General features: G+C 66.3%; 52 protein-coding genes (2 of these 52 running past the window's edge). 27 read left to right on the forward strand and 25 right to left on the reverse strand.

Annotation, left to right across the window (positions count from 1 at the left end; genetic code table 11):
- Positions 1–206 carry the start of a xanthine dehydrogenase family protein molybdopterin-binding subunit gene (locus CRO50_RS16570; protein ID WP_097147050.1) on the reverse strand. Its footprint begins 2101 nt before the window's first position, so only the first 206 of its 2307 coding nucleotides appear in the window; the start codon lies at positions 204–206; its stop codon lies off the left edge, out of view.
- Positions 207–580: 374 nt separating this feature from the next.
- On the opposite strand from CRO50_RS16570, the gene CRO50_RS16575 reads away from it, so the two are divergent.
- The gene (locus tag CRO50_RS16575; RefSeq protein WP_097147051.1) at positions 581–3706 is read left to right on the forward strand and encodes a valine--tRNA ligase; all 3126 of its coding nucleotides are present in this window, start codon (positions 581–583) and stop codon (positions 3704–3706) included.
- 123 nt (positions 3707–3829) lie between these two features.
- Here the strand turns inward: CRO50_RS16575 and CRO50_RS16580 are convergent, their stop codons facing one another.
- From CRO50_RS16580 to CRO50_RS16590, 3 genes are all read right to left on the reverse strand, one after another.
- Positions 3830–5059 carry a multidrug effflux MFS transporter gene (locus CRO50_RS16580; RefSeq protein WP_097147052.1) on the reverse strand — a complete coding sequence of 410 codons (1230 nt, stop codon included), beginning with the start codon at positions 5057–5059 and terminating at the stop codon, positions 3830–3832.
- Between the two features lie 39 nt (positions 5060–5098).
- Entirely contained in the window at positions 5099–5347 is a 249-nt protein-coding gene (locus tag CRO50_RS16585; RefSeq protein WP_097147053.1) for a DUF2842 domain-containing protein, read from the reverse strand.
- Positions 5348–5591: 244 nt separating this feature from the next.
- Positions 5592–6884, reverse strand: a complete 1293-nt coding sequence (locus tag CRO50_RS16590) for an adenylosuccinate synthase (protein ID WP_097147054.1) — start codon at positions 6882–6884, stop codon at positions 5592–5594.
- 376 nt (positions 6885–7260) lie between these two features.
- On the opposite strand from CRO50_RS16590, the gene CRO50_RS16595 reads away from it, so the two are divergent.
- The 3 genes from CRO50_RS16595 (at position 7261) to CRO50_RS16605 (ending at position 10126) form a co-directional block, all read left to right on the forward strand.
- Positions 7261–7662: a DUF6524 family protein gene (locus tag CRO50_RS16595; RefSeq protein WP_097147055.1), complete on the forward strand. Its 402-nt coding sequence runs from the start codon at positions 7261–7263 to the stop codon at positions 7660–7662.
- A gap of 212 nt (positions 7663–7874) precedes the next feature.
- Positions 7875–8240 (forward strand): preprotein translocase subunit SecG, encoded by a 366-nt coding sequence (gene secG, locus CRO50_RS16600; protein WP_097147056.1) that lies wholly within the window; start codon positions 7875–7877, stop codon positions 8238–8240.
- Between the two features lie 242 nt (positions 8241–8482).
- The gene (locus CRO50_RS16605; protein WP_097147057.1) at positions 8483–10126 is read left to right on the forward strand and encodes a CTP synthase; all 1644 of its coding nucleotides are present in this window, start codon (positions 8483–8485) and stop codon (positions 10124–10126) included.
- A gap of 435 nt (positions 10127–10561) precedes the next feature.
- On the opposite strand, the gene CRO50_RS16610 is transcribed toward CRO50_RS16605, so the two are convergent.
- Together CRO50_RS16610 and CRO50_RS16615 are read right to left on the reverse strand one after the other, a co-directional pair.
- Positions 10562–10933 carry a hypothetical protein gene (locus CRO50_RS16610; RefSeq protein WP_097147058.1) on the reverse strand — a complete coding sequence of 124 codons (372 nt, stop codon included), beginning with the start codon at positions 10931–10933 and terminating at the stop codon, positions 10562–10564.
- 202 nt (positions 10934–11135) lie between these two features.
- Positions 11136–11900 (reverse strand): SDR family oxidoreductase, encoded by a 765-nt coding sequence (locus CRO50_RS16615; RefSeq protein ID WP_097147059.1) that lies wholly within the window; start codon positions 11898–11900, stop codon positions 11136–11138.
- Between the two features lie 144 nt (positions 11901–12044).
- Between CRO50_RS16615 and CRO50_RS16620 the strand changes: the two genes are divergently transcribed.
- On the forward strand, positions 12045–12959 hold the full coding sequence (locus CRO50_RS16620; protein WP_097147060.1) for a LysR family transcriptional regulator: 915 nt from the start codon (positions 12045–12047) through the stop codon (positions 12957–12959).
- A 68-nt stretch (positions 12960–13027) separates the two neighbouring features.
- Here the strand turns inward: CRO50_RS16620 and CRO50_RS16625 are convergent, their stop codons facing one another.
- Positions 13028–14323, reverse strand: coding sequence for an MFS transporter (locus CRO50_RS16625; protein WP_097147061.1), 1296 nt, complete (start codon positions 14321–14323; stop codon positions 13028–13030).
- A 265-nt stretch (positions 14324–14588) separates the two neighbouring features.
- On the opposite strand from CRO50_RS16625, the gene ppk2 reads away from it, so the two are divergent.
- A complete protein-coding gene (ppk2, locus tag CRO50_RS16630) occupies positions 14589–15521 on the forward strand; it encodes a polyphosphate kinase 2 (RefSeq protein WP_097147062.1) in 933 nt (310 codons plus the stop codon).
- 136 nt (positions 15522–15657) lie between these two features.
- Here ppk2 and CRO50_RS16635 read toward each other — a convergent pair whose 3' ends face one another.
- Positions 15658–16092: a hypothetical protein gene (locus tag CRO50_RS16635; RefSeq protein ID WP_097147063.1), complete on the reverse strand. Its 435-nt coding sequence runs from the start codon at positions 16090–16092 to the stop codon at positions 15658–15660.
- Between the two features lie 297 nt (positions 16093–16389).
- Here CRO50_RS16635 and CRO50_RS16640 point away from each other — a divergent pair, with 297 nt between their 5' ends.
- The 10 genes from CRO50_RS16640 (at position 16390) to CRO50_RS16685 (ending at position 26655) form a co-directional block, all read left to right on the forward strand.
- The gene (locus tag CRO50_RS16640) at positions 16390–16890 is read left to right on the forward strand and encodes a tellurite resistance TerB family protein (protein ID WP_097147064.1); all 501 of its coding nucleotides are present in this window, start codon (positions 16390–16392) and stop codon (positions 16888–16890) included.
- A gap of 225 nt (positions 16891–17115) precedes the next feature.
- Positions 17116–17874 (forward strand): phosphate/phosphite/phosphonate ABC transporter substrate-binding protein, encoded by a 759-nt coding sequence (locus CRO50_RS16645; RefSeq protein ID WP_157791700.1) that lies wholly within the window; start codon positions 17116–17118, stop codon positions 17872–17874.
- An 88-nt stretch (positions 17875–17962) separates the two neighbouring features.
- Positions 17963–18754, forward strand: a complete 792-nt coding sequence (locus CRO50_RS16650) for an ABC transporter ATP-binding protein (RefSeq protein WP_097147232.1) — start codon at positions 17963–17965, stop codon at positions 18752–18754.
- A gap of 82 nt (positions 18755–18836) precedes the next feature.
- A complete protein-coding gene (locus CRO50_RS16655; protein ID WP_097147066.1) occupies positions 18837–19556 on the forward strand; it encodes a transporter substrate-binding domain-containing protein in 720 nt (239 codons plus the stop codon).
- Between the two features lie 135 nt (positions 19557–19691).
- Complete coding sequence (locus CRO50_RS16660; protein ID WP_097147067.1) at positions 19692–20579, forward strand: ABC transporter permease; 888 nt, start codon at positions 19692–19694, stop codon at positions 20577–20579.
- A complete protein-coding gene (locus CRO50_RS16665; RefSeq protein ID WP_097147233.1) occupies positions 20579–21418 on the forward strand; it encodes an ABC transporter permease in 840 nt (279 codons plus the stop codon). The genes CRO50_RS16660 and CRO50_RS16665 overlap by 1 nt, the downstream gene beginning before the upstream one ends.
- A gap of 248 nt (positions 21419–21666) precedes the next feature.
- Positions 21667–22983 (forward strand): glutamine synthetase family protein, encoded by a 1317-nt coding sequence (locus tag CRO50_RS16670; RefSeq protein WP_097147068.1) that lies wholly within the window; start codon positions 21667–21669, stop codon positions 22981–22983.
- Between the two features lie 123 nt (positions 22984–23106).
- Positions 23107–23787, forward strand: coding sequence for a type 1 glutamine amidotransferase (locus CRO50_RS16675; protein ID WP_097147069.1), 681 nt, complete (start codon positions 23107–23109; stop codon positions 23785–23787).
- A complete protein-coding gene (locus tag CRO50_RS16680; RefSeq protein WP_097147070.1) occupies positions 23784–25157 on the forward strand; it encodes a glutamine synthetase family protein in 1374 nt (457 codons plus the stop codon). The genes CRO50_RS16675 and CRO50_RS16680 overlap by 4 nt, the downstream gene beginning before the upstream one ends.
- A gap of 280 nt (positions 25158–25437) precedes the next feature.
- A complete protein-coding gene (locus CRO50_RS16685) occupies positions 25438–26655 on the forward strand; it encodes a DegT/DnrJ/EryC1/StrS family aminotransferase (RefSeq protein WP_097147071.1) in 1218 nt (405 codons plus the stop codon).
- A gap of 124 nt (positions 26656–26779) precedes the next feature.
- Here CRO50_RS16685 and CRO50_RS16690 read toward each other — a convergent pair whose 3' ends face one another.
- Together CRO50_RS16690 and truA are read right to left on the reverse strand one after the other, a co-directional pair.
- The gene (locus tag CRO50_RS16690; protein WP_097147072.1) at positions 26780–27736 is read right to left on the reverse strand and encodes an isopenicillin N synthase family dioxygenase; all 957 of its coding nucleotides are present in this window, start codon (positions 27734–27736) and stop codon (positions 26780–26782) included.
- Between the two features lie 194 nt (positions 27737–27930).
- Positions 27931–28698, reverse strand: coding sequence for a tRNA pseudouridine(38-40) synthase TruA (gene truA, locus CRO50_RS16695; RefSeq protein WP_097147073.1), 768 nt, complete (start codon positions 28696–28698; stop codon positions 27931–27933).
- Between the two features lie 171 nt (positions 28699–28869).
- On the opposite strand from truA, the gene CRO50_RS16700 reads away from it, so the two are divergent.
- The 5 genes from CRO50_RS16700 (at position 28870) to CRO50_RS16720 (ending at position 35918) form a co-directional block, all read left to right on the forward strand.
- Entirely contained in the window at positions 28870–30306 is a 1437-nt protein-coding gene (locus CRO50_RS16700; RefSeq protein ID WP_097147074.1) for a YcjX family GTP-binding protein, read from the forward strand.
- On the forward strand, positions 30303–30761 hold the full coding sequence (locus CRO50_RS16705; RefSeq protein ID WP_097147075.1) for a GNAT family N-acetyltransferase: 459 nt from the start codon (positions 30303–30305) through the stop codon (positions 30759–30761). Before CRO50_RS16700 ends, CRO50_RS16705 begins: the two co-directional genes overlap by 4 nt.
- Positions 30758–31792: a YcjF family protein gene (locus tag CRO50_RS16710; protein WP_097147076.1), complete on the forward strand. Its 1035-nt coding sequence runs from the start codon at positions 30758–30760 to the stop codon at positions 31790–31792. Before CRO50_RS16705 ends, CRO50_RS16710 begins: the two co-directional genes overlap by 4 nt.
- A 412-nt stretch (positions 31793–32204) precedes the next feature.
- Positions 32205–35207, forward strand: a complete 3003-nt coding sequence (gene ileS, locus CRO50_RS16715; protein ID WP_097147077.1) for an isoleucine--tRNA ligase — start codon at positions 32205–32207, stop codon at positions 35205–35207.
- Positions 35208–35396: 189 nt separating this feature from the next.
- The gene (locus CRO50_RS16720) at positions 35397–35918 is read left to right on the forward strand and encodes a CHAP domain-containing protein (protein WP_097147078.1); all 522 of its coding nucleotides are present in this window, start codon (positions 35397–35399) and stop codon (positions 35916–35918) included.
- A gap of 8 nt (positions 35919–35926) precedes the next feature.
- On the opposite strand, the gene CRO50_RS16725 is transcribed toward CRO50_RS16720, so the two are convergent.
- On the reverse strand, positions 35927–36367 hold the full coding sequence (locus CRO50_RS16725) for a hypothetical protein (RefSeq protein WP_097147079.1): 441 nt from the start codon (positions 36365–36367) through the stop codon (positions 35927–35929).
- 324 nt (positions 36368–36691) lie between these two features.
- On the opposite strand from CRO50_RS16725, the gene CRO50_RS16730 reads away from it, so the two are divergent.
- The gene (locus CRO50_RS16730) at positions 36692–37147 is read left to right on the forward strand and encodes a methylated-DNA--[protein]-cysteine S-methyltransferase (RefSeq protein WP_097147080.1); all 456 of its coding nucleotides are present in this window, start codon (positions 36692–36694) and stop codon (positions 37145–37147) included.
- A gap of 58 nt (positions 37148–37205) precedes the next feature.
- On the opposite strand, the gene phaZ is transcribed toward CRO50_RS16730, so the two are convergent.
- Positions 37206–38483, reverse strand: a complete 1278-nt coding sequence (gene phaZ / locus CRO50_RS16735; protein ID WP_097147081.1) for a polyhydroxyalkanoate depolymerase — start codon at positions 38481–38483, stop codon at positions 37206–37208.
- Positions 38484–38645: 162 nt separating this feature from the next.
- Here phaZ and CRO50_RS16740 point away from each other — a divergent pair, with 162 nt between their 5' ends.
- Both CRO50_RS16740 and CRO50_RS16745 read left to right on the forward strand, forming a co-directional pair.
- A complete protein-coding gene (locus CRO50_RS16740) occupies positions 38646–40454 on the forward strand; it encodes a PHA/PHB synthase family protein (RefSeq protein WP_097147082.1) in 1809 nt (602 codons plus the stop codon).
- A gap of 182 nt (positions 40455–40636) precedes the next feature.
- Positions 40637–41080 (forward strand): phasin, PhaP, encoded by a 444-nt coding sequence (locus CRO50_RS16745; RefSeq protein ID WP_097147083.1) that lies wholly within the window; start codon positions 40637–40639, stop codon positions 41078–41080.
- 116 nt (positions 41081–41196) lie between these two features.
- On the opposite strand, the gene CRO50_RS16750 is transcribed toward CRO50_RS16745, so the two are convergent.
- A complete protein-coding gene (locus tag CRO50_RS16750; RefSeq protein ID WP_097147084.1) occupies positions 41197–41781 on the reverse strand; it encodes an outer membrane protein in 585 nt (194 codons plus the stop codon).
- A gap of 210 nt (positions 41782–41991) precedes the next feature.
- Here CRO50_RS16750 and phaR point away from each other — a divergent pair, with 210 nt between their 5' ends.
- The gene (gene phaR, locus CRO50_RS16755; RefSeq protein WP_097147085.1) at positions 41992–42552 is read left to right on the forward strand and encodes a polyhydroxyalkanoate synthesis repressor PhaR; all 561 of its coding nucleotides are present in this window, start codon (positions 41992–41994) and stop codon (positions 42550–42552) included.
- Between the two features lie 16 nt (positions 42553–42568).
- The gene (locus CRO50_RS16760) at positions 42569–43558 is read left to right on the forward strand and encodes a LysR family transcriptional regulator (protein ID WP_097147086.1); all 990 of its coding nucleotides are present in this window, start codon (positions 42569–42571) and stop codon (positions 43556–43558) included.
- Here CRO50_RS16760 and CRO50_RS16765 read toward each other — a convergent pair.
- The 4 genes from CRO50_RS16765 to CRO50_RS16780 all read right to left on the reverse strand — a co-directional run bounded on the left by CRO50_RS16765 (position 43516) and on the right by CRO50_RS16780 (position 49114).
- Entirely contained in the window at positions 43516–44505 is a 990-nt protein-coding gene (locus CRO50_RS16765) for an ABC transporter ATP-binding protein (RefSeq protein ID WP_097147087.1), read from the reverse strand. The genes CRO50_RS16760 and CRO50_RS16765 overlap by 43 nt on opposite strands.
- Positions 44502–46385: a dipeptide/oligopeptide/nickel ABC transporter permease/ATP-binding protein gene (locus CRO50_RS16770; protein WP_097147088.1), complete on the reverse strand. Its 1884-nt coding sequence runs from the start codon at positions 46383–46385 to the stop codon at positions 44502–44504. Before CRO50_RS16770 ends, CRO50_RS16765 begins: the two co-directional genes overlap by 4 nt.
- Before the next feature lie 10 nt (positions 46386–46395).
- Positions 46396–47343, reverse strand: coding sequence for an ABC transporter permease (locus CRO50_RS16775; RefSeq protein WP_097147089.1), 948 nt, complete (start codon positions 47341–47343; stop codon positions 46396–46398).
- A 181-nt stretch (positions 47344–47524) separates the two neighbouring features.
- Positions 47525–49114 carry an ABC transporter substrate-binding protein gene (locus CRO50_RS16780; protein WP_097147090.1) on the reverse strand — a complete coding sequence of 530 codons (1590 nt, stop codon included), beginning with the start codon at positions 49112–49114 and terminating at the stop codon, positions 47525–47527.
- A 102-nt stretch (positions 49115–49216) separates the two neighbouring features.
- On the opposite strand from CRO50_RS16780, the gene CRO50_RS16785 reads away from it, so the two are divergent.
- On the forward strand, positions 49217–49936 hold the full coding sequence (locus tag CRO50_RS16785) for a DUF1028 domain-containing protein (protein WP_097147091.1): 720 nt from the start codon (positions 49217–49219) through the stop codon (positions 49934–49936).
- Between the two features lie 255 nt (positions 49937–50191).
- On the opposite strand, the gene CRO50_RS16790 is transcribed toward CRO50_RS16785, so the two are convergent.
- From CRO50_RS16790 to CRO50_RS16825, 8 genes are all read right to left on the reverse strand, one after another.
- Positions 50192–50905, reverse strand: coding sequence for a FadR/GntR family transcriptional regulator (locus CRO50_RS16790; protein WP_097147092.1), 714 nt, complete (start codon positions 50903–50905; stop codon positions 50192–50194).
- Between the two features lie 169 nt (positions 50906–51074).
- The gene (locus CRO50_RS16795; RefSeq protein ID WP_097147093.1) at positions 51075–52067 is read right to left on the reverse strand and encodes an ABC transporter substrate-binding protein; all 993 of its coding nucleotides are present in this window, start codon (positions 52065–52067) and stop codon (positions 51075–51077) included.
- Positions 52068–52109: 42 nt separating this feature from the next.
- Complete coding sequence (locus CRO50_RS16800) at positions 52110–52952, reverse strand: ABC transporter permease (RefSeq protein WP_097147094.1); 843 nt, start codon at positions 52950–52952, stop codon at positions 52110–52112.
- Positions 52953–53049: 97 nt separating this feature from the next.
- On the reverse strand, positions 53050–53967 hold the full coding sequence (locus CRO50_RS16805; RefSeq protein ID WP_097147095.1) for an ABC transporter permease: 918 nt from the start codon (positions 53965–53967) through the stop codon (positions 53050–53052).
- Positions 53964–54389 carry a GNAT family N-acetyltransferase gene (locus CRO50_RS16810; RefSeq protein ID WP_097147096.1) on the reverse strand — a complete coding sequence of 142 codons (426 nt, stop codon included), beginning with the start codon at positions 54387–54389 and terminating at the stop codon, positions 53964–53966. The genes CRO50_RS16805 and CRO50_RS16810 overlap by 4 nt, the downstream gene beginning before the upstream one ends.
- Positions 54382–55164 carry an ABC transporter ATP-binding protein gene (locus CRO50_RS16815; RefSeq protein ID WP_416061083.1) on the reverse strand — a complete coding sequence of 261 codons (783 nt, stop codon included), beginning with the start codon at positions 55162–55164 and terminating at the stop codon, positions 54382–54384. Before CRO50_RS16815 ends, CRO50_RS16810 begins: the two co-directional genes overlap by 8 nt.
- 10 nt (positions 55165–55174) lie before the next feature.
- Positions 55175–56635 carry a dihydropyrimidinase gene (gene hydA, locus CRO50_RS16820; protein ID WP_097147098.1) on the reverse strand — a complete coding sequence of 487 codons (1461 nt, stop codon included), beginning with the start codon at positions 56633–56635 and terminating at the stop codon, positions 55175–55177.
- Positions 56636–56732: 97 nt separating this feature from the next.
- Positions 56733–56784 carry the final stretch of a Zn-dependent hydrolase gene (locus tag CRO50_RS16825; RefSeq protein WP_097147099.1) on the reverse strand. Its footprint extends 1199 nt past the window's final position, so 52 of the gene's 1251 nt are visible here — the last part of the coding sequence; the start codon falls outside the window, past its right edge; its stop codon occupies positions 56733–56735.

The raw sequence follows: 56784 nt of genomic DNA on the forward strand, positions 1-56784 counted from the left end.
CTGGAGATCACCATGTGCACCCCCGGCGCCTCGCGCGCATCGGCCAGGTCGAGCTCGGTGATCACCCCATGGGCGACAGGAGAGCGGAAGACATAGGCAAAGAGCGCATCTTTCGGCGCGACATCATCGACATAGCCGCCCGCGCCGGTGACGAAACGCACATCCTCGACCCGCGTGACCGGCTGGCTTTTACCGAACTTTTCCATGAGCCTGCTCCCCTTCCCGGTTGCTTCGGCCCGAAGGGCCCTCGGTGGCGAGACTATCTTTTCAGACCGTATAGTCCATAGCCACGGAAGGGTTTTTCTGCGTCACGCGAAAGCTGGCCCATGCCGCGCCGCACCGGGGGCCGGCGGGCCTGGCCCGGCATGCCGCGCCCCTCTCTGCCCCGCCCCTCCATCCGGCACCGGAACGGCCCGCCGGGGCCCCTGCCCCCGCGCCAGGGGGTGCCGCGTGCCATGGCAGCGGTGGCCTGCGGGCAGGCAACTGCCCCGTCCGGGGCGGCAGGGCTTCACCTTCACCGCCCCTTGCGCTATCCCCTCGGGCCAGAACAGACGCCCTCAGTCATACGGGATACAGCCAGATGGCCATGGAAAAGACCTTCGACGCCGCAGCCGCGGAACCGCGCATCTCTGCCGCCTGGGAAGAGGCCGGCGCCTTCAAGGCCGGGGCCAATGCCAAGCCCGGCGCAGAGAGCTTCTGCGTGATGATCCCGCCGCCCAACGTGACCGGCGCGCTGCACGTGGGCCATGCCTTCAACAACACCCTGCAGGACATCCTGACCCGCTGGCACCGGATGCGCGGCTTCGACGTGCTCTGGCAGCCCGGCCAGGACCACGCCGGCATCGCCACCCAGCTGCAGGTCGAAAAGATGCTGGCCGCCGAGGGCAACGCTGGCCGCCGCGAGCTGGGCCGCGAGAAATTCCTCGAGAAGGTCTGGGAATGGAAGGGCCAGTATGGCTCGACCATCATCAGCCAGCTGAAGCGCCTGGGCTCGTCCTGCGACTGGTCGCGCAACGCCTTCACCATGGCAGGCGCGCCGGGCGATCCGCGCACCGGCCACGAGAACTCGCCCAATTTCCACGACGCCGTGATCAAGGTCTTCGTGGACATGTACAACAAGGGCCTGATCTATCGCGGCAAGCGACTGGTCAACTGGGACCCGCATTTCGAGACCGCGATCTCTGACCTGGAAGTCGAGAACATCGAGGTCGCGGGCCACATGTGGCACTTCAAGTACAAGCTGGCCGGCGGCGAGACCTATACCTACGTCGAGAAGGACGAGGACGGGAACGTCACCTTCTCGGAAGAGCGCGATTACATCTCCATCGCCACCACCCGCCCCGAAACCATGCTGGGCGACGGCGCCGTGGCCGTGCATCCCGATGACGAGCGCTATGCGCCCATCGTCGGCAAGATGGTGCACCTGCCGCTCTGTGATCGCCTGATCCCGATCGTGACGGATGAATACCCCGATGCCTCCTTCGGCTCGGGCGCGGTGAAGATCACCGGCGCGCATGACTTCAACGACTACATGGTCGCCAAGCGCTGCGGCCTGCCGATGTACCGCCTGATGGACATGGCCGGCAACATGCGCGCCGATGGCAACGCCTACGAGACCTGCGTGGCCCGTGCCCGGCAGATTGCCGAAGGCGCCGAGGCCACCGAGATGGAGATCGACACGCTCAACCTGGTGCCCGAGAAATACCGCGGCATGGACCGCTTCGAGGCGCGCGAGGCCGTTGTGGCCGACATCACCGAGGCCGGCCTGGCCGTGATGACCACCGCGTCGGACCCCCGCCTCGGCGGCAAGCGCCCGGACGGCGAAGAGGGCGAAGAGATCGTGCCGCTGGTCGAGGCCAAGCCGATCATGCAGCCCTTCGGCGACCGCTCGAAGGTGGTGATCGAGCCGATGCTGACCGACCAGTGGTTCGTCGACAGCGCCCAGATCGTGAAGCCCGCGCTGGATGCCGTCCGCGAAGGCCGCACCAAGATCATGCCCGAGAGCGGCGAGAAGACCTATTACCACTGGCTCGAGAACATCGAACCCTGGTGCATCTCGCGCCAGCTCTGGTGGGGCCACCAGATCCCGGTCTGGTACGGCATCGACCTGGGCACGCTGAAATCCGGCGGCGAAGGCGATCTCGACCTGGTCGACATGCTGAAGCTCTTCATCGACGAGCACATGGTCCACATGGGCGATGTCGAGGCCTGCGGTGCCGAGGTGGATGACGTGCTGTCGCGCTTCCAGGACCTGAACGCCGACCTGCCCTCTCCGCTGTCCCACGCCCGCATCGTCGAGGTCGAGGACAAGAAGGCCGCCCAGCATGCGCTGGCCGAAAGCCTGGCCGAATACACCGCCACCCAGGACCCCACCAAGCTGGTCTACCCGATCTGGCGCGATGCGGATGTGCTGGACACCTGGTTCTCGTCCGGCCTCTGGCCGATTGGCACCCTGGGCTGGCCGCAGCAGACGCCCGAGCTGGACAAGTACTTCCCCACCTCCGTGCTGATCACCGGCGAGGACATCCTCTTCTTCTGGGTCGCCCGGATGATGATGATGCAGCTCGCCGTGGTCGAGCAGGAGCCCTTCCATACCGTCTACCTGCACCAGCTCGTCCGCGACGAGAAGGGCAAGAAGATGTCGAAGACCACCGGCAACGTCATCGACCCGCTGGAGATCATCGACGAATACGGTGCCGACGCGCTGCGCATGACCAATGCCTCGATGGCGGCCATCGGCGGCGTGCTGAAGCTCTCGGAAGAGCGCATCAAGGGCTATCGGAACTTCGGCACCAAGCTGTGGAACGCCACCCGCTTTGCCGAGATGAACGGCGTCTTCGCGGCCGGCGCGCCCTCGAAGGAGGTCCCCGTGGCCACCGCGACGGTCAACAAGTGGATCATCGGCGAGACCGCCAAGATCCGCGAAACCGTCGATGCCGCGCTTGATGCCTACCGCTTCAACGAGGCCGCCCTTGGCCTTTACGCCTTCGTCTGGGGCAAGGTCTGCGACTGGTATGTCGAGCTCTCCAAGCCCCTGCTGGCCGAGGACGCGCCCGAGCTGGCCGAGACCCGCGCCACCATGGGCTGGGTCATCGACCAGTGCCTGACCATGCTGCACCCGATCATGCCCTTCATCACCGAAGAGCTCTGGTCGACCACCGCGCAGCGCGACGGGCTGCTGGCGCACAACGACTGGCCCACCTATGGCGCCGAGCTCATCGACCCCGCCGCCGATGCCGAGATGAACTGGGTCATCGCGCTGATCGAGAGCATCCGTTCGGCCCGCGCCCAGATGCATGTGCCCGCAGGCCTCTACGTGCCGCTGGTGGTCACCGGCTTCTCGGACAGCGCCCGCGCCGCATGGGAAAACAACGAGACCCTGATCAAGCGTCTTGCCCGCGTCGGTGATCTTGAGGTGGTCGAGAGCTTCCCCAAGGGCACGATCACCCTTCCGGCAGAGGGCGCGACCTTCGGCCTGCCGCTGGCCGACGTGATCGACGTGGCCGAAGAGAAGGCGCGGCTGGAGAAGTCGCTGCAGAAGCTCGCCAAGGAGATCGGCGGCCTCGCCGGGCGCCTGAAGAACCCCAAGTTCGCCGAAAGCGCCCCCGCCGAAGTGGTGGCCGAGACCCAGGCCAACCTCGACGCCCGCCAAGGCGAAGAGGCCAAGCTCAAGGCGGCGCTGGAGCGGATGAACGAACTGGGCTGATCCCGGACATCAGACAGCAGAAGGGCCCGCTGGCAACAGCGGGCCCTTTCTCTTTCGGGACGCGGCGAAAGCCTGTCTGGCGCCCGGTCCAGCGGTACACCAGTCTGCGGGAACTGACCGCGCTCAGTCGATCTGCGGCGCCTTCGGCACATCGGTGCGGATGATGCCCCGCTCCTGCTCCAGCCGCACCAGCCAGAGCGCCGCCAGCAGACCGATCACCGCCACCGAGAGCATGCCCACCAGGAGCACCTCCATGGCGATCACCGGCAGCAGCACCAGCCCCACGGCGAAGGTGGCCAGGGCCCCGGCGAACTGGATCATCGCCGAGCTCAGCCCCGAGGCGGCCCCCGCCAGATGCGGGCGTACCGCCATCACGCCGCTGGCCGCATTGGGCGCGGTCAGCCCGTTGCCAAGGCCATTGGCGACCATGGAAGCGACCAGCAGCGGTACGCTCAGCAGGCCGATCTCGTAGGCCACAAGCGCCACGACGATCCCGATGGCCGCCGCCAGGCGCCCGATGATCAGCAGGCGCGTCAGCGGCCAGTCGACCCGTTTCGCCACCTGGCCCGAGATATAGCTGCCCAGCATGAAGCCCACGGACATGGTGCCCATGCAGATGCCGAGCTGCCCTGCGGTCATGCCGAAGGCGGTGCTGAGGGCCAGCGGCGCCACCGAAACGAAGACGTGGAACGTGGCGATGGAGAAGCTCCAGCACAGCGCGTAGCCCCAGAAGCGCGGCGAGCGAAAGAGCTCGGGCCAGGCGCGGAACTGGTCCGCAAAGCTGCCGCCTCGGGTCTTGCTGGTCTCGCCCAGGTCGCGCCAGGTCAGGACCAGCACCGCCAGGCCCATCAGGGTGTAGAAGGCGAAGTTGCCGCGCCAGCCCAGCCACTCGTCGATGAAGCCGCCAAGCGCCGGTCCCAGCAGCGGGCCGAGCGCCATGACCATCGAGACGGTGGACATCTTCTGGGCGATCTCGCGCGGCTCGTATTGGTCGCGCAGCACCGCTCGGCTCAGCGCCACGCCGACCGCCGAGGCCGCCTGCAACATGCGGCCGATCCAGAACAGGGTGATATCGCTGGTCAGGGCGCAGATCAGCGAGCCGATGGTGAAGACCGCCATGCCGCCCAGCATCACCGGGCGCCGGCCCACGACATCCGAGATCGGGCCGAAGACCAGCTGCATGATCGCGGTGACCAGCAGGTAGGCGCCGACAACCATGCTCATCTCGGCGTAGTCGACGCCGAATTCCACCGCCATGCCGGGCAGCGAGGGGACGAACATGTTGATGGTCAGGACCGCACTGCCGGTCAGGATGATGAGCGTCGCCAGATGCGGCGGGGTGCGGCTGGACAAGGTGAATTCCTTCAGCGGGATATCGGGTGCGGGCCGTCCCTACGCCTCTTCGCCGGGCTCCGCATCCTCTTTCGGCGCATCGGGGTCGGCCTGGCCGATACCCCGGAAGATCATCTTCAGCGGGAAGGCCCAGAGCACACCGAGACCGATATAGACCAGCAGCTCGACCAGGATCGGCGGGCGGCCGAGCCAGTTCATCACGGTGACACAGGCCACGATGTAAAGCGGCAGGCCAATGACCAGGACCACCAGGGACCAGCGCCTGCGCGCCTTGTAACTAAGTGCCATGATCCACTCCTACTTGCCTCGGGCTCGCCTCGGGGCGGTGGTGGGGGCTCCGCCCCCCGCGCCTGCGGCGCTCCCCCCGCAGTATTTGTGGCCATCGGATGAAGGCAGAAGGCTCTTTCTCCATCCGACGGCTGAAAATACTGCGGGGGAGTCCCGGCTTGCCGGGACGGGGGCAGAGCCCCCTACCTCTTTTCATTGTCGCCATCCGGCGACCGGGGGGAGCAGAGCCCCCTCCCCTGTCAGATCAATCCGCGAAGGGATCGGTGACCAGGATCGTGTCTTCCCGCTCCGGGCTGGTCGAGAGCAGCGCCACCGGGCATTCGATCAGCTCTTCCACGCGACGCACGTACTTGATCGCATTGGCCGGCAGATCGGCCCAGCTGCGGGCGCCTTCGGTGGATTCGCTCCAGCCGGGCATTTCCTCGTAGATGGGCTTGCAGCGCGCCTGGGCCTCGGAGGCGGTCGGCAGGTAGTCGACGCGTGCCCCGTCCAGCTCGTAGCCGACGCAGATCTTCAGGGTCTCGAAACCGTCCAGCACGTCGAGCTTGGTCAGCGCGATGCCGTTCATCCCCGAGGTGGCGCAGGTCTGGCGCAGCAGGGCGGCGTCGAACCAGCCACAGCGGCGCTTGCGGCCGGTGGTGGTGCCGAACTCGTGGCCGCGCTCGCCCAGGCGCTGGCCGTCATCGTCCAGCAGCTCGGTCGGGAAGGGACCTTCGCCGACACGGGTGGTGTAGGCCTTGACGATGCCCAGCACGAAATCCACCGCGCCCGGCCCCATGCCGACGCCCGTGGCCGCCTGGCCCGCGATGACGTTCGAGGAGGTCACGAAGGGATAGGTGCCGAAGTCGATGTCCAGCAGCGCGCCCTGGGCACCCTCGAAGAGGATACGCTTGCCAGCCTTGCGCTTCTCGTTCAGCACCTTCCAGACCGGGGCTGCGAAGGGCAGGATCTCTGCGGCCACCTGCGCCAGCTTCTCGAGCAGCGCGTCGCGGTCGATGGGCTCGATGCCGAGGCCGCTGCGCAGGGCGTTGTGATGCACCAGCGCGCGGTCGACGCGGGCTTCCAGCGTGGCCTGGTCGGCCAGGTCCGCGACGCGGATGGCGCGGCGGCCCACCTTGTCTTCATAGCAGGGGCCGATGCCGCGGCCGGTGGTGCCGATCTTGGCCACGTTGTTGGCCGCCTCGCGGGCGCGGTCCAGCTCTCCGTGGAAGGGCAGGATCAGCGGTGTGTTCTCGGCGATCATCAGGGTCTCGGGGGTGATCTCGACACCCTGGGCGCGGATCGTGGCGATCTCGCTGACCAGGTGCCAGGGATCCAGCACCACGCCATTGCCGATGACCGACAGCTTGCCGCCGCGCACCACACCCGAGGGCAGCGCATGCAGCTTGTAGACCTCGCCGTCGATGACGAGCGTATGGCCGGCGTTATGACCTCCCTGGAAGCGCGCGATCACATCGGCACGCTCCGAGAGCCAGTCCACGATCTTGCCTTTCCCCTCGTCGCCCCACTGGGCGCCGACTACGACGACATTGGCCATGTCCGGTCCTTTCTGACTTGGCAGCGTAACGGGCGCGCGCAAAAGCGCGGGGCCCAAACCCGCGCCGGTATAGCGAAGCGTCTGGCCGGAAGAAACCCGAATCTGCGTCCCCGCCCGACGGCGCGCGCAGCACCGCCGGGGCGCGGCGCCTCCCGGCACTCCCCCGGTTCAGGGGGAATGCGCTGCCTGTCGCCGCGCCCCGGCGAAAGCGGCAGTGCTTGCAGGGCGCGACAAAGGCGGCGAAGCCGGTCGTGGGCGCTGGACAGGGCAGGCCTAAACAGGCACATCTGCGCCACTCATAACGCCGACTTTATAAACCGAACCCGGAACAACCGGGCGGGGACATTTGCCAGAACCATATTCAAGGGGGACATTGATGGGGTTCTTGACGCGCTGGATCGTGGCCTTCTTCCTGATCGCCGCCACCTACAACCCGACGCCTTACAACTACGTCACCTGGGTGATGACCAACTGGCCCGACCTCATGTCGGTGACCGTGCTCTTCGGACTTCTGCTCTTCGTGGGCTACGTGATCTACCTGCGCGCCACGCTGCGCTCGATCGGGGTCTTCGGCATGGGACTGGTGCTGGCCATCGCCGCGGCGATGATCTGGGTGCTCTCGGATCTCGGCCTGCTGGGGCTCGAGAATCGCAATTCGCTGCTCTGGATCGGCATCATCTCCCTGTCGCTGGTGCTGGGCATCGGGCTCAGCTGGTCGCTGATCCGCCGGCGCCTCTCGGGCCAGGTCGATATCGACGACGTGGACGAGAACGACTGACATCCCTGCCAGCCGCTGCCCCGCTGTTGCCGATAGGCCAGCCGCGCCTGTGCAGGCAGGGCGGCAACAGCTGCCTCGGGCCATTCGGGGTTGCGGCGCGAGGCTCGGTGGCTTAGATAGCCGCCGAATGGCGCGATGGCGCCCGAAGACCCCAGACATCCCGGCGCCGACCCCCGGTTGCGCGCGCCCCTCGACCGAAACGAGCTGTGTATATGGAAAACGTCGTCCTGATCGTTCACCTGATCCTCGCGCTGGCGCTGATCGGCGTGGTGCTGCTGCAACGCTCGGAAGGCGGCGGCCTGGGCATGGGCGGCGGCGGCGGGACCCAAGGTCGTGCCGCGGCCACCGCGCTCGGCAAGGTCACCTGGGTGCTGGCGGGTGCCTTCATCGTCACCTCGCTGGCCCTGACCATCGTCGCGGCCGAGAAATCCTCGGGCTCGTCGGTCCTCGACCGTCTGGCCCCCGCCCCCGAAGTGCAGGAGGGTGCCGAGGAGGCGCCCGCCGCAGAAGGTGGCGACCTGCTGCCCCCGCCCTCGGGCGCCTCGGGCACCGACAACCTGACCCCCTCGGCCGACTGACGGATCCGAGGCAGAACCGGAATGACACGTCCGGGCGCCCCCCGCGCCCGGTACGAAAACTTCCCCCCAGAACCCACAACACCTTGATGTAGTGACGTGAAGTCACTCAGCATCTAGCGGCTGGCTGTTGCCAGATCCGAGCGAATCTGCTATCGCTCAAATCCCGTGATGCTGCGGCCTTTTGGCCGTCAGGGTGATCTATTGCGCGTTCGCGCTGAGTAATCCACGGGAGCCCCAGATCCATGGCGAGATATGTTTTCATTACCGGCGGTGTTGTGTCGTCGCTTGGCAAGGGGCTGGCCTCTGCCGCCCTTGGCGCGCTGCTTCAGGCGCGTGGTTTCTCGGTGCGCCTGCGCAAGCTGGACCCCTACCTGAACGTCGATCCGGGCACCATGTCGCCCTTCGAGCACGGCGAGGTCTTCGTGACCGATGACGGCGCCGAGACCGACCTGGACCTTGGCCACTACGAGCGCTTCACCGGCGTTGCCGCGCGCAACACCGACAGCGTTTCCTCGGGCCGGATCTATTCCAACGTGCTCGAGAAGGAGCGCCGCGGCGACTACCTGGGCAAGACCATCCAGGTGGTTCCCCACGTCACCAACGAGATCAAGGATTTCCTTGCCGTCGGTGACGACGAGGTGGACTTCATGCTCTGCGAGATCGGCGGCACCGTCGGCGATATCGAAGGCCTGCCCTTCTTCGAGGCGATCCGCCAGTTCAGCCACGACAAGCCGCGCGGCGAATGCATCTTCATGCACCTGACCCTGCTGCCCTACCTGGCCGCAAGCGGAGAGCTGAAGACCAAGCCGACGCAGCACTCGGTCAAGGAGCTGCAGTCGATCGGCATCGCGCCCGATATACTGGTCTGCCGTTCCGAGCAGCCGATCCCCGAGAAGGAGCGCGAGAAGATCGCCCTCTTCTGCAACGTGCGCAAGGAAGCGGTCGTGGCCGCCTATGACCTGGGCTCGATCTACGAGGCGCCGCTGGCCTACCACCGCGAGGGTCTCGACCAGGCGGTCCTGGATGCCTTCCAGATCTCGCCCGCGCCCAAGCCCGACCTGACCACCTGGCAGGACGTGCAGGACCGCATCCACAAGACCGACGGCGCGGTGAAGATCGCCATCGTCGGCAAGTACGTTCAGCTCGAAGACGCCTACAAGTCGATCAAGGAAGCCCTAGTGCACGGTGGCATGGCCAACCGCATCAAGGTGCAGGTCGAATGGGTCGACGCCGAGGTCTTCGACCACGAGGACGCCGCCCCCCATCTCGAGGGCTTCCATGCCATCCTGGTGCCCGGCGGCTTCGGCGAGCGTGGCACGGAAGGCAAGATCAAGGCCGCCGAATTCGCCCGCACCCGCAAGATCCCCTACCTCGGCATCTGCCTCGGCATGCAGATGGCGGTGATCGAGGCCGCGCGCAACCTCGCCAAGATCGAGGCCGCGGGCTCCGAGGAATTCGACCACGAGGCGGGCCAGAAGCGGTTCGAGCCGGTGGTCTATCACCTCAAGGAATGGGTGAAGGGCAACCACGCCGTGAAGCGCAAGGTCGATGACGACAAGGGCGGCACCATGCGTCTTGGCGCCTATACCGCGCATCTGGCCGAAGGCTCCAAGGTGGCCGAGGTCTATGGCACGACCGAGATCGAGGAACGCCACCGTCACCGCTACGAGGTCGACATCAAGTACCGCGAGAAGCTTGAGGAATGCGGGCTGACCTTCTCGGGCATGTCGCCCGACGGCCGCCTGCCGGAGATCGTCGAGGTCAAGGACCACCCCTGGTTCATCGGCGTGCAGTTCCACCCCGAGCTCAAGTCCAAGCCCTTCGCGCCGCATCCGCTGTTTGCCGATTTCGTGCGCGCCGCAAAGGACGTGTCGCGGCTGGTGTGATCCGGCGACAGCGCCGGCCTGACAGAGGCTCGGCACCAAGATCCGATGGCCGCCACGGGAGAGATCCCTGGCGGCCATTTCTTTGCGCAAAGGACTCGCAGGGCCGGAGGCGACAAGCGGTTTCGGGTCACTGTCGGACGGCACGGCAAAGGCGCTGCCGGCAAGGCTGGCGAAAGGCGGGGGAAGATAGGCGCGACCTGGCTGCTGCAACGGCTGGGACCACCGGCCGCGACCTTGATCCGAGGCCCCTAACTGCGCCTGCCCTTGGGTCAAGTGAACCGGGCCGTCACCCGCGCGCGGGAACCCGTTGGCCCCGGCCGCCGTTATCCTAGCAGAACCCGTGTTCCGCAAAGGAGAAAGAAATGAACGCCATCATCTATCTGGTCGGCCTGATCGTCATCGTCCTGGCCATCGTGCAATTCGTGCTCTGAGCGCCTAGTCGCGTACCATCTGCACGTTGTCGAAGCGGAACATCCCATCGTCATTGCTGCCCCACATCCGGTCGCCTGCCACCTTCAGGTGGAAGCTGTCCGGCCGCCAGTTCCAATTGGTGGTCTCGACCAGCTCACAGGTGAGCCAGAGCTCACCCTCTCCCTCGGTGATGCGGCAGGTTTGCAGGGTTTCGTTGCGCGAGGAGTTGAGCTCCAGCCGGGCACGACAGAGCGGGGGCGCGAAGCTGATGCGGCCCTCGTATTCGCCTCCGAAGTTCATCTGCCAGGTGCCGCCGGTGAAACAGGCAGGCAGCCCGGCCTGGGCTGACAGGGGCAGAACGGCAAACAGCAAGGCGGGAAGAACGAGACGAAACATCCGGGTCCGGTAATCTGAAATGTGAATTAAGTAATGCTTCAAGCCTATGCGGACCGTCCCTCAACGCCAGTGCCAATGTGCATGGCGCCCGCTCCTGACAGGTACGAATGGCAATTCTGCCACTGATGACAGCAATCGGGCCGCCCAGAGGCGGCCCTTTTCAATGTGAGCAAACGGGTTGCGCCCAACCCGCCGGCAGGGCCTAGACCAGCGGCAACCCGACCAACGCCCGCCCCTCGGCGGTCTTCAGCGAGAAGTCGGTGCCCCGGTAACCATCCGCCGCCGGCGTGGTCAGCCACGCGATGGACTGCGCCACCCAGTCGGCGGGGATATGGGCCGACCAGTCCAGCTGGCTGACCGGATTGACCCCCGATGCGCGGATCTGCTCCTGCATCCCCGTGGCCACTGTGCCGGGGCTCAGCCCGAAGACCCGAAGGCCCTGGTCCCGATACTCGTGATCGGCCAGGCGGGTCAGCGAGAGCACCGCGGCCTTCGTGGCGCAATAGTGGCTCCAGCCCTCCAGCGCAGAGGTGGCCGCCCCCGAAGAGATGTTGACGATGGTGCCGCGCCCACGTGCGGCCATGGCCGGGATGGCGTATCGCAGGCCGTGGTAAACCCCCTTGAGGTTCACATCGACCACCCTGCCCCAGGCTTCGGGCGCGCTGTCGCCCAGCCTTGCGATCGGGTCGATGAGGCCCGCGTTGTTGACCAGCAGGTCGATGCCCCCGGTCTCTTCCAGCGCCGCCTCCACCAGGGCCCTGACCTGCGCGGGATCGGCCACATCAGTGGGCCAGACACAGGCGCTGGCGCCTCGGTCCGCGAGATCACCGGCAATCACGCGCAGACGCGCTTCGTCGCGGGCCGCCAACACCACGTGGGCGCCAAGTGCCGCGAAATGCCGGGCGGTTGCCTCTCCGATGCCACGGCTGGCGCCGGTGACGATCACTGTTTTGTCCTTGAAACTCATGCGGGCACCCCCGAACGGGTGTAGCGGGTGATATCGGGCATCTGTGCCTCCTTGCTGACCATTGCCGGTGCGGAAGGGTTTATTGCCGGGACAATCCGCAATAAATTACGTGATGAACCGGATACTCATGCACAGATTGCACGAATGAACCTGAAAGACCTCGCCCTGATCCAGGACATCGCCCGGCTGGGGAGCTTCGCCGCCGTCGCGCGCACGCGCGGGGTCGATCCCTCGTCGGTCGGGCGGCTGGTGGCCGGGATCGAGACCGAGCTGGGACTGCGGCTCTTCTCGCGCACCACCCGCCGGATGGAGCTGACCGAGGCGGGCGCGCTCTACCTGTCACGCATCGCCCCGCTGACGGAAGAGCTGGAGCGCGCCAGGGAAGACGCCAGGGCGATCCAGTCGGAACCGCGCGGCACCCTGCGCCTCTCTGCCTCGGCCAGCTTCGGGCAACAGGTCATCGTCCCGCGCCTGGCGGGGTTCCGGGCGGCCTACCCCGAGGTGGCGATAGAAGGGATCTTCTCGGACGGGCAAAGCGACCTCGTGGCCGACCGGATCGACCTGGCCATCCGCCTCGCCCCGGAGGTCGAGGGCGATTACGTGGTGAGCAAGCTGATGGATACCCGCTACCGGGTCGTGGCCTCGCCAGAGTACCTGGCAAAGGCCCCGCCCCTTGTGCGGCCAGGGGACCTGGCCGATCACCGTGCGATCCTCTTTCCCCTGCGCGACTATCGCTCTCGCTGGCTGTTCCGCGACGAGGCGGGCCGGGTGACAGAGCAGCCGGTCGCCGGAGACATGCTGCTGTCCCCTGCCGGAGCGATCCGCGATGCCGCCGTGGCGGGCCTGGGCCCTGCCCTGCTTCCCGGCTGGCTGATCGCCGGGGACCTGGCGGCGGGGGCCCTCTGCCCCTGCATCGAGGGTTGGCAGGTCACCGCTACGACCTTTGAAACGGCCGCCTGGCTGGTCTACCCCAGCCGCAGCTACGTGCCGGGCAAGGTGAGGGCGATGATCGATTACCTGAAAGAAGAGATGCGGCGCAGCCAGACGACCAGGGGCTGACCCAAGCGTCGCGGCTGTGATGCAAGGGGCCGCTCTCGGGCGGCCCCCTGCCTTGTTCCAGGGTGGTTTCAGACCTTGTCGCGGCCCATGGCCAGCACGCAGAGCAGCGTGATCGCGGCGGCCAGCAGCATGTAATAGCCCACGTATTCCATGCCGTAGCTCGATTGCAGCCAGGTGGCGATATAGGGGGCCAGCGAGGCGCCGACGATACCGGCGAAGTTGAAGGCCAGCGACGAGCCCGTGTAGCGCACCGAGGTCGGGAAAGGCGCGGCCAGCACGGCTCCGATGATGCCGTAGGAGAAGCCCATGAGCGCCATGCCGATGGTCACGAAGCCGTAGACACCCGCCAGCGAACCCGACAGCAACGGCGCCAGCGCAAAGGAGAAGGCCCCGATGGCCACGGTCACCCAGAGCAGCAGCGTGAAGCGGCTGATCCGGTCGGCCAGCTTGCCCGCCACCGGGATGAAGGCCCCGAAGACCACCGCACCCCAGAGCTGCACCCGCAGCGCCTCGGGCAGGGACATTTCCAGCACCTTGACGTTGTAGCTCAGCAGGTAGGCCGAGCCGATGTAGAACAGCACGAAGGTCGAGAGCGCCACGAAGGTACCCAGGAAGAGGCTGCGCTTGTGGTTGCGGAAGATCTCGACGAAGGGCACGGCGACGCGCTCTTCCTTGTCGATGGCCTTCTGGAAGGCAGGCGTTTCCGCCAGCGACAGGCGCACCCAGAGGCCGATGGCAATCAGCAGCATCGAGAACAGGAAGGGGATGCGCCAGCCCCAGGCCAGCAGGTCATCGCGGCTCATGAAGGCCAGCAGGATCGAGAACAGCCCCGACGACAGGAAGAGACCCACCGGCGCGCCGAGCTGCGGGAACATGCCGTACCAGGACTTCTTGCCCTCGGGCGCGTTCTCGGTGGCGATCAGCACCGCGCCGCCCCATTCACCGCCCAGGCCGAAGCCCTGGCCGAAGCGGCAGAGCGCCAGCAGCGCGGGCGCCGCGACGCCGATCTGCGCATAGGTCGGCAGGAGGCCGATGATGACGGTCGAGATGCCCATGGTCAGCAGCGCCGCCACCAGCGTCGCCTTGCGGCCCACCTTGTCGCCGAAGTGGCCGAAGACCACCGCGCCCAGGGGACGGGCGAAGAAGGCGATCGAGAAGGTGGCGAAGGAGGCCAGCAGCGCCGTGGTCGGGTCCTCTCCGGGGAAGAAGAGCGCCGGGAAGACCAGCACGGCCGCGGTGGCATAGATGTAGAAGTCGAAGAATTCGATGGTGGTGCCGATCAGGCTGGCCAGCAGCACCCGCGAAGGCTTGTTCAGGGGCGCCGCCTCGGTCGCCGTGGCAGGCGTGGAGGTCATGTCAGTCATCAGTTTGTCCGTTTCAATGCGTCACGCCCCCTCCTCCCCCAGGCGGCGAACCCGGCGCCTAGCGCAACAAAGCTGCCGCCAAAAGCCGAAACGGGTAACTTTCGGCCCTCACATGGCGGGTTTGACGGAATCGCATATCTGTTGACAGCCACAACTGCTCAAAGCGCGCCCTATCGCCGCTGCCAAAGAACCGTTACAATCTCGTGATTTAAGAGGCACCCAGCATCCGTTCCGGCCCCTTCCGCCCCCGTTTACAGAGGATCTCATGACCAAGGACATTCCTTCCCCCGACAATTCCACCGATGCCGAAGACTGGCTGGAGGCGGAGCTGCGGGACACGCTCGACGAGGACTACGAGATCGAGCTGGAAGATGCCGTGCTGTCGATGAAGATCCGCGAGATCTACCGCAATGCCCATGGCCCCTCGATCCCGCGACCGCAGTACTTCCACGACCTGCTGCGCCTGCAGTCCGAGCTGATCAAGCTGCAGGACTGGGTGGTGCACAACAAGCAGAAGGTCGTGGTGATCTTCGAGGGCCGCGACAGCGCCGGCAAGGGCGGGGTGATCAAGCGCATCTCGCAGCGACTCAACCCGCGGGTGGTGCGCACCGTGGCCCTGCCCGCTCCCTCCGAGCGCGAGAAGTCCCAGTGGTACTTCCAGCGCTACGTGCCGCATCTGCCCGCGGCCGGTGAAATCGTCCTCTTCGACCGCTCCTGGTACAACCGTGCCGGTGTCGAGCGCGTCATGGGCTTTGCCAGCGAAGACCAGGTGCAGCAATTCTTCGACGATGTGCCGGAATTCGAGCGCATGCTGGTGCGCTCCGGCATCCGGGTGGTGAAATACTGGTTCTCGGTCAGCGATGAAGAGCAGCAGATGCGCTTCCTGATACGCATCCACGATCCGCTGAAGCAATGGAAGCTTTCGCCAATGGATTTGCAAAGCCGCATCCGCTGGGAGGATTACACCAAGGCCAAGGAAGAGATGTTCGAGCGTACCAATATCCCCGAGGCGCCCTGGTACATCGTGCCCGGCAATGACAAGAAACGCGCACGGCTGAACTGCATGGATCACCTGCTGACGCTCTTCCCCTACGAGGACGTGCCCCAGGAAGAGATCAACCTGCCGGAACGGATCTACAACTCCGATTACGAGCGCTCGGTGCTTCCGCCCGAGCTCTACGTGCCGTCGAAATACTGAAAAATGGCAAAACCGGCGCGATTTCCCGAATCAAGGCGCGGCTATTTCCGCAGATGACCGGACAATAAAGAGCGCCTACCGGCCATTCAAATGCAGGACGAATCTCTTTTGCCCCATTGCAATTGGCCGGCGAATTTCAGGCAAATAGCGGAGAGATCAGCTTGCCCAAAAGGCTCTTGTTGTTTTTCTGGACCCGGCGGCGCCCCTTGTGGGTGCCGGTGGTCATCATCGGAGACACCACGGCGGCATTCAGCTGCCAGCGGCCCGGGGTGCCGCGCTTGATGTCCTCGCCCTGGGCGTCCATCCAGGCCACAAGGCGCTCGGCGCCGATCATCTGACGGGTGGGGTCGGGAAGGTAGAAACCCGCGTTAATGCGCTGACATAGCGCATCCAGCTGGGCACAGCGCCCCTGGGCGGGTCCGGCGACGTTCTGCCTTGGAATCTTGTTGAAATGCTCGGGTTCGGCATTCATGAAAAGGGTCAGGGCAGAGCCCAGGTCGACGCAGATCTGGGCGGAAATCCAGCCGATGACCTCGTGGGACTCCTGGTCCCATTCCACCGCTCGGGCCATGGCGCAAACCTGTCGACCGGTGGCGCGACGCATGGCTTCCAACCGCTCTGCAGCGGAGGATTCGACCCAGTCAATCCGAGCTAATGAGGGCATTCTGCACACTCCCGGTCCCACACGATGACCCGCTTCTTCTCAGGACATTGGGAAGGAACTTGGTCACAATTATGACCAATGCGGGACATTACCCGGTTACAAATACAAAATCCCTCAACGCCCCCCGTAACGGGGGGTCACAATGACCTTACCCATGATAATAACCGCATTGGCGGCCCCTGTCGCGCAGATTATACGGGGTCCATGTTCGCTGACTTCCTCTCCCGCCTCACCGCGCCCCGACCCGCTCCGCTGGGTGAAGGCGATGCAAGACTTGCCCTGTCGTCCCTGCTGGTGCGCGTGGCCCGCGCCGACGGCACCTATGATGCCGGCGAACGCCGGACCATCCATCGCATCCTGATGACCCGCTATGGCCTCGACACGACCGAGGCAGAGGGTCTGCAACAGCAGGCCGAGGCGCTCGAGGGCGAGGCCCCCGATACCGTGCGCTTCACCCGCGCCATCAAGGACGCCGTGCCCTACGAGAACCGTCTCGAGGTGGTGCGCGCGCTCTGGGAGGTGGTGATGGCCGATGGCACCCGCGATCCCGAAGAGGATGCCCTGCTGCGCCTTGTCACCTCGCTTCTGGGGATCACCGACCAGGACAGCCACCGCGCCCGGCTGCAAGCCAGGGACAAGGCCGCCTCGCGCGCGGATGACGCAGGCGAGGCCCCCGCCGCCAAGGCCCCCGGCCCCTGGAGCTGAGACGCGACCGCGCGACCGGCCCCGCCCTTCGGCGCCCGTTCATGCATCGCGGAGCGGCACCGCCCCGGCCCAAGCCAAGGTGCCCTGGCCGCGGGGCCAGTTTCTGCTTGGACGACAGGCCAACACTTGGCATTCGGTCCCTTGGGACCGCAACTCGGGGGCCTTAATTCAGGGAACGGGGTGAAGATGACGCAAGACCGGACAGACCCGACCGCGGGCACGGCAATGATCGCGACCTTTCCCATGTATCTGGGCCCGCTCACCCGCGCCCCGCTGCAGGAGCTCTGGCATCAGACCCGCGCCGCCCTGGGCCATGGCCCGCAGAGGCTGACGCAGGACGCCCCTGACCTCTTCACGCTCTGGGAAAGCCCCGACCTGCTGATCGGCCAGACCTGCGGCCTGCCCTTCCGCAGCCGACTGAAGCAACGTGTGGGCTACGTCGGCACCACCGACCCCGCCCTGCCCGACACGCCGCCCGGTCACTATCGCTCTGTCATCGTGGTGCGCCGCGACGACCCGGCGCGGCACCTGGAAGAGCTCGCAGGCCGTCCCGCCGCCGCCAATGAGCCCCTCAGCCAGTCCGGCTGGGCCGCGCTGGCCGACCATTTCGCGCGCGCTGGCGTGCCCCTCGGGCGGCTGCGTTTCACCGGCGCGCACAGGGCCTCGGCCCAGGCCGTCGCCCGGGGACTGGCGGATCTGGCGGCAATCGACATGGTGACCTGGAATCTCATGTGCTCTGAAGGGGATAGCACCGCCGCGCAGCTGCGCGTGCTGGACCGCACCCGGCCCACCCCGGCGCATCCGATCATCACCGCCAGGGCCCGCGATCCGCAGCCCCTGGCCCGCGCGCTCTCCTCCGCGCTCGAGGGAATCCGCCCGGACCAGGCGCGCGCCTTCGGCATCACCCGCCTGATCCCCCTCTCGGAAGCCGAATATTTCGCCGTTCCGCTGCCACCGGCCCCAGAGAAGGTCGCGGTGTCGTGAAGTCATTCATCACACGTGTTGATTTCCCCCGCGGTTTCGAGTCCTAATCCCCTTCAATCCAAGGAAAAGGCGCCCAGGGGGACATGTGATCCAGAACCCGCCGGTCATAGAAATCCGAGATCTTCACAAGGCCTATGGCGCGCTCGAAGTGCTCAAGGGCGTCTCTCTGACGGCCCACAGGGGCGATGTGATCTCGCTCATCGGGTCCTCGGGCTCGGGCAAGTCGACGCTTCTGCGCTGCGCCAACCTGCTGGAAGACAGCCAGCAGGGCGAAGTGCTGTTCAAGGGCGAGGCGGTGCGCTGGAAAGGCGAGGGGCACCACCGCCGTCCGGGCGATGCCAAGCAGGTGCTGCGCATCCGCACCAACCTTTCCATGGTCTTCCAGCAGTTCAACCTCTGGTCCCACATGACGATCCTGCAGAACGTCATGGAAGCGCCGCTGACCGTCATGGGCCGCGACCGCGCCGAGGTCGAACCCAAGGCACGCGCCTATCTGGAAAAGGTCGGCATCGGCGACAAGGCCGACGCCTGGCCGGCGCAGCTTTCCGGCGGCCAGCAGCAGCGCGCGGCCATCGCCCGCGCCCTCTGCATGGAACCCGAGGCGCTGCTCTTCGACGAGCCGACCTCGGCGCTCGATCCCGAGCTGGAACAGGAAGTCGTCAAGGTGATCAAGGACCTCGCAGCCGAGGGCCGCACCATGCTGCTGGTCACCCATGACATGCGCCTCGCGGCCGACGTGTCGGACCAGGTGGTCTTCCTGCACCAGGGCAACCTGATCGAGCAGGGCCCGCCGGCCGAGCTCTTCGGCGCGCCCAAGACCGAGCGTCTGCGCCAGTTCCTCAGCGCCACCACCAGCGACCTTGCGGCACAGGGCAGCTGACTTCAGCCTTTCCGAGCTCGGGCAAACCGGGCCGGTTCTCAGTGGCGGCCAGACCGCCTGACACTTCACCGGGAGAGATCCAATGAACAAGATTATCCTCAGCACCGCGCTTCTGGCGCTTACCGCCTCCGGCGCCCTGGCTCAGGACGTGATCCGCATGGGCACCGAGGGCCAGTACCCTCCGTACAACATGATCGGCGACAGCGGCGAGGTCGAAGGCTTCGAAATCGACCTCGGCAACGAGCTTTGCGAGCGCGCCGGCCTGACCTGCGAATGGGTCATCAACGATTGGGATTCGATCATCCCGAACCTGGTCTCGGGCAACTACGACACCATCATCGCCGGCATGTCGATCACCGCCGAGCGTGACGAAGTCATCGACTTCACCCAGGACTACTACCCGCCCACCGGCTCGATCTACATCGCGCTCGAGGACGGCGTGGACCTGGAAGGCGGCGTTGTCGCAGCCCAGACCGGCACCATCCAGGCCGGCTACGTGGCCGAGACCGGCGCCACCCTGCTGGAATTCGCCACCCCCGACGAGACCATCGCCGCCGTGCAGAACGGTGAAGCCGATGCGGTCTTCGCCGACAAGGACTTCCTGCTACCCTACACCGAAAGCGGTGAGCTGATGGTCGTGGGCGAAGAAGTGCCCCTCGGCGGCGGCGTCGGCATGGGCCTGCGTGAATCCGACACCGAGCTGAAGGCCAAGTTCGACGCGGCCATCACCTCGATGAAGGAAGACGGCACCCTGAACACCCTGCTCGACGAGTACTTCGGCGAAGGCACCGGCACCTACTAAGGGCTCCGGGGCCCCATGGCCCCACCGCCGGGGGCTTGCCCCCGGCACCCGAGAGACCGGCGGGGGGCGGGGCAAGCCCCGCCCCCCGCCTCACACCCCCGGACCCACCACCGCCAAGCCCCCAGGAGGATCGCCTTGTTCGACTTCTGCGCCGATCCCGACCTCCTCGAAGGAGGCCGCTGGCTGAGTTGCTACCTGACGACGCCCAAGCACATGATGTTCTACCAGAGCTTCCTGGTGGTCATCGTGCTGATGCTCATTACCGCGCCCATCGCGCTCGGCGTGGGCTTCCTGGGCGCCCTGGCCACGCGCTCTCACCTGGCGCCGCTGCGCTGGCTGGGCCGCGGCTATACCTCGCTGGTGCGCGGCGTGCCCGACATCGCCTTCTTCCTCTTCGTGCCGCTGGCGCTCGACCAGGGCCTGGAATACCTGCGCCACAAGGCGAAATGCCCCGACTGGACAGATGCGATCCGCCAGGGCAGCGATTTCGTCGTCTGCTCCGAGGCCAAGTTCCCGCTCTCCTCCACCCCGCAGATCTGGCACGAGCTTTACGGCGTGGCCCTGGCCATCATCGCCTTCGCCTTCGTCTTCGGCGCCTTCGCGGCCTTCGTGCTGTCGGGCGCGATGAACGCCGTGCCCCGCGCCCAGCTCGAGACCGCCGAGGCCTATGGCATGACCCGCGGCCAGGTCACCCGGCGGGTGCTGGTGCCGCAGATGTGGACCTATGCCCTGCCCGGCCTGTCGAACCTCTGGATGATCCTCATCAAGGCCACCCCGCTGCTCTTCCTGCTGGGGGTCGAGGACGTGGTCTACTGGGCCAGGGAGCTCGGCGGCTCCAAGACCTCGGCCTACAGCTATCCGCACCCTGACTGGCGGATCTGGTACTTCCTGGCGCTGCTGGTCTTCTACCTGCTGGTGACCAAGCTTTCCGAGGTGGGCTTCGCCCGCCTCACCCGCCGCCTGTCGCGCGGCCAGGCCACGGCGCATGGCATGAATGAAGCCCGCAAGGGAGCCCAGGCATGATGAGCTGCATCGACACCATCCAGGCCTACGGGCTGCGCGCCATCGGCCTCGGCGAGCGGCTGCTGCCGCGCTCGGATTTCACGCTCTGCGACCAGTTCGTGCTGATCGGCTCGGGCATGATCTGGAACCTCTACTTCGGTCTCGGCGCTCTCCTGCTGGGCTTCTGGGCCGCGATCGGCATGGCCCTGGCGCGCAACTCCGACAACTGGATGCTGCGCAAGCCGGCCGAGTGGTTCATCTTCATCTTCCGCGGCTCGCCGCTCTTCATCCAGTTCTTCTTCTTCTACGCGCTCTTCACCCAGCTCCCGCGCGAGGGCATCCCGATCAACCTCGGGGTGGTCTCCTTCACCGCCGAGACCTCCTGGCTGACCCGTGCCTGGGGCGGCGCGCTGGTCACCCTGTTCCTCAACACCACCGCCTACGCCGGAGAGATCTTCCTCGGCGGCCTGCGCTCGGTGCCGAAAGGGGACCTCGAGGCGGCGGATGCCTATGGGTTCTCGGGCTGGAAGAAGTTCCGCCGCATCACCTTCCCGACCATGCTGCGCCTGGCCTGGCCCGCCTATACCAACGAGGCGATCTTCCTCTTCCACGCCACGACGCTGGTCTACTTCAGTTCCTTCCCGGCGCGGCAGCAGAAGGGCGATGCGCTCTACTACGCGGATTACTTCGCCTCGAAGACCTTCAACCCCTTCATCCCCTACCCCATCCTGGCGATGTACTTCATCCTGCTGACCCTGGCCGTGGTCTTCATCTACGGGGCGATCTACCGGCGCCTGAACCGGCACCTGCCCTCGAACCAGAGGACCCGCCTGCGGCCGCGCCCCCAGATCGTGCGCTGAAGTGCCTGTCCCCGCAGGGGCCGGGGATGCCCGAGGCGCACAGGCCGCAAGGGGCCGGACGCCAGCCCCTTGCCCGCAGCGCCTCGGCGCGGGCATATTTTGGGCAAACGCGATGGATGCCCCCCTGCTTCTGGTGGTCAGCGATTAAATTTGATCATTTTCTCACTTCCGCTCTGGGGGCAGATGGGTCACAATACCCGTGATTTGATCATATTTCGATGGTGGCCTACCGGCCACGAGGGGTTTCGATGAACTTCGGGCAATACCGCACCTTCCGGGTGGCGGCAGCAGATCTCAACGGGCAGATGCGCGGCAAACGAGTGCCGGTGGCCTCCTACGACAAACTGGGCACCGAAGGCGCCCGCATGCCGCTCTCGGTGCTCAACGTCGATATCTGGGGCGCGGATATCGAGGACAGCCCGCTGGTCTTCGAGACCGGCGACGAGGACGGGGTGCTGAAACCCACCGAACACGGGCCGGTGCCCATGCCCTGGCTCGACAGCCCCTCGGCGCTGGTGCCCATGTGGATGTTCCACGATGACGGCACCCCCTTCGCCGGCGACCCCCGCCACGCCCTGCGCGCCGTGCTCGACCGCTACGCCGAACGCGGCTGGTCCGTGCAGGCCGCCGTTGAGATGGAGTTCTACCTGGTCGACGACACCGGACACCAGCTCTCGGCGCCGCAGAACCCGATCTCGGGGCGCCCCGTTTTCGGCAATGCCATCCTGTCGATCCGCCAGCTGGATGCCTTCGACAGCTTCCTGACCGATCTCTACGACGCCTGTGACGCCATGGAGATCCCCGCCGACAGCGCCTCCTCCGAGGCCGGGCTGGGCCAGTTCGAGATCAACCTCGATCACCGCGACGCCATGGCGGCCGCCGACGACGCCTGGCTCTTCAAGGCCATGGTGCGCGGCATGGCACGCAAGCACGACATGGCGGCCACCTTCATGGCCAAGCCCTTCCCCAATGACGCGGGCAGCGGGATGCATGTGCATTTCTCGGTGCTGGACGAGAACGGCGACAACATCTTCGACAATGGCGGCCCCGAGGGCACGCCGCTGCTGAAGAACGCCGTCGCCGGCTGTCTTGCCGGCCTTGCCCCCGGCACCCTGGTCTGGGCGCCCCACGGCAACAGCTACGAGCGCTTCACCCCCGGCGCCCACGCCCCCACGGGCGCCTGCTGGGCCTACGAGAACCGCACCGCCGCCATCCGCATCCCCTCGGGGCCGGCCAAGGCGCGGCGGATCGAGCACCGCGTGGCCTGTGGCGACATCAACCCCTACCTGGTGCTGGCCACCATCCTCGGCTCGGCGCTGGTCGGCATCGAGGACGGCTTGCAGCCCCCCGCGCCCATCACCGGCAATGCCTACGAGCTGGACCTGCCCGGCGTCATGCCCGACTGGGCCAGCGCGCTGGAGCGCTTCGAGACCGATCCGATGATCAAGCGCATCTTCACGCCCGAGCTGATCTGCAACTACGCCATGACCAAGCGGCAGGAGATCCGCCGCCTGGCGGAGCTGCCGGAAGAGGAACACTGGAAGGTCTACCTCGAGACGGTCTGACCCCCATCCTGCCCGAAACCGCTCCCGCCGCAGGCATCGCGGCCGGCGGGCGCGATATCTGCGCGGGCCTCTTGCCGCCTCGCACGGGCTCCATTACCTTCGCGGTGCAACAGACGGTGTTTCATGAAAATCGGCATCCTCCAGACCGGACATGCGCCCGAGAAAATGCTTGATGACATGGGGGATTACCCCGGTTTCTTCGAGCAGCTTCTCGCGGGCAACGACTTTACCTACGAGACCTACGCAGTGGTGGACGGGATCTTCCCGGAAGGGGCGCGCAGCTGCGACGGCTGGATCATCACCGGCTCGCGCCACGGGGCCTATGAAGAGCACGCCTGGATTCCCCCGCTCGAGGACCTGATCCGCCAGATCTACGCCGAGGGGGTGCCCCTGGTGGGTGTCTGCTTCGGCCACCAGATCATCGCCCAGGCGCTTGGCGGCCATGTCGAGAAATTCTCCGGCGGCTGGTCCGTCGGTGCCACCCGCTATACCGGCGAGGCGGGCAGCAAGACGCTCAACGCCTGGCACCAGGACCAGGTGACGATGCTGCCGCCCGGCGCGCGGGTCCTGGCCTCCTCGCCCTTCTGCCAATATGCGGCGCTGGCCTATGGCGACCATGTCTATACCATCCAGCCGCATCCCGAATACGGCGCCCGCGCCATCGAGATCCTGCTGGAAACCCGCGCCCCCGGCGTGGTGCCCGCCTACCTGATCGAGGATGCCACCCAGCGCCTCGAAACGCCGACAACCGAACTGGACGAGGCCGCCCGCATCGCGGCGGTGCTGAAAGGAACTCCCGCATGAGCGGCGACATCCCCAAGAACTGGACCGACAACCTCCCCGAGGCCGCCCGCGCCTACCTGGAGAACCGCCGCCTCGACGAGGTGGAATGCATCATCGCCGATGTCCCCGGCATCGCGCGCGGCAAGGCCGTGCCGGCGTCGAAATTTGCCCGGCAGAAGAACTTCCACCTGCCGAATTCGATCTTCTTCCAGACCATCACCGGCGATTGGTCCGACGCCGCCGGCGAAGAGGGCTTCATCGAGCCCGACATGATCCTGGAGCCCGATCTCTCGACCGCCACCGCCGCGCCCTGGACCGGCGACTGGACGCTGCAGGTGATCCACGACGCCTATGACCGCAAGGGCCAGCCCATTCCCTTCTCGCCCCGCAACGTGCTCAAGCGCGTCTGCAAGCTCTACGAGGAACAGGGCTGGAAGCCGGTCGTCGCCCCCGAGATGGAATTCTACCTGGTCGCCCGCAACGTCGACCCGGCCAAGCCGATCTCTCCGATGATGGGCCGCTCGGGCCGCCCCGCCGCCGCCCGGCAGGCCTATTCGATGACCGCCGTCGATGAATTCGGCCCGGTGATCGACGACATCTACGACTTCGCCGAGGCCCAGGGCTTCGAGATCGACGGCATCACCCAGGAAGGCGGTGCCGGGCAGCTGGAAATCAACCTGCGCCACGGCAACCCGGTGAAGCTGGCGGACGAGGTCTTCTATTTCAAGCGCCTGATCCGCGAAGCGGCCCTGCGCCACGATTGCTTCGCCACCTTCATGGCCAAGCCGATCAGCGACGAGCCCGGCTCGGCGATGCATATCCACCACTCGGTGCTGGATATCGAGACCGGCAAGAACATCTTCACCGGCCCCCAGGGCGGCGAGACGGATGCCTTCTACTACTTCATCGGCGGCCTGCAGAAGCACCTGCCGGAATGTATCCCGCTGCTGGCCCCCTACGTGAACTCCTACCGCCGCTACGTGAAGGACCACGCCGCGCCCATCAACCTGGAATGGGGCCGCGACAACCGCACCACGGGCATCCGGGTGCCGATCTCGGGCCCCGATGCGCGCCGGGTCGAGAACCGCGTGGCGGGCATGGACTGCAACCCCTACCTCGGCATCGCCGCCTCTCTTGCCGCGGGCTACCTCGGCCTGATGAACGAAGAGCGCGCCGAGAAGCAATTCCGCGGTGATGCCTACGAGGGCGAGGGCGACTTCCCCCGCACCCTGGGCGAGGCGCTGGACACGATGGAGGGCGCCACGGCGCTGGCCGAGGTCCTGGGCCCCGAGTTCCTGCGCGTCTATTCGGTGGTAAAACGCACGGAATACGAGGAATTCCTCTCGGTCATCTCCCCCTGGGAACGCGAGCACCTGCTGCTGAACGTCTGATCCGGGTTCCACCGGCGCACGAACGGGCCTCCGCCGCACTGGCGGGGGCCCGTGTCGTTTCGGGCCTGCGGCCCGAGCCTCCGGCGGCAGTATTTTCGGCCATCGGATAGGGAAAGGGCCGCATCCCCCCATCCGATGGCCAGAAATACTGCGGGGGGAGCCGCAGGCGGGGGGCAGAGCCCCCTCCTCCACCCGGCCCTCAGTTACATACTTTTCACTTTGCCCGCGCCGCCTCTTCCGTTAGGTTTCCCGAAAGAGAGTTTCAGGAAAGCCGAAGATCATGACCCTGCCGCCGAATGTCTACGACGCCGAACCGATCCCCGAGGCCGCCCGCGCCGAGGTCGAACGTCTGCTCTCTTCCGGTGATCTCTTCCGCTACACCGCCCCCGAGAACGCCCCGGTCACCCTGCTGGAAACCGAATTCGCCGAGATGATGGGCACGAAGTACGCCCTGGCGGTCTCTTCCTGCTCGGCCGCGCTCTTCCTGTCGCTGAAGGCGCTGGACCTGCCGCGTGACGCACGCGTGCTGATCCCCGGCTTCACCTTCGCCGCCGTGCCCTCTTCCGTCGTTCATGCGGATTGCCAGCCGGTGCTCTGCGAGGTCGGCGCGAACTACCGCATCGACATGGCGGATTTTGCCGCCAAGCTGCCCTCCTGCCAGGCGGTGATCATCTCCCACATGCGCGGCCATACCTCGGACATAGATGCCATCATGGCGCTCTGCGACGAGGCCGGCATCCCGGTGATCGAGGACGCCGCGCACAGCCTGGGCACCACCTGGCATGGGCGCAACATCGGCACCATCGGCCGCATCGGCTGTTTCTCGTTCCAAAGCTACAAGCTGCTGAACTCCGGCGAGGGCGGCATCCTGATCACCGATGACGCCGACCTGGTGGCCCGCGCCATCATCATGTCCGGCGCCTATGAGCACATGTGGAAGAAGCACAAGGCGCGCCACGGAGAGAACTCCAACGACCTCGTCGAAGCGCTGGAGCGCTGGCAGAACCAGCTGCCGCTCTACAACCTGCGCCTGTCGAACCTCTCGGCCACGCTGATCCGCGCCCAGATCCCCGAGGTCCCGCGCCGGGTACGTGATGGCCGCCGCAACCACGACCACACCGCCGCCGCCATCTCGGCCAGCCCCTGGATCGAGGTGCCCGCCAAGCTGGCGCCCGAAGAGCGCGCACCCGACTCGCTGCAGTTCAACCTGGTCGGTCTGTCTGACGCCCAGACCCTGGCCTTCCAGCAGGCGGCGGCGCGCCGTGGCATCAAGGTGCAGGTCTTCGGCATGTCCACCGACAATGCCCGCGCCTTCTGGAACTGGCAGTTCATCAAGGACCTGCCCGAGCTGCCCCAGACCCGCACCATGCTGATGCGCGCCTGCGACTGCCGCCTGCCCGCGCGCCTGACCCTGGCCGAATGCGATCTCATCGCCCAGGCGCTGACCGGCGCGGCAGAGGATGTGATGGGCGAAGACGTCACCCACGCCGCCGAGTAAGCCGGCACCAAGATCACCTGATCAAGGCAAACGGGCCCGTCGACGCGGGCCCGTTTCTCGTTCGATATCCTCATCGGGAGGGCGGGCGGAGCGGCGAGGCCGGGACCTCGCCCTGCCTCCGGCCTCACCCGTTGGCGGCGGCGAATTTCCCCATCAGGTAGGGCCCCGAGGTCACGGTCTCGCCGCCCTCGCCCGCAAGGGGCTTCACCTCCGCATGCCAGTTCGGCTGGTGGAAGAAGGCCAGCGACATCCGCCGCCGCGCCGCCCATTCGGGCGGCGTCACCACGCGGTGCAGGGTCGAGACCCAGCGGCCGCCGGTCCACAGCGTCATCAGGTCACCGATATTGATCACGAAGGCACCGGGCACCGGCGGCACGGCGCGCCAGTCTCCTTCCGGCGTCAGGATCTCGAGCCCCCGCGAGCCCGGCTCCGGCAGCAGGATGGTCAAAGAGCCGTAGTCCGTATGCGCCCCGGCGCGCAGCTGCCCGGTCTCGGGCGGGCGGTCCTGCGCCGGGTAGTTCAGCGCCCTGAGCGCCGAGATCGGCTGGTCGATGACGCTTTCGAAATGATCTTCCGGCAGGCCCAGGGCCACGGCGAAGGCCTGCATGATGCGCGCGGCCAGGCGCTCCATCTCGCGGTAATAGGCCTCCCAGGCCTCGCGGAAGCCCTGCGGAGCCTCGGGCCAGGGGGTCGGCGCATAGCAGAAGGCCAGCGCGTCGGGGTCGGTCTCGCCCGGCGGCACCGCCAGCGGGCCGCCGTTGAAGCTCTCCTTCAGGTCCGGCGGGGTCTCTTCACCGCGCGACCTGGCCAGCGCCTCGGTGCCGGGGCCCAGGTAGCCATAGGGCGCACCGGGTGCCGGGGCCAGCGCGTGCTTCACCTCCGGGCTCTGGTCGAAGAAGTCGGTCAGCTTGCTCCAGAGGCCCTCGATCACCGCATCGGGCACACCGTGGTTGCCGACCGCCAGGAAGCCCGTCTCGCGGCAGGTCCGGTCCAGCTCGGCCCCGATGGCGGCCCGGCCGGCGGCATCGGCGCGGGCGAAGGCCGCGAGGTCGAGAATGGGAAAGGCGGGCTGATCGGACATGGGAGGGCTCCTTCGGAAGTTCGCCCAGACGCTCCGACGATGCGGCCGCGCTGTCAATCCGCACCGGCACGATGCGGCCCCGCAGGCCGGGGCAAGGCCCAAGCCCGAGGCAGGCCTATCGGCAAAGCTGCGGGACGGCGGGCGGGGCGTCGAGGCCACGGCCTCGCGCGCCGCCTGGCGTCAGGCGTCAGGCGTCAGGCGAAGGGATCGTCCGCGTAGCCCACCCCGGCCAGGTAAAGACCATCCGGCGGACAGACCGGCCCGCAGGCCGCACGATCCCGCGCCTCGAGCGCATCGCGCACCTGCTCGGGCGCCCAGGCCCCGGCGCCGACGCGCTCCAGCGTGCCGACGATGGAACGCACCTGGTTGTGCAGGAAACTGCGCGCCCTGAGGTGGAAGCGCAGCTCGGGCCCCGAGGGCCCCTCGATGGGCTCGATGCGGATCTCGTCCAGGGTCTTCACCGGGCTTGCCGCCTGGCAGATCGAGCTGCGGAAGGTGGTGAAGTCGTGATGCCCCACGAGGAAGGCCGCCCCCGCCCGCATCGCCTCCACGTCCAGCGCCTGCTTCACCTGCCAGACCAGACCGGCCTCGAAGGTGGCAGGGGCCCGCCGCATCAGCAGCCGGAAGAGATAGCGCCGCTCGCCGGCCGAGAACCGCGCATGCCAGTCGTCGGCCACCCGTGCGCAGGCGCGGATCGCCACCGGTTGCGGCTTCAGGTGGTAGTTCAGCGCCTCGGACAGGCGGAACGGGTCCCAGTCGCGGGTGAGATCGCAATGGGCCACCTGCGCCGTCGCATGGACACCTGCATCGGTGCGCCCGGCGGCGGCGATCGTGTGTTCGCCCGGCTGCAGCCTGGCCAGCGCCGCCTCGATGGCCCCCTGCACGGAGGGCACGTCGGCCTGCCTCTGCCAACCGGCAAAGGGGGCTCCGTTGTATTCGACCTGCAAAGCATACCTGGGCATGGGGCGCGGCTTATCCCATCGGGCGCGCCTTCGGCAAGCCGGAGCGCCGCGCTCCGGCGTGGGAAATTTGCAAATTCAGGGCTTTGCAAATTCGCCCGGGACCACAAGCGCGCCGCTCCGGCTTGGAAACCGGCCCCCTCGGCTCTATCTTGGTCTGGCAGGCAAAAGGATATGGCAGTGACGGCAGGCATTTCGCGCTTCGGCATCACCTCTCTGGCGGATGGCGTCTCCCGCCAGGTCGAGGCCGCCTCGGACAGCCTTTCCGCGGCCTTCTTCGAGCCGGTGATCCGCCTGGGCGTGACCGGCATGGCACGGGCCGGCAAGACCGTCTTCATCACCTCGCTGGTGGCCAACCTGCTGAACCGGGCCCGCATGGCCGGCCTGACCGCCGAGGCCGAGGGCCGCATCACCACAGCCTTCCTGCAGCCCCAGCCCGACGTGACCCTGCCCCGTTTCGACTACGAGGCCCACCTGGCCGCGCTCACCGGCCCCGCTCCGCATTGGCCCGAGAGCACCCGCACGATCTCGGAGCTGCGGCTGTCGTTCCGCATTCGCCCCACCGGGCTCCTGGGCGGCATGGCCGGCCCGCGCATCCTGCACCTGGATATCGTCGACTACCCCGGCGAATGGCTGCTCGACCTCGGGCTGATGAGCCAGAGCTACGCCACCTGGTCCGCCCAGGTCCTGTCGCGGATGGAGCCCCGCCCCGAGGCCGCCGCCTTCCTGGCCGCGGCCCGCGACGCCACCGGCCTGGCCGAGCTCGACGAGAGCCGCGCCCAGGAGCTGGCCCGCCTCTACACCACCTACCTGACCGAGGTCCGCGCGCGCGGCTTCTCGGACGTGACACCGGGCCGCTTCCTGCTGCCGGGCGACCTGGCGGGGTCGCCGGTGCTGACCTTCGCCCCCCTGCCCCCCGAGGAGCGCGCGCCGCGCCGGGGTCTCTGGCGCGAGATGGAGCGCCGTTTCGAGGCCTACAAGGCCCGCGTCGTCAAACCCTTCTTCACCGAGCATTTCGCCCGCATCGACCGCCAGGTGGTGCTGGTCGATGCGCTCTCGGCGATCCATGCGGGCCCCGCCGCGGTCGAGGACCTGGGCCGCGGCATGGAGGCGGTGCTGCAGGCCTTTCGCCCCGGCCGCAACGCCTGGCTGTCGCAAGTGCTCTTCGGCAAGCGGGTCGAGAAGATCCTCTTTGCCGCCACCAAGGCCGACCACCTGCACCATTCCCAGCACCCCCGCCTGACCGCCGTGCTGGACGAGTTGTTGTCATCGGCCATCCGCCGCGCCGATTTCGCCGGGGCGAAGACCGGCTCGATGTCCATCGCCTCGCTGCGCACCACGGTCGAAGAGACCCTGCGCCACGAGGGCCGCATGCTCGACTGCGTGCGCGGCAGGCTGGCCGGAGGGCGCGAGGCCTCGCTCTTTCCCGGCGAACTGCCGCAGGATCCCTCGCGGATCACCCGTGGCCACCAGGCCGGAGACAGCTGGCTCGACGGCGACTACCAGATCATGAACTTCCAGCCCGCAACGCTGAACCTGCGCCCCGGAGAAGGCCCGCCGCATATCCGTCTCGACCGCGCGGCGGAGTTCCTTCTGGGGGACAGGCTTTGAGACCGCGCCGCGCCTTCCCCTGGCACCTGCCCGGCCTCGCCCGCGTGCTCTGGTCGCATACCCGCGCGCCGGGCCACCCCCGCGCCCGCAGCCGGTTCCAGGACCTGGGGCTGCTCATGCGGCTGGTCCGGCGCGGTGAGCTGCGCCTGATCCGGCACCGGGGGCGGGTGGTGGCCTTCCTCGCCCGGCGCGAGGCGCTGATCCTTGCGCTCTACGTCCACCCCTCCGCGCGGCGGCAGGGCCTGGGACGGATGCTGCTCGCGGAGGCGCAGCGCCAGAGCCCGGCTCTGTCGATCTGGACCCCGCAGGCCAACGAGGCCGCGCGCCGCTTCTATGCCGCCTCGGGGTTCGTCACCATGGGCTACGGCGATGGCGCCGGCAATGACGAGGCCCTGCCCGAGGTCCTCATGGTCTGGTCCGCCACGCCCCACCGCCCCAAGAGAGATGCCGCATGACAGAGCCCTCCAGCCCCAACCGTGATGCCATCAAGCCGGTGCTGATCGAACGCCCCGATGACAGCGCGCGGGTCGATCCCGCCAGCGCGCCGCCGGTGCCCGACAGCCTGCCGCTTGCCCCCGAGGCCGGCCTTGCGCGCTCGGCCCGGCTGATGGCGAGACGCCCCTCGCGGCTGGCGCGCTGGTTCTGGGGCTTGGCGGGCGCACTGCTGACCGTGTCGATCAGCACGGCGGCCTGGAACGCGGTCACCGGGCTCATCGCCTCGACCCCCTGGCTGGGCTGGGCGGTCACCGCGCTGCTCGGCGCCTTCGGCCTCGTTCTGCTGGCGATCATCCTGCGCGAGCTCACCGCCTTCGCCCGCCTGTCGCGGATCGAGCATCTGCACCACGCCCTGCGCGAGGCCCGCGCCAGCGAGGACCTCTCGGAGGCCCGCGCCACGGTGAAACAGCTGACCAGGCTCTACCGTGGCCGCGCCGACATGCGCTGGCCGCTGGAGCGTTTCGACGAACGCGCGCCCGAGCAATTCGACACCCCCGCCCTCTTCTCGCTGGCCGAACAGGAACTCATGCGCCCCCTCGACCGCGCCGCCCGCGCCGAGGTCGAGGCCGCCGCCCGCCAGGTCGCCACGGTCACGGCGCTGGTGCCCCTGGCCTTCGCCGACGTGGCCGCGGCGCTGACCTCGAACATCCGCATGATCCGCCGCATCGCCGAGATCTACGGCGGCCGCTCCGGCACCCTGGGATCCTGGCGGCTCCTGCGCGCGGTGATGACCCACCTGGTGGCCACCGGAGCGGTGGCCATGGGCGACGACATGCTGGGCTCGATCCTGGGCGGCAACCTGCTGTCGCGGCTGTCGCGCCGCTTTGGCGAAGGCGTGGTCAACGGCGCGCTCACCGCCCGTGTCGGCGTCGCCGCCATGGAGGTCTGCCGTCCGATGCCCTTCAGCAAGAAGACCCGCCCCAAGGTCACCGCGATCATCCAGAGCGCGCTGACCGGGCTCTTCGCCAAACCCGACAGGTCCGGGGGCTGAACCCTGGCGGGTCGGGGGGCTCCGCCCCCATCGCCTGCGGCTCCCCCCCGGAGTATTTTCAGCCTGGTGATGGAACAGGTTTGCGGAAGAATGGCTCCCTCCTTTTCAGCTGAGAGCTTGCACGCTCTCCATGGCGAAAGGAGGCCGCCTTTCCGGGCCCTGTCCCGCATCATCACCAGGCTGGAAATACTCCCGCCGGAGGCCTCCTGCATCGGCAACAGGAACAGGCGCCTGATCCACTGGACGCCCCCTGCCGCCACGTGTACATAAGCCCCATGATGACAAGAGCCTTCGCCATCATCATTCGAATTACATGCCCGGCGCTCTGAACGCGAGCCGCCGGGACAAGGCGTATGGGATACCGCGCCGACCTTTCACAGACATTGCGACTTCCTGAAACGGATCACGACATATGTGCGCCGAGACGCCTGACTACAAAGACACCCTGAACCTTCCGAAAACCGATTTCCCCATGCGCGCGGGACTGCCCAAGCGCGAGCCGGCCTGGCTGGCACGCTGGGAAGACATCGGGGTCTATGACCGCCTGCGCGAGAAAGCCAAGGACAGCGGAACCTCCCGCACGCCCTTCACGCTGCATGACGGCCCCCCCTATGCCAACGGCCACCTGCACATCGGCCACGCGCTGAACAAGACGATCAAGGACATGATCGTCCGCTCCCACCAGATGATGGGCCATGATGCGCGCTATGTGCCGGGTTGGGATTGCCATGGCCTTCCCATCGAGTGGAAGATCGAAGAGCAGTACCGCAAGAAGGGCAAGAACAAGGACGACGTGCCGATCGTCGACTTCCGCCAGGAATGCCGCAAGTTCGCCGAGGGCTGGGTCGATATCCAGCGCGAGGAGTTCAAGCGCCTGGGCATCACCGGCAACTGGGCCGATCCCTACCTGACCATGAACTTCCATGCCGAGCGGGTCATCGCCGAGGAATTCATGAAGTTCCTGATGAACGGCACGCTCTACCAGGGCTCGAAGCCGGTCATGTGGTCTCCGATCGAACAGACCGCCCTGGCCGAGGCCGAGGTCGAGTACCACGACAAGGAAAGCTTCACCATCTGGGTGAAGTTCAAGGTGGCCGACTACGGCACCGGCGAGACCGATCGCGCCGGCGAAGAGGAATCCGACGCGGCCTCGCAGGCCGTGCTGGAAGCCGCGCAGGCCGCCCGCGAGACCTTCCTGGGCGCCTACGTGGTGATCTGGACCACCACCCCCTGGACCATCCCCTCCAACAAGGCCGTGGTCTTCGGCGCCGACTATGACTACGGCCTCTACGAGGTCACCGGCACCCCCGAGGACTGCTGGCTGAAGGTGGGCGAGAAATACCTGCTGGCCGACAAGCTGGCGGCGGCGACCTTCGCCAAGGCCCGTCTGAGCGACGATCAGTGGACCCGCGTCAGCGACGTGACCACCGCCCAGCTTTCCGCGATGAAGCTGACCCACCCGCTTGCCGGCACCGAAGGCTCGAACGGCGAATGGGACGATTACCGCGATTTCCGCGCCGCCCCCTTCGTCACCGACGAGGAAGGCACGGGCTTCGTCCATTGCGCTCCCAGCCACGGCATGGACGAATACGAGCTCTACCGCGACCTGGGCATGCTCGACCAGGTGATCACCTACAACGTCATGGACGACGGCGGCTTCCGCGCCGACCTGCCCTTCTTCGGCGGCAAGCATATCCTGTCGCGCAAGGGCGGTGAGGGCGACGCCAACAAGGCGGTGATCGACAAGCTGGTGGAAGTCGGCGGGTTGATGGCGCGCGGCAAGATCAAGCACTCCTACCCGCATTCCTGGCGCTCCAAGGCGCCGGTCATCTACCGCAACACGCCGCAGTGGTTCGCCGCCATCGACCGCAAGGTCGGCGACGGCCAGGACCAATACGGCGAGACGATCCGCGAACGCGCGCTGAAGTCGATCACCGAGCTGGTGAAGTTCACCCCCATCTCGGGCCGCAACCGCCTGCATTCGATGATGGAGAGCCGCCCCGACTGGGTGCTGTCGCGCCAGCGCGCCTGGGGTGTGCCGCTGACCTGCTTCGTGAAGAAGGGCGCCCTGCCCACCGACGAGGGCTTCCTGATGCGCGACCCGGCGGTCAATGCCCGCATCAGTGAGGCCTTCGAGGCCGAGGGCGCCGATGCCTGGTACAAGGAGGGCGCCAAGGAGCGCTTCCTGGCCGATGACTACGATCCCGCCGAATGGGAGCAGGTCTTCGACATCCTCGACGTCTGGTTCGACTCTGGCTCGACCCACGCCTTCGTGCTGCGCGACCGCGAGGACGGCACCGAGGACGGTATCGCAGATGTCTACATGGAGGGCACCGACCAGCACCGCGGCTGGTTCCACTCCTCCCTGCTGGAGGCCTGCGGCACCCTTGGCCGCGCGCCCTACCGCAACGTGGTCACCCATGGCTTCACGCTGGACGAGAAGGGCAACAAGATGTCCAAGTCGCTCGGCAATACCGTGGCGCCCGAGGACGTGGTGAAGCAATACGGCGCCGACATCCTGCGCCTCTGGGTGGCCCAGGCCGATTACACCGCCGACCAGCGGATCGGTGACACCATCCTGAAGGGCACCGCCGACAGCTACCGCCGTCTGCGCAACACCCTGCGCTTCATCCTGGGCTCGCTCGGTGACTTCACCGAAGCGCAGCGGGTCGCCCCCGCCGACATGCCCGAGCTCGAGCAATGGGTGCTGCACCGCCTGGCCGAACTGGACGAGACCGTCCAGCAGGGCTACCGCGCCTTCGACTTCCAGGGCGTCTTCCAGGCCGTGTTCAACTTCGCCACGGTGGAACTGTCGTCCTTCTACTTCGACATCCGCAAGGATGCGCTCTACTGCGACGGCGAGACCCTGCGGGCACACGCCTGCCGCACCGTGCTGGACATCCTCTTCCACCGCCTGACCACCTGGCTGGCGCCGGTCCTGGTCTTCACCATGGAAGAGGTCTGGCTGGAGCGTTTCCCCGGCGAGGACAGCTCGATCCACCTGCAGGACTTCCCCGAGACGCCCGCAGAGTGGAAGAACGACGCCCTGGCCGAGAAATGGGCCCGCGTCCGCCGCGCCCGCCGCGTGGTCACCGCCGCGCTCGAGGTGCAGCGTGTCGAGAAGGTCATCGGCGCTTCGCTGGAAGCCGCGCCGGTGGTCCATGTCGAGGATGCCGAGACCCTGGCCGCGCTGAAGTCCGTCAACTTCGACGACATCTGCATCACCTCCGGTCTCTCGCTCACCGCCGACCCGGCGCCGCAGGAGGCCTACCGCCTGCCCGAGATCGCCGATATCTCGGTGGTCTTCGAGAAGGCCGAGGGCGAGAAGTGCCAGCGCTGCTGGAAGATCCTGCCGGACGTGGGCACCCACGCCCATGCAGGGGTCTGCGGCCGCTGCGACAGCGCCCTCGACTAAGCGCCTCGGGCCATTTCCGCCCAGCAATTGATCAGCCCCCGCGCCCCAGCGCGGGGGCTTTTTGCTGCCGGCACCTTTCCGCGCGCGTCATGGGCAAAGGCCTGCCGGTGCTGATTTGAACTTTACTCAAATCGGCGCTATCAGCCCGCGTCGGCTTGGGGAGCCGACGGGGAACTGACGACCCGAGGGATGAAATTGCGCTTCACCATTCTTAACCGCCGCGGGCTCTCTCTGCTCGCACTGATGGCCCTCGGGGCCTGCGCCCAGCCGCCCGAAGAGGGCCTCCCGCCCGAGCGGATGGCCTTCGCCATGGCCGAGGTCGAGGCGCTGCAGGATCGCGGCGCGCGTGTCTGGTGCGTGCCCTTCGCCCGCAACCTCTCGGGCGTCGAGATCCGCGGCAATGCCCGCACCTGGTGGTCGCAGGCGCAGGAAGAATTTCCCGTGGGCCACGAGCCCAGCCTTGGCGCCGTGATGGCCTTCGCGCCGACGGCGAGCATGCCGCTTGGTCACGTGGGCGTCGTCTCGGGCATCGAAAGCCCGCGTCGCATCACCATTGACCACGCCAATTGGCACCGCAACCAGGTGTCGCTGGGGATGGCGGTGATCGACGTGTCGAAGCACAATGACTGGAGCCGCGTGCGGGTCGAGACCTACCCCGGTGCCTTCGGCAGCGTCTATCCGATCAAGGGCTTCATCCAGCCCACCGGCTGATCCGAGCTTCAGGCCGCAAGCTCCAACTCTGACTGCACGAGTTGCGACAGCTGCTGCACCAGCGCGTAGATATGCATCGAGGTGCCGGGCACATTGACGCCCGAGCGCGTGGCCTCGGCCAGCATCCCCTGGAAGAGGCTCATCGCATCCAGCCGCGAGGGCGCGACAGGGGCCTCGGCCAGCGCTGCGCCGGGCAGCGCGATGGCCCCTTCCGGGTTTGCCTCGCCCGCTGTTTCGACCTGCGGCTGCGCCTGTTCCTCGGCCACGGGGGCGGGCTCGGGCAGCGGCGCGGGTTGCAGGTCGACGGCTTCGCCTTGCGCCGGTTCCGGCAGGGGATGCTCTTCGGTCGGCGGGCGATGCGACGACGGCCGCTCGGCCTCTGTCTCAACCGGGTTGTGGCGCATTTCAGGCGCGAAGAGCGGGCGGGCCTGGGTCGGCATTTCCAACATGTCTCTCTCCTTCGCTCAGCCGTAATCGGCGCCATGGGGGAACAGTCCCACCCTGCCGCGCAAACCTTTCCACCGCCTTTACCGAGGTTAAGATCTCCGCCCCTGGGCGCGCGCAGTGGTCACCATGGATCAACCTCCGGCGCATTCTGCACTGCGGCGCGGATGCAGGCTCAACCGGATCTTCACATCTGTCTGCTGCGCGGCGAACAGAGCGGCCAGCGGTGCCCGACACCGACGTAATACCGACGTAATACCGACGTGGTGCAGACCGGGTGCCGACCGGATTTTCCTGTCCTCATAGCGATTCCCTGCTAGGCTCCCTGAATGCCCAGCATGTCCCTCGACACCCCCACCGGCCGCTTCTGGATCTTCGAGGAGGACGGCGCCATCACCCGCGCCTCCTGGCGCGAGCTGGGGCCTGAAGAGCCCACCGAGGTGCTGGAGCGGGCCGTGGATCAGCTGGGTGCCTATTTCGACGGCAGCCGGGAAGAGTTCGACCTGCCGCTCAAGGTTGCCGGCGGCGATTTCCAGGCACGTGTCTGCGACGCCATCGCCGCGATCCCCTATGGGCGCACCCGCACCTATGGCCACCTGGCCCGAGACCTCGGCGCGCCGCCGCAGGCGGTTGGCCAGGGCTGTGGCGGCAATCCGATCCCCGTGATCATACCCTGTCACCGGGTCCTGGCCGCAACCGGGCTGGGTGGTTTCTCGGGCGAAGGCGGGATCGAAACCAAGGTCTGGCTGCTCAGGCACGAGGGCGCGGCCTCGCTCCTGATCTGACGAAAAACCCCGGCGCAGCAGGCTGCACCGGGGTCTCCAAAGTCTTTGAATTCTTACCTCAGACGGCGGCCAGCTTGGCCCCGCCAGAGGGCTTCTCGCCCTTGTCACCGGCGTTCTGGTCAATGAAGTCCAGCACCAGCGGGCGGATGTTGTTGCGCCAGGACGAGCCGGCGAAGATGCCGTAGTGACCCGCGCCCGGCTCCAGGTGCTGCGACTTCATCTTGTCGGGCACCCCGGTGCAGAGATCCAGCGCCGCGACACATTGGCCGGGGGCCGAGATATCGTCGTTCTCTCCCTCCACGGTCTTCACCGCGACATTGGTGATCTTGCCGATATCGACCTGGTGGCCGTTGACGGTGAAGGTATTGCTGGCGATCTCGGAGTTCTTGAAGATCCGCTCGACGGTGGACAGGTAGAACTCGGCGGTCATGTCCATAACTGCCAGATATTCATCATAGAAACGGTTGTGGCGATCGTGGTCGCCAGCCTCGCCGCGGGCCACGCGCATGATCTGGTCGGTGAAGGACTGGGCGTGGGTGTCGAGGTTCATCGAGATGAAGGAGGTCAGCTGCAGCAGTCCAGGATAGACCTTGCGACCGATGCCCTTGTACTTGGCGCCGACGCGCTGGATCATCATCTGCTCGAGTTGGCCCATCGAGACGCGGTTGCCGAAGTCGGTGACCTCGGTGGGCGTGGCATCGGGGTCGATGGGGCCGCCGATCAGGGTCAGGGTCTTGGGCTGTGCCTCGGGGAAGATCTCGGCCAGGTAGGCAGTGGCCACCAGGGTCAGCGGAGCCGGCTGGCAGACCGCGATGACGTTAACATCGGGGCCCAGCTCTTTCATGAAATCGACAAGGTAGAGGGTGTAATCCTCGACATCGAACTTGCCTTCGCTGACGGGAATGTCGCGGGCATTGTGCCAGTCGGTGATATAGACCTCGCAGTCGGGCAGCAGCGAGACCACGGTCGACCGCAGGAGCGTCGCGTAATGGCCAGACATGGGCGCCACCAGCAGCACCTTGCGCGACTTTTCCGCGCGGCCCTGGACCTCGAAGTGGATCAGGTCGCCGAAGGGGCGCTCCACCACCTTGGCAATCGAGACCAGGTGATCGCGCCCGTCCTCGCAAGGCACCGAGTAGATACCCCAGTCAGGCTTGGCCACCATGCGCTTGTAGGCCCGTTCCGTCACCTCGCCCCAGGCCGCCATCATGGTCAGCATCGGGTTCGGCACCAGCGCGAAGGCCGGGTAGGACGCGAGACTCAGCGCACTGGCCCCCATCCACTGCTGGGTATTGCGTACGGTCTCCATAAGGTCGTAGCTTGCCATATAGCGCATCGGTATCTCCTTCTCGCGGGGCAGGGCCCGGTCTGTCTCCGTCCACGGGGTCTTCCGGGCAGCGCGGCTGAGACAAGGCCTGCGCCTGTCCCTGGGACCAGGGATCACCGGCGGTCGCGGCGCCACATGCTGCAGTGCAGAAGATAGGGGGGAATCGTTTACATGACAACACAAGATACCTCTGACGCCGGGGAATCCGGCCAGGAAAACCTCGAAAAACTCAAGGCAAACCTGACAAGAGTAGAAGAGCTCTCTCAGAGATTCATCCAGGCGTTGAAAGAACGGCATGCCTCGCCCCCCGGCCTGCAGGGGCCGGCCCCCACCCTTTTCGCCCAGGCCGCCGGCGCCTATTGGTCAGAGATGATGCAGAACCCGGCGCGGATCTTCGAGCACCAGCTGGAATACTGGGGCAAGTCGGTGACCCATTTCCTGGAGGCGCAAGAGGCGCTGGCCAAGGGCAAGCTGCAGGCGCCCGAGGATGACGGCACCGACGATCCGCGCTTCACCAACCCGCTGTGGAAGACCCATCCCTACTTCAACTACGTCAAGCAGCAGTACCAGCTGAACACCGATGCCATGACCAAGGCAGTCGAGGACGTCGAGGGGATCTCGGAGGTCGAGAAGGCCCGGCTGCGCTATTTCACCGGCCAGATCGCCGACATGATGGCACCGACCAATTTCCTGGCGACCAACCCCGATGCCCTTGAACGCGCGCTCGAGACCGACGGCGAAAGCCTCGTGCAGGGGCTGGAGAACCTGGTCCGCGACCTCGAGGCCAATGGCGGCGAGATGCTGGTGCGGCTGGCCGATGCCAGCGCCTTCAAGCTGGGCGAGAACGTCGCCACGGCACCCGGCAAGGTGATCTGGCGCAATCACCTGCTGGAGCTGATCCAGTACAGCCCCTCAACCGAGAAGGTGCACGACACCCCGCTGATCATCTTCCCGCCCTGGATCAACAAGTTCTATATCCTCGACCTGAAAGAGCAGAACTCCTTCATCCGCTGGGTGGTCGACCAGGGCTATACGCTTTTCGTGGTCTCTTGGGTGAACCCCGATGCAGCCTACCGCGAGATCGCGTTGGATGACTACGTCGAGGATGGATTCATCGCCGCCATCGAGCAGGTGAAGCAGATCTGCGGCGTGAAGACGGTGAATGCCATCGGCTATTGCATCGGCGGCACGACGCTGAACCTGACGCTGGCCCTGCTGAAGAAGCGCAAGGACCGCTCGGTCAAGTCGGCCACTTTCTTCACCACGCTGACGGATTTCTCGGACCAGGGGGATTTCACCCCCTTCCTGCAGGATGATTTCGTCGATGCCATCGAGGACGTCGTGCAGGCCGACGGCATCCTGCGCAGTCACATCATGGCGCGGACCTTCTCTTTCCTGCGTTCCAACGACCTGGTCTATCGACCGGCCATCCGCAGCTACATGCTTGGCGAACAGCCCCCCGCCTTCGATCTGCTCTATTGGAACGGCGATGGCACCAACCTGCCCGCGACCATGGCGGTGCAGTACCTGCGCGAGCTCTGCCAGGGCAACAAGCTGACCACCGACGGGATCGAGATCTGCGGCGAACTGCTGAAGATCTCGGATGTCACCTTGCCAATCTGCGCCATCACCTGCGAGACCGATCACATCGCCGCTTGGCGGGCCGCCTATCGCGGCTTCCTGATGACCGGTTCCAAGGATCGCACCTTCATCGTCTCGCAGTCGGGCCATATCGCCGGGATCGTGAACCCGCCGTCGAAGAAGAAGTACGGCCACTACATCAACGAGGCCCTGCCCGACACGCCCGAAGCCTTCATGGAGGGCGCCACCTTCACCGAGGGCTCATGGTGGCCCCGCTGGGAAGGCTGGCTGGCGAAACGGTCGGGCAAGATGGTGCCCGCCCGCGAGCCCGGAGATTCGACTCACCCCGCACTTTGCGACGCACCCGGTACTTATGTCGCAGCCCCCCTGCCGCTGTGAAGCTTACCCAGCGTCAGGGATATTCTGCCCAAACCTTTGGCAGCATTGGTTAATCCATACGCTCACGCGCATTTTCGCCGCAGTGCAGAAAAATCTTGATTTGCTGCAGCGCAGCATCCATACTCTCCCCAAGATTGATTGAAGGGCCAGCACACGGCCCACAACCAGAAGAGGATGGAACAATGGCCAAGACGCAGGACTTCTCCGCTATCATGAAGGACTTCATGGGCGCTTTCCCCGTCGACACTTCGGCAATGGAAGATGCTTTCAAGACCCAGGCCACCCTGGGCGAAAAGCTCTCGGCAGTTGCCATCGACGCGGCCGCCAAGTCGACCGACCTGTCCACCAAGTGGACCAAGGACACGCTGACCAAGATGGCTGAAATGTCCAAGGCCAAGACCGAGCCCGCGGACTACGCCAAGTCGATGACCGACTTCGCCTCGGCCTGCGCCGAGATGTCGGCCGAGCACATGGCCGCTTACGCCGAGATCGCCAAGAAGGTCCAGGCCGACACCGTCGAGCTGATGATGGCCGCCGGCAAGGACATGACCGAGGAAGCCTCGGCCGCGGTTCAGAAGGCCACCAAGGACGCAACCGCCGCAGCCAAGAAGGCCGCCGCGAAGTAATCTCCCCTCCCAAGGGATTTTGCGCCTCCAGTGCTCCTCCCCAAATCGGGGGCGCGAAGAAGAAGGGCGGGTCCGAAAGGACCCGCCCTGTTCTTTTGCGTCAATGCCGCAAGAGCTTAGAAGTGGTAGGCGCCACGGATCAGCAGCGAACCCGCCGACATGCTCCAGTCGGACATGCCGAGGTATTCGTCGTTGAACTCCGAGTAGCGGTACTCTGCACCCAGGGTGAACTTTTCCGAGACCTTCAGGTCGGCGCCGATGCCGATCGACACGCCGGGCTCCGCGGGAGTATCCGGCAGCTCAAGGCGGGCAACGCCCAGAGAGACATAGGGCTGGACCTGGCCCAGGTCGTAGCCGGCGCGGACGACCAGGTCATAGCGATCCAGGTCCTCGAAGCTGTCGACGGACACCCGTTCGTAAGAGATCTCGGCAGACAGGACGATGTCGCCCATGTCGTGGGAATAGCCCGCGAAGGCGCCGTAGATGCCGTGATCCAGCGTCAGGCGGAAGCCGTCGAAATCGGTGGTGGAATCGCCGGTGCCCAGGATCAGACCGGCATAGGCGCCGGACCAGTCAGAGATGGGTTCGGCCACGGCGGGGGACGGGGTCGGCGCGGGGGCATCCATGCTCCCTGCGACCGCGGCCGCAGGCGCAACAAGCGCGACGAGAGCAATGGCACTGGCAAAAACGGACTTTTTCATCTGGATTCCATGTTCTGATGCAGGTGCGCTCCAGTATCACGACAACCTACGCGACCGTATAAAAACTTTTCACCCGCGCGCGCCCTGCCAATGACTGTTGATTTTCCGTCATTGCGAATTGCCCGCCCCGCCATGCCGACAGCGCTTTCTTTTTTCCAAACAGTACTCTAGGCTTTGCTGCAACGCTGCATAAACGGGGGAGGAAATCCGGTGGCAGACAGTGACTCTCCACTTCTGATAAAGCGCTACGCATCGCGTCGTCTCTATAATACCGAGACCAGTGATTACGTGACGCTAGAGGATATCGCCGGGTTTATCCGGGACGGCCGCGAAGTGCAGATCATCGACCTGAAATCGGGCGACGACCTGACCCGGCAATACCTGCTGCAGATCATCGCCGAACACGAAAGCCGTGGCGAAAACGTGCTGCCGCTGAACGTGCTCACCGACCTCGTGCGCTCCTACACCTCCTCTGCCGGCTCCATGGTGCCGCAGTTCCTGGCCGCCTCTTTCGAGATGCTGCAGAACGGGCAGTCGAAGATGCTGGAGAACATGGAGAAGGTGAACCCGATGATGGCCAACATGCCCGGCATCGAGGCGATGCAGGCGCAGCAGGCGGCCTTCCTCAAGGCGATGACCACGGGCTTCGGCTCCAACTGGTCCGGCCCCTCGCCCGAGGGCGAGACCGCGCCGTCGGAAGGCGGGGACGATCTCGAGCAGATCAAGAAGCAGCTCGCCGAGCTGCAGACCAAGCTGTCGAAACTGAGCTGAGACCCAGCCCCAACCCATGGCCGACAAATCTGCCACCGCATCCCCCGGAAGGATCACCCTCTGGGGGATAGAGGTCTTTGTGGCCACGGCGGAAGAGCGCTCGATCTCGGCCGCCGCGCGGCGCCTGGGCGCCAGCCCCTCGGCGGTGTCGCAACAGCTGACCAACCTGGAAACCGCGCTTGGGCGCACGCTGCTGATGCGGCAATCGCGACCCGTGACCCTGACCCGCGCCGGAGAGGCTTTCCGCCGCCGCGCCGAGGCGATCCTGACCGAGGCCGCACAGGCCCGTGCCGAAATGTCGGTCAGCGATGACGCGCCGCAGCTGACCCGGCTACGCCTTGGCGTGATCGAGGACTTCGAGGCCGACGTCACCCCCGACCTGCTGACCCGCCTGTCCCGCGATCTGACCGGCTGCCGTTTCCTGCTGGAAACCGGCGCCTCGCATTACCTGCATGACCAGCTGGATGCCCAGGCCCTGGACGTGGTGATCGCCGCCGAGATGGGCGTGCCCGAGGATTGGGCCGAAGTGCATGACGTGCTGCGCGAGGGCTTCGTGGTCGCCATCGGCAAGGGCCGCATCGACCGCTCCGCCGACCTGCTGGACCAGCTCAAGGCGCAGACGATGATCCAGTACACCACCCGGCACTACATGGGGCGGCTGATCTCGACCCACCTTGCCCAGCAGAACCTGCGGCTGGATCACCGCTTCGAGCTGGACAGCTACCACGCCATCCTGGCGCTGGTCTGCGCCGGTGCCGGCTGGACCATCCTGCCGCCGCTGGCACTGCTGCGCGCGCGCCGCCTGATGCCCGAGCTCGAGATCTTCCCCCTGCCCTTCGCGCCGCTGTCGCGCCATATCGTGCTGACGGCCCGCAAGGAGATCCTGGGAGACGTGCCCTCGCGCATCGCCGCCGAGCTGCGCTCCCTGCTACGCGATCTGGGCCGCGATGCCCGGCCCGAGGACTACCCCTGGCTGGAAACCTCGGTCTCCGTGGCCGAGGATTGATCCAGCGGATGGTGGCAGGCCGCCCGATGCCCCTGCCCCGACAATTGCGGCACCTCTTTCGCACAGATCTCTGACGCATGGGGACAGCGCGCCCGGAAGGCACAGCCCGAGGGTGGGTTGAGCGGGTCCGGCAGCTCTGTCTCGCGCCCCTCGGGCGCGGTAAGCGCCCGGCCCACCACCGGCGCGGAATTGGCCAGCAGCTGCGTGTAGGGGTGGCGGGGCGCGCGGAAGATCTCCTCGGCCCGCCCGACCTCGACCACCGCGCCGAAATAGAGCACCGCGACCCGGTCCGAGACCGCCTCGACCACCGCCAGGTCGTGGCTGATGAAGAGATAGGTCAAACCCAGCTCCTTCTTCAGATCCGCCAGCAGGTTCAGCACCTGCGCCTGCACCGAGACATCCAGCGCAGAGACCGGCTCATCCAGGATCAGGATGCTGGCCTCAGCCGCCAGGGCCCGCGCGATGCCGATCCGCTGCGCCTGCCCGCCCGAGAATTCATGCGGATAGCGATCAAGGAATTCCTCGCGCAGGTTCACCGATGCGAAGATCTCGGCGATGCGCTTGTCGCGCGCGGCTCGGTTCATGCCGTGCAACCGCTTCAGCGGCGCTTCCATCACCTGCCGGATCGTCTTGCGCGGATTGAGCGAAGAGATCGGATCCTGGAAGACATATTGGATCTTCTTGCCGAACTCCGAAGGGTCGGCATTGTCGAGCGGCGCGCCGTTGATCTCGATGGAGCCATCCGTGGGCGGCAGCAGGCCGACCAGCATCCGCGCCAGGGTGGACTTGCCGCAACCGGATTCGCCGACGATGCCAAGGGTCTCGCCCTGCTGCACCTCCAGGTCCACAGGCTGCACCGCATGGACCACGCCGCGCGGCTTGCCCAGCAGACGCTTGCCGACGGGGAAGCTCTTGGTGAGCCCGTCGAGTTTCAGAACCGTGCTCATGCCACGCCCTCCTCCAGCTCGGCCTCGGGGTGGATACAGCGCACCGCCCGCGCGCCGGGGCCTTCCAGCGCGATATCGCCCTCGCGGCAGGCTGCGGAGGCCTTCAGGCAGCGGGGCGCGAAGGCGCAGCCAGGCTCCAGCCGGTCGACCGCCGGGGGCAGACCGGGGATGGCCTCCAGCCGCCGTCGCCCGCCGCCCAGCTCGGGCACGCAGGCGATGAGACGCGAGGTATAGGGATGCGCCGGGGCGCGCAGCACCGCCGCAGTCGGGCCGGTCTCGACGATGCGGCCAGCGTACATGACGGCGACGCGGTCGCAGAGCTGGGCCACCACGCCGAAGTCATGGGTGATGAAGATGATCGCCAACCCGCGCTCGCGGCGCAGGTCATCCAGCAGCGACAGGATCTGCGCCTGCACGGTGACGTCGAGCGCCGTTGTCGGCTCGTCCGCGATGATCACCTCGGGGTCATTGGCCAGCGCCATGGCGATGCCGACACGCTGGCGCATGCCGCCAGACATCTCGTGCGGGTAGCTGTCGATGCGGCTTTCGGCATTGGGGATACGCACCTGTTTCAGCAGGGCCACGGCCCGCGCACGGGCCTCTGAGCGGCTGACGGGATGATGCACCCGGATCGCCTCGACCAGCTGGTCGCCCACCTTGTAGAGCGGATGCAGCGTCGCCAGCGGGTCCTGGAAGATATAGGCCACCTTGTCGCCGCGCAACGCGCGCAGACGCTCGTAGGGGGCGCCCACCAGGTCCTGGCCCTGGAAGTAGACTGCGCCGCCGGTGATCACACCGGGCGGAGAGGCGACCAGCCCCATGACCGAGAGCGCCGTGACGGATTTCCCCGACCCGCTTTCCCCGATCACGCCCAGGCATTCGCCCGGCGCAACCTTCAGGTCGACACCCCCGACGGCCTTGTAGATGCGGTTCTTGACGTGGAATTGGGTCTGCAGCTGGCGCAGGTTCAGCACCGCGCCGCCCTCTCCCTCGGCGGGGATCGTGCCCTTGCGCTCGACCCGCGTCGCCGGCATCGGCCGGGTCAGCGCGCCCGAGCGCAGGCGCGGGTCCAGCGCGTCCCGCACCCCGTCGCCCAAGAGGTTGATGCTCATCACGATGACCAGGATCATCGCGCCGGGGACGACGGAGGTATGGGGGTTGGTGATCAGCGCCCCCCGCGCCTCGCCCAGCATGCTGCCCAGGTCCGCCTGCGGCGGCTGGGAGCCCAGCCCCAGGAAGCTGAGGCCGGCAGTCTCGAGGATCATCCAGCCGATGGTGGTGGACATGGCGATGACGATGACGGGGATCACGTTGGGCAGGATCTCGGTCAGGATGATGCGGGTGTGGCCGAGGCCCGCGAGACGGGCGGCATCGACGAACTCCTTGTGTGCCAGGCCCACGGTCACGCCGCGGATGTTGCGGGCGAAGAAGGGCACGTTGACAGCGGCCACGGCGATCAGCGCATTGGTCAGGCCGGGCCCCAGGGCGGCGACGATGGCAAGCGCCAGCAAGATGTAGGGAAAGGCCATCAGCATATCGACCCCCCGCATGATCAGGTTGTCCGTGCGACCACCGAAATAGCCCGCGATGATGCCGATGGCGGCGCCGAAGAAGGCGGCGAAGAAGGCCGCGGCAAAGCCGACCGCAAGCGAGAGCCGCGTGCCATGCAGCAGCCGCGCCAGCAGGTCGCGGCCCAGGTGGTCGGTGCCCAGCCAGTGCCCCTGCTCTCCGGGCATCAGGAAGCGGTTGGCGGTGTCGGTGACATCGGGGTTGGCAAGCGGCAAGAGCGGCGTGACCAGCGCCAGCAGCAACACGAGGCTCAGCACCACGCCCCCGGCGGCGGCGAGGCGGTTGCGAAGAAGGAGGCTCAGGAATTGCATTGCGGCCTCCTCAGGTCTTGATGCGGGGGTCGAGCAGGCTTTGCGCCACGTCGACCGCGATGTTGAAGAGCACGTAGCAGGCGGCGACGAAGACTACCCCGCCCTGCACCAGCAGGATGTCGCGCTTGAGGATGGCATCAACCAGCATCCGGCCCACGCCTGGCCACTGGAAGACCATCTCGATATAGACCGCGCCCGAGAGCACGAAGCCCGCCTGGATACCCAGGACCGGGATGATCGAGACCATGGCCGCGCGCAGGGCATGGCCCCAGACCACGCGGCCTTCGCGTACGCCCTTGGCGCGGGCGGTGCGGATGAAGTCCTGGCGCAGCACCTCCAGCATGGCCGAGCGCGACAGGCGCGCGACGACGCCGGTGGCGACGACGGCCAGCGCGAAGGCGGGCATCACCAGGTGGTTGGCCACATCGGCGAAGCCTCCGCCGCCATAGGCCATCTTCATGCCCGAGACCGGGAACCAGCGCAGCTCGACCGCGAAGATCAGGATCATCATCATGCCGAGGAAGAAGGAGGGGATCGAGATCCCCAGGAGCACCGCGAAGGTGATGCCCTTGTCGGCCCAGCCATATTGCTTCGCCGCGCTGATGACCCCGGCGGCAATGCCCAGCACGGAACAGAGGACGAAGGAGGTCCCCGCCAGCAGCAGCGTGGCGCTGAAGCGGTCCAGAACCTCGTCGATGACGGGGCGGTTGAGGCTGAAGGATGTGCCGAAGTCGCCGGTCAGCATATTGCCGAGCCAGATGAAATAGCGCGCCACCAGCGGCGCATCGAGGCCGAGGTCCCGGTTGATCTTGGCCACGTTCTCGGGCGTGGCATAGGCACCGAGGATGGCCAGCGCCGGATCACCGGGGATCATCGCCATGATCAGGAAGACGATCACGGTGATGCCCAGAAGGACGGGCACCGCCGAGAGGAGACGCTTGAGGATATAGCCGGTCATGCCTTGCCTCCGCTGTGTCGGGTCGTGGGTCGGGACGAAGGTGGATTGTCATCCACCCTACGCGGTTTCGCCCTCCGCGCTCAAATTGGCGGGCGGCGGGATCATCGTCCCGCCGCCTGCCTTCGGGCGTAGGGTGGGTGCGCACCCATCTTCCCACGCCACGGGCATCACGACCCGCAGGTCAGTTCTTCACCACGTCCTTCAGCAGCAGGAAGAACGAGGGCTCAAGCGCGAAGTCCTCGACCGCCGAGGAGGTCACGGCGTTCTGCTTCCAGTTCGCCACGAAGACCCAGGGGGCGTCTTCCTGCACGATGGCCTGCATCTCCTGGTAGAGGCTGGCGCGCTCTTCCTGGCTGGTCGAGACGCGGGCCTTCTCCAGCAGTTCGTCCACCTCGGGGTTGGAGTAATAGCCCGAGTTGAAGCCGCCCTTGTCGGGCCAGGCATCGGTGCGCAGCGCCAGGTAGGGCAGCGTGTCGGGGTCGTTGGTCATCCAGGCCATCTCGGCCATGTCTGCCTTGCCTTCGAGGCCGGGGTTCACTTCGCCGAGGAAGGTGTTCCATTCGTAGGTCTCGATGGTGACGTCGAAGCCGACGGCTTCCAGGTCCGCCTGGATCGCGGTGCCCATGGCCACCGGATCGAGCATGCCCGAGCCACCTTCGGTGACGTAGAAGGTCACCTCGGGCGCCTCCATCCCGGCTTCGGCCAGCAGTTCCTTGGCCTTCTCGGGGTCGTAAGGATAGGGCTCCAGCGACTCGTTGTAGGCCCAGGCGAAGGCGGGCGGCGTGGGGCCTGCGGCCACGTCGGCGGTGCCCTCCAGCACATTCTCGACCAGCGCGGTCTTGTTGACAGCGTAGTTCGCCGCCTGGCGCACGGCCTTCTCGGCGAAGGGGCCTTCCTTGGCGTTCAGGATCAGGAACCAGACGTGCGGGCCTGCCTGCTCGACCACGGTGAAATCATCGCCCTCGAACTCCGACAGCGCGACGGGGGGCACCTCGACCATCAGGTCGATGCCTCCGGCCAGCATCTCGGCAGTGCGGGTGTTGGCATCGGTGATCGGGCGGAAGACGACCGTTTCCAGCTCGGGCGCGCCATCCCAGTAGTCGGCATTGGCGTTCAGGATCACATGGGTGTTGGATTCCCACTCGGCGAAGGTGAAGGGCCCGGTGCCCGAGGGGTGACGGTCGTAGTCGGCGCCGTATTCCTCGACCGCGGAGGGCGAGACGATGAGGCCGGTGGGATAGGCCAGGTTCGACAGGAAGGGCGCATAGGGGGCGTTCAGCTGGAACTCCACCGTCAGCGGATCGACCACGGTGACCTCCTCGACGGAGGAGAAGAAGAAGGCCAGCGGGAAGGGGCCGGTGTCGTGGTAGGGGTGATCCTCCTTCAGCATGCGGTCGAAGTTGAACTTCACCGCCTCGGCATCGAAGGCCGAGCCGTCGTGGAAGCTCACGCCCTCGCGCAGCTTGAAGGTATAGGTGGTGCCGTCCTCGCTGATCTCCCAGCTTTCGGCCAGGGCCGGTTCGACCTCCAGCGTGCCGGACTTGTAGCGTACCAGACCGTCATAGACGTTCATCAGGATGCGGAAGTCGTTCACGGCGGTGACCGCAGCGGGGTCCAGCGCTTTCGGCTCGGCGATCTGGCCGACAATCAGCACGCCGGGAGGCGTCTGCGCCCCCGCCTGCCCCGCCAGACCCAGCGACATCGCCAGGCCAAGCGCGGTCCCGGCACCAAGAACCCCTCGGCGGGTCCAGTTGAGAATTCCCTGTTTCATTGCGAGCCTCTCCTCTGCAAAGCGGCCTTTATTGATCATGATAAATTGCAGTCAGGCAAATTCTCATGATAAATTCAAGAGGCAAGAACGACAGGAGCAGCCATGACCTTTTCGATACTCGTCCGTGACGCGGAAACAGGCAGGATCGGTGGCGCGGCGGCGACGGGCTCGCTTTGCGTCGGTGGCTGGGTGCTGCGCGGGCGGATCGAAGCGGGGATGTCGGCCAGCCAGGGCACAGCGCCCTCGACCCTCTGGGGCGAGGCGGTGCTGGACGCCATGCAGGAGGGCCGCTCGGCCGCTCAGGCGGTGCAGGACGTGACCAACCCAGATGTAGGCAAGGCGCATAGACAGCTTTCTGCATTGGACCTGACGGGGGGCACCGGCGATTTCACCGGCGAGGCCTCCGTGCCCGCCTGCGCGGCGCGGCATGCGCCTGGAATCGTGATTGCGGGCAACATGCTGGCCTCGGAGGCGGTGCTCGATGCTGTGCTCGCGGCCTACCAGGCGAGCGAAGGGTCGATGGACCAGAGGCTGCTTGCCGCGCTGAAGGCCGGAGAGGCCGCAGGTTCGGATAGCAGGGGGCTTCTATCCGCCGCCCTGCTCTGCCTCGGGCCCGACATGGCGCCGCTGAGCCTGCGGATCGACGCATCCGATTCGCCCTTGGCGGACCTCGAGGCGCTGCATCGGCGTGCCACCACCGGGCTCTATGCGGAATGGGCCGATCTGGTGCCTACGAAAGAGGCACCCTTCCGGGCCCCGACGGAGGCCGACTTCCGGCGTCTGGACCGAGAGCCACAAGCGGACGGGCCTGCGCCCGACTGACCCGCAGGCAGGGGGCGCTGCCCCCTCTTGAGCCCTTGCGGGCCCAATTCACCCCCGGAGTATTTTCAGCCTGGTGATGATGATGAGCCGCTGACAGAAAGGCGGCCTCCTTCTCCATGATGAGCGTGCCACGCGCGCAGTGGGAAAGTAGCGTGCCTTTCCGGGCATTGTCCCGCTTCATCACAAGGCCGAAAATACTCCCGCCGGAGGCATGGCCCGCAGGGGTGAAAAGGCAGGCCGGCGAGGCGCTGTTACTCAGTGGTTGAGAAAGCGCTTCAGCATCAGAGCTTCCTGCCCCTCCATCAGCGCTTCCGCCGTGGCCATGTGATCCCCCATGACCAGCCGCGCGCGATCCGGGTCGCCGTCGCGCAGGGCGGCCAGAAGCTCCAGCTGATAGGCGCGGCCCTTGGCCCAGAGCTCGGGGTTGGCGGGCTCGTAGAGGCGGCGATAGACCGTCAGGTCGCTGAGGATCTGCGCCATGAAGCCGATGATGAAGCCCAGAAGCTCATTGCGGGAGAACTCGGCCAGGAGCTGGTGGAAGCGCAGCGAGGCAACATGCTGTTCGCGCTCTTCCTCGATATCCGCCGAGGGGTGGTCGTAGCTTTGCACCACGGCCTCGAGTTGGCTCAGCTGATCGGCGTCGAGATTGCCGGCCAGCGAGGCCGCGAGCTCGGGCTCAAGCAGGCGGCGCATCTGGTAGATGTCCTTCAAGGTCAGGTCGCGGAAATAGAAGTAGTTGCCCAGCAGGGCGCGGGCGCGTTCGCGGCTGACTTCATGAACGAAAGAGCCGCCACCGGGTCCGGTGCGGGTCTTCACCAGCCCCTGGGCTTCGAGGATGCGCATCGCCTCGCGGATGGTCCCCTTGGACATGCCGAAACGCGCCATCATCTCGGCCTCGCCGGGCAACCGGTCGCCCATGCGCAGCCCCTCTTCGACCACGTAGTCCTTGATCGCATCGGCAACCAGCACCGGGCGCGAGCGCCGGGGCGCCGGTTCGGCGCGCTCAGGTTTCCGGGTCTCGTCCTTCAGAGGGGGCCTCGCTTTTCCGCCCTGGCGGAATTCTCATGATGATTAGGCAGGCTGCATGAAAAAGGGCCGGGACGCAATGCCCGGCCCCTCTCAGGTTCCAGCCAGAAGATCAGTCCAGAGCGGCGTCGGTGATCTCGTGGGTCCAGGCGCCCTCGGGCTCCTTGGTGATGGCGGGGTTGTCCGGGCTGACGGCAGAGAGCAGCGTGGCCACGGTCTGCTCGTAGTCAGCCGGGTCCAGCGCACCGTTGGAGCCGGCGGTCAGCTTGGCCACTTCGCCCATCATGTAGATCTGGTGCTCAAGCGTCTGAGCGCCGGTCTCGTCGAATTCCAGGACGATCTCGGCGGCTTCCTCGGGGTTGGCTTCCGCGTACTTCCAGCCTTCCATCGAGGCGGCGACGAAACGGACCATCTTGTCCTTGAAGGCCTCGTCGGCCAGGTCTTCCTCGAGCACGTAGAGACCGTCCTCGAGCATGCCGAAGCCTTCCTCGAGGTAGTTGAAGGTCACCAGTTCGTCTTCGGTGATGCCCGCATCGAGGATCTGCTTGTACTCGTTGTAGGTCATGGTCGAGATGCAGTCGGCCTGGCCCTGGATGATTGGATCGGCCGAGAAGGCCTGCTTGATCACCGTCACGCCGTTCTCGTCCGCGCCGTCGGTCTCGATGCCGAGGGCGGCCATCCAGGCGTAGAAGGGATACTCGTTGCCGTAGAACCAGACGCCCATGGTGTGGCCGGGGAAGTCCTCGGGGGACTCGATGCCGGCTGCCTTGAGGCAGTTGACCTGCAGACCGCCGGTCTTGAAGGGCTGGGCGATGTTGACGAGGCTGACGCCACGCTCACGCGCGGCCAGGCCCGCGGCCATCCAGGTGGTGATGACATCGGCACCGCCGGCGGCGATCACCTGCTCGGGCGCGATGTCGGGGCCACCGGCCTTGATGGTCACGTCGAGGTCGGCCGCGTCGTAGAAGCCCTTGGCCTCGGCGACGTAATAGCCTGCGAACTGGGCCTGGGTGACCCACTTCAGCTGCAGCGTCACCTCGTCGGCGGCCAGAGCGCCCGAGGCGGTCGCACCCAGGGCGACGGCCCCTGCGATCAGATGTTTCATTTTGTAACTCCCTGTTTGGTCTTCATATTATGACGCGCCTTGTCAGCGCTGAGAGGGGTGCCAATAGGTCACCCAGCGTTCCACCAGGGCGATGCCCCCGTAGAACAGCGATCCCGCCAGAGCGGCGACGACGATCTCGGCCCAGACCATGTCCAGCGCCAGTTGCCCCACCGATGTTGAGATACGAAAGCCCATGCCCGCAATCGGAGACCCGAAGAATTCCGCAACGATCGCGCCGATAAGCGCAAGGGTCGATGAAATCTTCAGCCCGTTGAAGACGAAGGGCATGGCGGCAGGCAGGCGCAGCTTCCACAGCCCCTGCCAGTAGCTCGCGGCCCAGGTCTTGATCTGGTCCCGCTGCATTTGCGTGGTCTCCTGCAGCCCGGCGGTGATGTTCACCAGCATCGGGAAGAAGACCATGATGGTCACCACGGCGGCCTTCGACTGCCAGTCGAAGCCGTACCACATGACGAGGATCGGCGCAGTGCCGACGATGGGCAGCGCGGCGACGAAAGAGCCCACGGGCAGGATGCCCCGGCGCAGGAAATCGCTGCGGTCGACGAGGATGGCGACGAAGAAGGCCGCCAGGCCGCCGATGGCAAAGCCCGAGAGCGCGCCCTTGACGAAGGTCTGCACAAAGTCCGTCCAGAGCGTCGGGATCGAGGTCGCAAAGCGCGCGCCGATCATCGAGGGCGCCGGCAGGATGACCATGGGCAGGGCGAGGCCGCGCACGATGAGCTCCCACATGGCGACCAGGGTCAGCCCGAAGATCACCGGCACCGCGAGGCGCACCGCGCGGGTGTCGGCACCGCGGCCATTGGCCAGTTGCACATTCAGGAACCAGGCCCCGGCCCAGAGCAGAAAGGCTGCGATTACAAGGGGCATGAGGGCCCTCCTTCAAGTGCCACCCGGTCGTGCATTGCGCCGGCGGATCGTGCCGGGGTGAGGCCCGGTGCCCGGTTGAACGAAGCTCTCTTCTCCATCATGCCAGCCCCATGCGTTTCAGCACACCGCGCTCGACCGCACCGATGGTGGCGACGAGGCAGGCGGCAAGGATTGCCGTGGCGAAGAGCGCCGACCAGATCTGCACCGTCTGCCCGTAGTAGCTGCCGGAAAGCAGGCGGAAGCCCAGACCCTGGCCGGTGCCCGAGGGCAGCTCGCCCACGATCGTTCCGACGAGGCTGGAGGCCACGCCGATCTTCAGCGAGGCGAAGAGATAGGGGGCCGAAGCGGGCAGCCGCAGCTTCCAGAAGCTCTGCGCCTTGGTCGCGCTCCAGGTCTTCACCAGGTCGAGGTCCATCGGAGAGGGGCTGCGCAGCCCCTTCACCATGCCCACGACCACGGGGAAGAACGACAGGTAGGCCGAGATCACGGCCTTGGGGATAAGCCCCTGCAGCCCAACGGAATTCAGCACCACGATGATCATCGGCGCAATGGCCAGGATCGGAATGGTCTGGCTGGCGATGGCCCAGGGCATCACCGACATGTCCATGGCGCGGCTATGCACGATCCCCACGGCCAGCACGATGCCCATCCCGGCGCCGATGACGAAGCCCAGAAGCGTCGCCGAGAGCGTGACCCAGCCATGGAAGACAAGGCTGCGCTTCGAGGTGGGCTTGACCTCCATGGTGGATTTCCACAGCTCGGTCACCACCTGGTGCGGTGCCGGCAGACGCGGCTTGGCCTGCACCCAGGTGTCACTCCATTGCGCCGGGTTCTTCACCGAAAGCACCAGCGCCGACATGTCGCGGCGGGCCATCATCCCCTCGGGCGAGACGATCTCTCCCTGCCGCTCGGCGGTCATCAGGGCGAACTTGATGTTCATCGGCACGCAGGCGGCATACCAGAAGGCCATGATGGTAGCGACAACAGTGATGACTGGAATCAACACCTGTTTCATCGTTTCCACTCCATGCGCATTTCCATCACCAGTTCTGGCGGAACCGGCATCCGGCGTCCCGTCTCGACGAAACCTTCGCGGGCGTAGAAGCGCTGCGCGGCGTCATTGGGCACATGGGTATCAAGGCTGAGACTGTCCCGCCCCTCCTTGGCCTTGTCGAGAAAGGCCTTGCCCCAGCCCTGCCCGCGTTCGCGGCAGTAGAGCGCGCCGATATGGCCCGCTTCCGGATCGACCGACATATAGGCCTGCGCAGGCTGGCCGATCACCCAGATCTCGCGGTCGGAAAAGGCCGAGCGGATATGCCCTTCCAGTTCTTCGCGCGAGTGGATGCGGGGCATCCAGCCGGTTTCGTCGATCCAGTCGCTGGCAACGGCGGCACAGGCGGGGATGTCCGCCTCGGTGGCGCGGCGAAGGTCAGTCATAGGCATGGCCCGCCCGCAGCCCTTCCCGGACTCTATGCGCGATTTCAAGGAATTCAGGGCTGTCCCGGATGTCCAGCGGGCGCTCCTTGGGCAGCGGGCTTTCGATCACGTCGGTGATCCGTCCCGGCCGCGGAGACATCACGACGATCTTGGTCGAGAGGTACACCGCCTCGGGGATCGAATGGGTGACGAAGCCGATGGTCTTCTCGGTCCGCGCCCAGAGCTTCAGCAGCTCTTCGTTCAGGTGGTCGCGCACGATTTCATCAAGCGCGCCAAAGGGTTCGTCCATCAGCAGGATATCGGCATCGAAAGCCAGCGCGCGGGCGATCGAGGCCCGCTGCTGCATGCCGCCCGAGAGCTGCCAGGGGAACTTCTTGCCGAAGCCGGCAAGATCCACCAGCTCCAGCACCTTTTCCACCTTCTCGGCCTGCTCGGCCTTGGAAAAGCCCATGATTTCAAGCGGCAGCTTGATGTTGCCCGCGATGGTGCGCCAGGGATAGAGCCCCGCCGCCTGGAAGACATAGCCATAGGCGCGGGCCTTGCGGGCCTCCTCCGGGCTCATGCCGTTCACCGACAGGCTACCGCCAGTGGGCTCTTCCAGCGCCGCGATGCAGCGCAGGAAGGTGGTCTTGCCGCAGCCCGAGGGGCCGATGAAGCTGACGAAATCCCCCTTGGAGATCTGCAGGTTCACGTCGCGCAGTGCTTGCACCGGCCCGTCATTGGTCTGGAAGGTCAGATCGAGGTGTTTGGCCTCGATCACAGGGAGTTGCGTCACGTAGCTAACCTCAGATACCGGCCGGAATGTTCAGCGGATCGCGCTCGACCGAGCGCGGAGAGTTCAACTCTTTCCACTTAGAGAGGGCCGCATGGGCCGAGGGGAAGGCAGGACGCGGCACGAAACGGCCCCGGCCCGGCTGCGGCTGGGAGTTCTGCCCCCAGGCCCAGATGACCTCGCCGCGCGACAGGGTGTAACGCGCCTGGGCCTTCACCTCGTAGCCCTCGAAGACGTTGTAATCGAGGATCGAGTGATGGTTCGCCGCCGATATCGTCTTCGAGATCTTCGGATCCCAGACCACGATATCTGCATCCGCCCCCGGCACCAGCGCGCCTTTCTTGGGGTAGATGTTCAGGATCTTCGCAATGTTGGAGGAGGTCACCGCGACGAATTCCTCGGGCGTCAGGCGCCCGGTCTCGACACCGGCGGTCCAGAGCACCGCGAGACGCTCTTCCAGGCCGTTGGTCCCGTTGGGAATCTTGGTGAAGTCCTCGAGACCCATCTTCTTCTGCTCGGAGCTGAAGGCGGCGTGGTCGGTTGCCACCACCTGCAGGGAGCCCGACTGCAGACCGGCCCAGAGACCGTCCTGATGTTCCTTGCCGCGGAACGGCGGCGACATCACGCGACGCGCGGAATGCAGCCAGTCCTTCGAGAGATACTCGTCATCATCCAGCGTCAGGAATTGCGCCAGCGGTTCGCCATAGACGCGCATGCCCTTCTGGCGGGCCCGGCGGATGGCCTCATGCGCCTGCTCGCAGGAGACATGCACGATATAAAGCGGCACGCCGGCGGCATCGGCGATGGTGATGGCGCGGTTGGCGGCTTCGCCCTCGAACTCGGGCGGACGCGAGCGTGCGTGCCATTCCGGCCCCGTCTTGCCCTCGGAAAGGAACTTTTTCTGCATCAGGTCGACGAGGTCGCCGTTCTCGGCATGGACCATGGGCAGCGCGCCCAGCTCCTTGCAGCGGTTGAACGAGGCGAACATCTCGTCGTCCTCGACCATCAGCGCGCCCTTGTAGGCCATGAAATGCTTGAAGGAATTGACGCCAGCATCGACGGCATCCTTCATTTCCTCGAAGATCAGCTCGTTCCAGCCGGTGATCGCCATGTGATAGCCGATGTCCGAGCAGATCTGCGGCGCCGACTTGCGGTGCCATTCCTGGATCGCGTTCTTGATCGAGCCATCCGCACCGGGCAGGCAGAAGTCGATCAGCATCGTGGTGCCGCCGCAGGCGGCCGCCCAGGTGCCGGTCTCGAAGGTCTCGGCGGCGGTGGTTCCCATGAAGGGCATTTCCAGGTGGGTATGCGGGTCGATACCGCCGGGGATCACGTAAGCCCCTTCGGCGTCAATATATTCATCGCCCTTCAGGTCCTCGCCGATCTCCTTGATGGTCTCGCCCTCAATGGCGATATCGGCCTTCCACTGACGGTCTGCGGTCACCACGGTGCCGCCCTTGATCACCTTGATCATGTTAGTCTCCCTGTTCCATTGCCCCGTTTCCCTTTCGGAAATCTGTCGGGGGGTCCGCACCTTCAGGCGCGGGGGGCGGGGGCAGAGCCCCCTTTTGTCATTCCACGATCTCAGCGGTTTCCAGCACCGCATGCAAGAGAACATCCGCC

Source organism: Pseudooceanicola antarcticus, assembly GCF_900215355.1.
Taxonomy (GTDB): Bacteria; Pseudomonadota; Alphaproteobacteria; order Rhodobacterales; family Rhodobacteraceae; genus Pseudooceanicola; species Pseudooceanicola antarcticus.

Bases quoted from the DNA above. Each gene is read 5' to 3' on its own strand.
- ppk2 (WP_097147062.1), top strand. From the start codon at position 14,589: ATGACCAAGGACATTCCTTCCCCCGACAATTCCACCGATGCCGAAGAC.
- CRO50_RS16690 (WP_097147072.1), bottom strand. From the start codon at position 27,736: ATGTCCGATCAGCCCGCCTTTCCCATTCTCGACCTCGCGGCCTTCGCC.
- CRO50_RS16640 (WP_097147064.1), top strand. From the start codon at position 16,390: ATGTTCGCTGACTTCCTCTCCCGCCTCACCGCGCCCCGACCCGCTCCG.
- CRO50_RS16775 (WP_097147089.1), bottom strand. From the start codon at position 47,343: ATGACCGGCTATATCCTCAAGCGTCTCCTCTCGGCGGTGCCCGTCCTT.
- CRO50_RS16615 (WP_097147059.1), bottom strand. From the start codon at position 11,900: ATGAGTTTCAAGGACAAAACAGTGATCGTCACCGGCGCCAGCCGTGGC.
- CRO50_RS16710 (WP_097147076.1), top strand. From the start codon at position 30,758: ATGACAGAGCCCTCCAGCCCCAACCGTGATGCCATCAAGCCGGTGCTG.
- truA (WP_097147073.1), bottom strand. From the start codon at position 28,698: ATGCCCAGGTATGCTTTGCAGGTCGAATACAACGGAGCCCCCTTTGCC.
- CRO50_RS16810 (WP_097147096.1), bottom strand. From the start codon at position 54,389: ATGACTGACCTTCGCCGCGCCACCGAGGCGGACATCCCCGCCTGTGCC.
- CRO50_RS16585 (WP_097147053.1), bottom strand. From the start codon at position 5,347: ATGGCACTTAGTTACAAGGCGCGCAGGCGCTGGTCCCTGGTGGTCCTG.
- CRO50_RS16665 (WP_097147233.1), top strand. From the start codon at position 20,579: ATGAGCTGCATCGACACCATCCAGGCCTACGGGCTGCGCGCCATCGGC.
- CRO50_RS16700 (WP_097147074.1), top strand. From the start codon at position 28,870: ATGGCAGTGACGGCAGGCATTTCGCGCTTCGGCATCACCTCTCTGGCG.
- CRO50_RS16605 (WP_097147057.1), top strand. From the start codon at position 8,483: ATGGCGAGATATGTTTTCATTACCGGCGGTGTTGTGTCGTCGCTTGGC.
- CRO50_RS16670 (WP_097147068.1), top strand. From the start codon at position 21,667: ATGAACTTCGGGCAATACCGCACCTTCCGGGTGGCGGCAGCAGATCTC.
- CRO50_RS16770 (WP_097147088.1), bottom strand. From the start codon at position 46,385: ATGCAATTCCTGAGCCTCCTTCTTCGCAACCGCCTCGCCGCCGCCGGG.
- CRO50_RS16765 (WP_097147087.1), bottom strand. From the start codon at position 44,505: ATGAGCACGGTTCTGAAACTCGACGGGCTCACCAAGAGCTTCCCCGTC.
- CRO50_RS16740 (WP_097147082.1), top strand. From the start codon at position 38,646: ATGACAACACAAGATACCTCTGACGCCGGGGAATCCGGCCAGGAAAAC.
- CRO50_RS16720 (WP_097147078.1), top strand. From the start codon at position 35,397: ATGAAATTGCGCTTCACCATTCTTAACCGCCGCGGGCTCTCTCTGCTC.
- CRO50_RS16785 (WP_097147091.1), top strand. From the start codon at position 49,217: ATGACCTTTTCGATACTCGTCCGTGACGCGGAAACAGGCAGGATCGGT.
- CRO50_RS16590 (WP_097147054.1), bottom strand. From the start codon at position 6,884: ATGGCCAATGTCGTCGTAGTCGGCGCCCAGTGGGGCGACGAGGGGAAA.
- CRO50_RS16655 (WP_097147066.1), top strand. From the start codon at position 18,837: ATGAACAAGATTATCCTCAGCACCGCGCTTCTGGCGCTTACCGCCTCC.
- CRO50_RS16795 (WP_097147093.1), bottom strand. From the start codon at position 52,067: ATGAAACATCTGATCGCAGGGGCCGTCGCCCTGGGTGCGACCGCCTCG.
- CRO50_RS16750 (WP_097147084.1), bottom strand. From the start codon at position 41,781: ATGAAAAAGTCCGTTTTTGCCAGTGCCATTGCTCTCGTCGCGCTTGTT.
- CRO50_RS16575 (WP_097147051.1), top strand. From the start codon at position 581: ATGGCCATGGAAAAGACCTTCGACGCCGCAGCCGCGGAACCGCGCATC.
- CRO50_RS16800 (WP_097147094.1), bottom strand. From the start codon at position 52,952: ATGCCCCTTGTAATCGCAGCCTTTCTGCTCTGGGCCGGGGCCTGGTTC.
- ileS (WP_097147077.1), top strand. From the start codon at position 32,205: ATGTGCGCCGAGACGCCTGACTACAAAGACACCCTGAACCTTCCGAAA.
- CRO50_RS16645 (WP_157791700.1), top strand. From the start codon at position 17,116: ATGATCGCGACCTTTCCCATGTATCTGGGCCCGCTCACCCGCGCCCCG.
- secG (WP_097147056.1), top strand. From the start codon at position 7,875: ATGGAAAACGTCGTCCTGATCGTTCACCTGATCCTCGCGCTGGCGCTG.
- CRO50_RS16745 (WP_097147083.1), top strand. From the start codon at position 40,637: ATGGCCAAGACGCAGGACTTCTCCGCTATCATGAAGGACTTCATGGGC.
- CRO50_RS16780 (WP_097147090.1), bottom strand. From the start codon at position 49,114: ATGAAACAGGGAATTCTCAACTGGACCCGCCGAGGGGTTCTTGGTGCC.
- CRO50_RS16625 (WP_097147061.1), bottom strand. From the start codon at position 14,323: ATGACTGACATGACCTCCACGCCTGCCACGGCGACCGAGGCGGCGCCC.
- hydA (WP_097147098.1), bottom strand. From the start codon at position 56,635: ATGATCAAGGTGATCAAGGGCGGCACCGTGGTGACCGCAGACCGTCAG.
- CRO50_RS16595 (WP_097147055.1), top strand. From the start codon at position 7,261: ATGGGGTTCTTGACGCGCTGGATCGTGGCCTTCTTCCTGATCGCCGCC.
- CRO50_RS16680 (WP_097147070.1), top strand. From the start codon at position 23,784: ATGAGCGGCGACATCCCCAAGAACTGGACCGACAACCTCCCCGAGGCC.
- phaZ (WP_097147081.1), bottom strand. From the start codon at position 38,483: ATGCGCTATATGGCAAGCTACGACCTTATGGAGACCGTACGCAATACC.
- CRO50_RS16805 (WP_097147095.1), bottom strand. From the start codon at position 53,967: ATGAAACAGGTGTTGATTCCAGTCATCACTGTTGTCGCTACCATCATG.
- CRO50_RS16635 (WP_097147063.1), bottom strand. From the start codon at position 16,092: ATGGCCCGAGCGGTGGAATGGGACCAGGAGTCCCACGAGGTCATCGGC.
- CRO50_RS16675 (WP_097147069.1), top strand. From the start codon at position 23,107: ATGAAAATCGGCATCCTCCAGACCGGACATGCGCCCGAGAAAATGCTT.
- CRO50_RS16685 (WP_097147071.1), top strand. From the start codon at position 25,438: ATGACCCTGCCGCCGAATGTCTACGACGCCGAACCGATCCCCGAGGCC.
- CRO50_RS16620 (WP_097147060.1), top strand. From the start codon at position 12,045: ATGAACCTGAAAGACCTCGCCCTGATCCAGGACATCGCCCGGCTGGGG.
- CRO50_RS16610 (WP_097147058.1), bottom strand. From the start codon at position 10,933: ATGTTTCGTCTCGTTCTTCCCGCCTTGCTGTTTGCCGTTCTGCCCCTG.
- CRO50_RS16725 (WP_097147079.1), bottom strand. From the start codon at position 36,367: ATGTTGGAAATGCCGACCCAGGCCCGCCCGCTCTTCGCGCCTGAAATG.
- CRO50_RS16760 (WP_097147086.1), top strand. From the start codon at position 42,569: ATGGCCGACAAATCTGCCACCGCATCCCCCGGAAGGATCACCCTCTGG.
- CRO50_RS16730 (WP_097147080.1), top strand. From the start codon at position 36,692: ATGCCCAGCATGTCCCTCGACACCCCCACCGGCCGCTTCTGGATCTTC.